The sequence below is a fragment of the Peribacillus sp. NPDC096448 genome, from assembly GCF_044762675.1.
Taxonomy (GTDB): domain Bacteria; phylum Bacillota; class Bacilli; order Bacillales; family DSM-1321; genus Peribacillus; species Peribacillus frigoritolerans_B.
The window spans coordinates 225924-283594 of the sequence record NZ_JBIWEU010000003.1 but is presented as its reverse complement, the minus strand read 5'-3'; the positions used below and the strand labels follow the sequence as shown (position 1 = coordinate 283594).

General features: G+C 36.2%; 56 protein-coding genes and 4 pseudogenes (1 of these 60 only partly in view). 48 read left to right on the top strand and 12 right to left on the bottom strand.

The features are described from left to right. From ACIQ0C_RS07560 to ACIQ0C_RS07510, 11 genes and pseudogenes are all read left to right on the top strand, one after another. On the top strand, positions 1-758 hold the end of the coding sequence (locus ACIQ0C_RS07560) for a ribonuclease YeeF family protein (protein ID WP_403058695.1). The gene continues 1117 nt to the left of window position 1, outside the view; the window shows 758 of its 1875 coding nt (coding positions 1118-1875); the start codon falls outside the window, past its left edge; its stop codon occupies positions 756-758. Between the two features lie 10 nt (positions 759-768). Continuing rightward, complete coding sequence (locus ACIQ0C_RS07555; RefSeq protein WP_403058693.1) at positions 769-1158, top strand: immunity 22 family protein; 390 nt, start codon at positions 769-771, stop codon at positions 1156-1158. 336 nt (positions 1159-1494) lie between these two features. After that, positions 1495-1851 carry a hypothetical protein gene (locus ACIQ0C_RS07550; protein ID WP_098370117.1) on the top strand — a complete coding sequence of 119 codons (357 nt, stop codon included), beginning with the start codon at positions 1495-1497 and terminating at the stop codon, positions 1849-1851. Between the two features lie 487 nt (positions 1852-2338). After that, on the top strand, positions 2339-2482 hold the full coding sequence (locus ACIQ0C_RS07545) for an HNH endonuclease (RefSeq protein ID WP_403059013.1): 144 nt from the start codon (positions 2339-2341) through the stop codon (positions 2480-2482). Between the two features lie 18 nt (positions 2483-2500). Then, positions 2501-2938 (top strand): SMI1/KNR4 family protein, encoded by a 438-nt coding sequence (locus ACIQ0C_RS07540; protein WP_403058690.1) that lies wholly within the window; start codon positions 2501-2503, stop codon positions 2936-2938. Between the two features lie 384 nt (positions 2939-3322). Then, the gene (locus ACIQ0C_RS07535) at positions 3323-3502 is read left to right on the top strand and encodes a hypothetical protein (protein ID WP_403058688.1); all 180 of its coding nucleotides are present in this window, start codon (positions 3323-3325) and stop codon (positions 3500-3502) included. Between the two features lie 4 nt (positions 3503-3506). Beyond that, positions 3507-4058, top strand: coding sequence for an SUKH-4 family immunity protein (locus ACIQ0C_RS07530; RefSeq protein ID WP_403058686.1), 552 nt, complete (start codon positions 3507-3509; stop codon positions 4056-4058). Between the two features lie 177 nt (positions 4059-4235). After that, positions 4236-4691, top strand: a complete 456-nt coding sequence (locus ACIQ0C_RS07525; RefSeq protein ID WP_403058684.1) for an SMI1/KNR4 family protein — start codon at positions 4236-4238, stop codon at positions 4689-4691. A 259-nt stretch (positions 4692-4950) separates the two neighbouring features. Then, positions 4951-5460 (top strand): ankyrin repeat domain-containing protein, encoded by a 510-nt coding sequence (locus ACIQ0C_RS07520; protein WP_403058682.1) that lies wholly within the window; start codon positions 4951-4953, stop codon positions 5458-5460. A 300-nt stretch (positions 5461-5760) separates the two neighbouring features. Next, positions 5761-6150, top strand: coding sequence for an immunity 22 family protein (locus ACIQ0C_RS07515; RefSeq protein WP_403058680.1), 390 nt, complete (start codon positions 5761-5763; stop codon positions 6148-6150). Between the two features lie 181 nt (positions 6151-6331). Beyond that, positions 6332-6829 (top strand): annotated as a pseudogene (locus ACIQ0C_RS07510) (SecY-interacting protein Syd). A 388-nt stretch (positions 6830-7217) separates the two neighbouring features. On the opposite strand, the gene ACIQ0C_RS07505 reads toward ACIQ0C_RS07510, so the two are convergent. Further along, positions 7218-8201, bottom strand: a complete 984-nt coding sequence (locus tag ACIQ0C_RS07505; RefSeq protein WP_403058678.1) for an HNH endonuclease — start codon at positions 8199-8201, stop codon at positions 7218-7220. Between the two features lie 686 nt (positions 8202-8887). Between ACIQ0C_RS07505 and ACIQ0C_RS07500 the strand changes: the two genes are divergently transcribed. Both ACIQ0C_RS07500 and ACIQ0C_RS07495 read left to right on the top strand, forming a co-directional pair. After that, complete coding sequence (locus ACIQ0C_RS07500) at positions 8888-11467, top strand: AAA family ATPase (RefSeq protein ID WP_403058676.1); 2580 nt, start codon at positions 8888-8890, stop codon at positions 11465-11467. Between the two features lie 8 nt (positions 11468-11475). Further along, a complete protein-coding gene (locus tag ACIQ0C_RS07495) occupies positions 11476-12747 on the top strand; it encodes an McrC family protein (RefSeq protein WP_403058674.1) in 1272 nt (423 codons plus the stop codon). A 133-nt stretch (positions 12748-12880) separates the two neighbouring features. Here ACIQ0C_RS07495 and ACIQ0C_RS07490 read toward each other — a convergent pair whose 3' ends face one another. Next, positions 12881-13282 carry a (deoxy)nucleoside triphosphate pyrophosphohydrolase gene (locus tag ACIQ0C_RS07490; protein WP_403058672.1) on the bottom strand — a complete coding sequence of 134 codons (402 nt, stop codon included), beginning with the start codon at positions 13280-13282 and terminating at the stop codon, positions 12881-12883. Positions 13283-13826: 544 nt separating this feature from the next. On the opposite strand from ACIQ0C_RS07490, the gene ACIQ0C_RS07485 reads away from it, so the two are divergent. The 7 genes from ACIQ0C_RS07485 to ACIQ0C_RS07455 all read left to right on the top strand — a co-directional run bounded on the left by ACIQ0C_RS07485 (position 13827) and on the right by ACIQ0C_RS07455 (position 25660). Further along, positions 13827-15839 carry a type I restriction-modification system subunit M gene (locus ACIQ0C_RS07485; protein ID WP_403058670.1) on the top strand — a complete coding sequence of 671 codons (2013 nt, stop codon included), beginning with the start codon at positions 13827-13829 and terminating at the stop codon, positions 15837-15839. Then, positions 15833-17200, top strand: coding sequence for a restriction endonuclease subunit S (locus ACIQ0C_RS07480; RefSeq protein WP_403058668.1), 1368 nt, complete (start codon positions 15833-15835; stop codon positions 17198-17200). Before ACIQ0C_RS07485 ends, ACIQ0C_RS07480 begins: the two co-directional genes overlap by 7 nt. After that, positions 17190-20180 (top strand): type I restriction endonuclease subunit R, encoded by a 2991-nt coding sequence (locus ACIQ0C_RS07475; protein WP_403058666.1) that lies wholly within the window; start codon positions 17190-17192, stop codon positions 20178-20180. The genes ACIQ0C_RS07480 and ACIQ0C_RS07475 overlap by 11 nt, the downstream gene beginning before the upstream one ends. A gap of 368 nt (positions 20181-20548) precedes the next feature. Beyond that, positions 20549-22507 (top strand): AAA family ATPase, encoded by a 1959-nt coding sequence (locus ACIQ0C_RS07470; protein WP_403058664.1) that lies wholly within the window; start codon positions 20549-20551, stop codon positions 22505-22507. Beyond that, complete coding sequence (locus tag ACIQ0C_RS07465) at positions 22500-23654, top strand: hypothetical protein (protein WP_403058662.1); 1155 nt, start codon at positions 22500-22502, stop codon at positions 23652-23654. The genes ACIQ0C_RS07470 and ACIQ0C_RS07465 overlap by 8 nt, the downstream gene beginning before the upstream one ends. 206 nt (positions 23655-23860) lie before the next feature. Next, positions 23861-24808, top strand: a complete 948-nt coding sequence (locus ACIQ0C_RS07460) for a ubiquitin family protein (RefSeq protein WP_403058660.1) — start codon at positions 23861-23863, stop codon at positions 24806-24808. 201 nt (positions 24809-25009) lie between these two features. Continuing rightward, a complete protein-coding gene (locus ACIQ0C_RS07455) occupies positions 25010-25660 on the top strand; it encodes a hypothetical protein (protein ID WP_403058658.1) in 651 nt (216 codons plus the stop codon). 121 nt (positions 25661-25781) lie between these two features. Here the strand turns inward: ACIQ0C_RS07455 and ACIQ0C_RS07450 are convergent, their stop codons facing one another. Continuing rightward, a complete protein-coding gene (locus ACIQ0C_RS07450; RefSeq protein WP_403058656.1) occupies positions 25782-27740 on the bottom strand; it encodes an oxidoreductase in 1959 nt (652 codons plus the stop codon). Positions 27741-28075: 335 nt separating this feature from the next. Here ACIQ0C_RS07450 and ACIQ0C_RS07445 point away from each other — a divergent pair, with 335 nt between their 5' ends. The 4 genes from ACIQ0C_RS07445 to ACIQ0C_RS07430 all read left to right on the top strand — a co-directional run bounded on the left by ACIQ0C_RS07445 (position 28076) and on the right by ACIQ0C_RS07430 (position 32110). Continuing rightward, a complete protein-coding gene (locus ACIQ0C_RS07445) occupies positions 28076-29833 on the top strand; it encodes a sigma-54 interaction domain-containing protein (RefSeq protein ID WP_403058654.1) in 1758 nt (585 codons plus the stop codon). A 101-nt stretch (positions 29834-29934) separates the two neighbouring features. Then, a complete protein-coding gene (locus ACIQ0C_RS07440; protein WP_214793556.1) occupies positions 29935-30075 on the top strand; it encodes a hypothetical protein in 141 nt (46 codons plus the stop codon). Further along, complete coding sequence (locus tag ACIQ0C_RS07435; protein WP_283929178.1) at positions 30076-31677, top strand: sodium:solute symporter family protein; 1602 nt, start codon at positions 30076-30078, stop codon at positions 31675-31677. Between the two features lie 229 nt (positions 31678-31906). Further along, positions 31907-32110 carry a hypothetical protein gene (locus tag ACIQ0C_RS07430; protein ID WP_403058651.1) on the top strand — a complete coding sequence of 68 codons (204 nt, stop codon included), beginning with the start codon at positions 31907-31909 and terminating at the stop codon, positions 32108-32110. 53 nt (positions 32111-32163) lie between these two features. On the opposite strand, the gene ACIQ0C_RS07425 is transcribed toward ACIQ0C_RS07430, so the two are convergent. Next, positions 32164-32712, bottom strand: a complete 549-nt coding sequence (locus tag ACIQ0C_RS07425; RefSeq protein ID WP_403058649.1) for an SMI1/KNR4 family protein — start codon at positions 32710-32712, stop codon at positions 32164-32166. 139 nt (positions 32713-32851) lie between these two features. Beyond that, entirely contained in the window at positions 32852-33028 is a 177-nt protein-coding gene (locus ACIQ0C_RS07420; protein WP_403058647.1) for a hypothetical protein, read from the bottom strand. A gap of 605 nt (positions 33029-33633) precedes the next feature. Here ACIQ0C_RS07420 and ACIQ0C_RS07415 point away from each other — a divergent pair. Continuing rightward, positions 33634-35088: an Msr family ABC-F type ribosomal protection protein gene (locus ACIQ0C_RS07415; RefSeq protein ID WP_403058645.1), complete on the top strand. Its 1455-nt coding sequence runs from the start codon at positions 33634-33636 to the stop codon at positions 35086-35088. Between the two features lie 74 nt (positions 35089-35162). Here the strand turns inward: ACIQ0C_RS07415 and ACIQ0C_RS07410 are convergent, their stop codons facing one another. Continuing rightward, positions 35163-35657, bottom strand: a complete 495-nt coding sequence (locus tag ACIQ0C_RS07410) for a L,D-transpeptidase family protein (RefSeq protein ID WP_403059011.1) — start codon at positions 35655-35657, stop codon at positions 35163-35165. Positions 35658-35862: 205 nt separating this feature from the next. Between ACIQ0C_RS07410 and ACIQ0C_RS07405 the strand changes: the two genes are divergently transcribed. The 3 genes from ACIQ0C_RS07405 (at position 35863) to ACIQ0C_RS07395 (ending at position 37622) form a co-directional block, all read left to right on the top strand. Further along, complete coding sequence (locus tag ACIQ0C_RS07405; protein WP_048687716.1) at positions 35863-36201, top strand: hypothetical protein; 339 nt, start codon at positions 35863-35865, stop codon at positions 36199-36201. A gap of 166 nt (positions 36202-36367) precedes the next feature. Beyond that, entirely contained in the window at positions 36368-37093 is a 726-nt protein-coding gene (locus tag ACIQ0C_RS07400) for a ZIP family metal transporter (protein WP_403059009.1), read from the top strand. Positions 37094-37259: 166 nt separating this feature from the next. Further along, entirely contained in the window at positions 37260-37622 is a 363-nt protein-coding gene (locus ACIQ0C_RS07395) for a hypothetical protein (RefSeq protein ID WP_403058643.1), read from the top strand. A gap of 111 nt (positions 37623-37733) precedes the next feature. On the opposite strand, the gene ACIQ0C_RS07390 is transcribed toward ACIQ0C_RS07395, so the two are convergent. Then, positions 37734-38657 (bottom strand): NAD(P)-dependent alcohol dehydrogenase, encoded by a 924-nt coding sequence (locus ACIQ0C_RS07390; RefSeq protein WP_403058641.1) that lies wholly within the window; start codon positions 38655-38657, stop codon positions 37734-37736. A 203-nt stretch (positions 38658-38860) separates the two neighbouring features. Here ACIQ0C_RS07390 and ACIQ0C_RS07385 point away from each other — a divergent pair, with 203 nt between their 5' ends. The 4 genes from ACIQ0C_RS07385 (at position 38861) to ACIQ0C_RS07370 (ending at position 40853) form a co-directional block, all read left to right on the top strand. Further along, the gene (locus tag ACIQ0C_RS07385) at positions 38861-39430 is read left to right on the top strand and encodes a dihydrofolate reductase family protein (RefSeq protein ID WP_402838167.1); all 570 of its coding nucleotides are present in this window, start codon (positions 38861-38863) and stop codon (positions 39428-39430) included. A gap of 338 nt (positions 39431-39768) precedes the next feature. Beyond that, entirely contained in the window at positions 39769-40260 is a 492-nt protein-coding gene (locus tag ACIQ0C_RS07380; protein WP_403058639.1) for a DUF6773 family protein, read from the top strand. A gap of 28 nt (positions 40261-40288) precedes the next feature. After that, the gene (locus ACIQ0C_RS07375; protein ID WP_063235187.1) at positions 40289-40486 is read left to right on the top strand and encodes a helix-turn-helix transcriptional regulator; all 198 of its coding nucleotides are present in this window, start codon (positions 40289-40291) and stop codon (positions 40484-40486) included. Positions 40487-40598: 112 nt separating this feature from the next. Continuing rightward, positions 40599-40853, top strand: coding sequence for a sigma-G-dependent sporulation-specific acid-soluble spore protein CsgA (locus ACIQ0C_RS07370; protein ID WP_402838163.1), 255 nt, complete (start codon positions 40599-40601; stop codon positions 40851-40853). Positions 40854-40900: 47 nt separating this feature from the next. On the opposite strand, the gene ACIQ0C_RS07365 is transcribed toward ACIQ0C_RS07370, so the two are convergent. Both ACIQ0C_RS07365 and ACIQ0C_RS07360 read right to left on the bottom strand, forming a co-directional pair. Then, complete coding sequence (locus ACIQ0C_RS07365) at positions 40901-41560, bottom strand: hypothetical protein (protein WP_403058637.1); 660 nt, start codon at positions 41558-41560, stop codon at positions 40901-40903. A 156-nt stretch (positions 41561-41716) separates the two neighbouring features. Beyond that, a complete protein-coding gene (locus tag ACIQ0C_RS07360; RefSeq protein ID WP_403058635.1) occupies positions 41717-42580 on the bottom strand; it encodes a LysR family transcriptional regulator in 864 nt (287 codons plus the stop codon). 126 nt (positions 42581-42706) lie between these two features. Between ACIQ0C_RS07360 and ACIQ0C_RS07355 the strand changes: the two genes are divergently transcribed. The 9 genes and pseudogenes from ACIQ0C_RS07355 (at position 42707) to ACIQ0C_RS07315 (ending at position 49156) form a co-directional block, all read left to right on the top strand. Then, the gene (locus ACIQ0C_RS07355; RefSeq protein WP_403058633.1) at positions 42707-42985 is read left to right on the top strand and encodes a DUF2798 domain-containing protein; all 279 of its coding nucleotides are present in this window, start codon (positions 42707-42709) and stop codon (positions 42983-42985) included. Between the two features lie 158 nt (positions 42986-43143). Next, complete coding sequence (locus tag ACIQ0C_RS07350; RefSeq protein WP_403058631.1) at positions 43144-43362, top strand: DUF1659 domain-containing protein; 219 nt, start codon at positions 43144-43146, stop codon at positions 43360-43362. Positions 43363-43404: 42 nt separating this feature from the next. Then, positions 43405-43623, top strand: coding sequence for a DUF2922 domain-containing protein (locus ACIQ0C_RS07345; protein ID WP_053536155.1), 219 nt, complete (start codon positions 43405-43407; stop codon positions 43621-43623). 43 nt (positions 43624-43666) lie between these two features. Continuing rightward, positions 43667-43822: a YvrJ family protein gene (locus ACIQ0C_RS07340; protein WP_403058627.1), complete on the top strand. Its 156-nt coding sequence runs from the start codon at positions 43667-43669 to the stop codon at positions 43820-43822. A gap of 156 nt (positions 43823-43978) precedes the next feature. Then, positions 43979-44176 (top strand): annotated as a pseudogene (locus ACIQ0C_RS07335) (KGG domain-containing protein); the annotation flags it as partial. A 183-nt stretch (positions 44177-44359) separates the two neighbouring features. Continuing rightward, positions 44360-44806 carry a glucose starvation-inducible protein GsiB gene (gsiB, locus tag ACIQ0C_RS07330; RefSeq protein ID WP_054399809.1) on the top strand — a complete coding sequence of 149 codons (447 nt, stop codon included), beginning with the start codon at positions 44360-44362 and terminating at the stop codon, positions 44804-44806. Between the two features lie 147 nt (positions 44807-44953). After that, on the top strand, positions 44954-46300 hold the full coding sequence (locus ACIQ0C_RS07325) for a DUF3238 domain-containing protein (protein WP_403058623.1): 1347 nt from the start codon (positions 44954-44956) through the stop codon (positions 46298-46300). A 467-nt stretch (positions 46301-46767) separates the two neighbouring features. Beyond that, entirely contained in the window at positions 46768-48627 is a 1860-nt protein-coding gene (locus ACIQ0C_RS07320; RefSeq protein WP_403058620.1) for a S8 family peptidase, read from the top strand. A gap of 70 nt (positions 48628-48697) precedes the next feature. Then, entirely contained in the window at positions 48698-49156 is a 459-nt protein-coding gene (locus ACIQ0C_RS07315) for a hypothetical protein (RefSeq protein ID WP_403058617.1), read from the top strand. Between the two features lie 446 nt (positions 49157-49602). Here ACIQ0C_RS07315 and ACIQ0C_RS07310 read toward each other — a convergent pair whose 3' ends face one another. Continuing rightward, a complete protein-coding gene (locus ACIQ0C_RS07310; RefSeq protein ID WP_403058614.1) occupies positions 49603-49995 on the bottom strand; it encodes a thiol-disulfide oxidoreductase DCC family protein in 393 nt (130 codons plus the stop codon). Between the two features lie 358 nt (positions 49996-50353). On the opposite strand from ACIQ0C_RS07310, the gene ACIQ0C_RS07305 reads away from it, so the two are divergent. The 3 genes from ACIQ0C_RS07305 to ACIQ0C_RS07295 all read left to right on the top strand — a co-directional run bounded on the left by ACIQ0C_RS07305 (position 50354) and on the right by ACIQ0C_RS07295 (position 53766). Beyond that, entirely contained in the window at positions 50354-51325 is a 972-nt protein-coding gene (locus ACIQ0C_RS07305; RefSeq protein ID WP_403058611.1) for an acyltransferase family protein, read from the top strand. A gap of 533 nt (positions 51326-51858) precedes the next feature. Next, positions 51859-52968, top strand: coding sequence for a D-alanyl-D-alanine carboxypeptidase family protein (locus tag ACIQ0C_RS07300; protein WP_403058608.1), 1110 nt, complete (start codon positions 51859-51861; stop codon positions 52966-52968). A 285-nt stretch (positions 52969-53253) separates the two neighbouring features. Then, on the top strand, positions 53254-53766 hold the full coding sequence (locus ACIQ0C_RS07295; protein ID WP_402838142.1) for a DUF3189 family protein: 513 nt from the start codon (positions 53254-53256) through the stop codon (positions 53764-53766). A gap of 206 nt (positions 53767-53972) precedes the next feature. On the opposite strand, the gene ACIQ0C_RS07290 is transcribed toward ACIQ0C_RS07295, so the two are convergent. Beyond that, positions 53973-54152 (bottom strand): small acid-soluble spore protein H, encoded by a 180-nt coding sequence (locus tag ACIQ0C_RS07290; protein WP_034309749.1) that lies wholly within the window; start codon positions 54150-54152, stop codon positions 53973-53975. Positions 54153-54392: 240 nt separating this feature from the next. On the opposite strand from ACIQ0C_RS07290, the gene ACIQ0C_RS07285 reads away from it, so the two are divergent. The 4 genes and pseudogenes from ACIQ0C_RS07285 (at position 54393) to ACIQ0C_RS07270 (ending at position 56891) form a co-directional block, all read left to right on the top strand. Further along, positions 54393-54845 (top strand): GNAT family N-acetyltransferase, encoded by a 453-nt coding sequence (locus ACIQ0C_RS07285; protein WP_403058605.1) that lies wholly within the window; start codon positions 54393-54395, stop codon positions 54843-54845. A 102-nt stretch (positions 54846-54947) separates the two neighbouring features. Beyond that, positions 54948-55820 carry an AraC family transcriptional regulator gene (locus ACIQ0C_RS07280; RefSeq protein ID WP_403058602.1) on the top strand — a complete coding sequence of 291 codons (873 nt, stop codon included), beginning with the start codon at positions 54948-54950 and terminating at the stop codon, positions 55818-55820. A gap of 149 nt (positions 55821-55969) precedes the next feature. Beyond that, positions 55970-56425 (top strand): annotated as a pseudogene (locus ACIQ0C_RS07275) (SRPBCC family protein). Positions 56426-56558: 133 nt separating this feature from the next. Next, positions 56559-56891 (top strand): annotated as a pseudogene (locus ACIQ0C_RS07270) (ribonuclease E inhibitor RraB). Positions 56892-57364: 473 nt separating this feature from the next. Here the strand turns inward: ACIQ0C_RS07270 and ACIQ0C_RS07265 are convergent. Continuing rightward, on the bottom strand, positions 57365-57671 hold a 307-nt coding region (locus tag ACIQ0C_RS07265), incomplete at its 5' end, for a hypothetical protein (protein ID WP_403058599.1).

Genomic DNA, 57671 nt, shown 5'->3' with positions numbered 1-57671 from the left:
GAACAAAAGGTGCAGGAGCCATAACGAAGACTGGTGTAGCGACAACAAAAGCCGCTGCAGTAAAAGGCGTTACGAAGGCAAAAGAACTGGCCACTATCCCTAACCTATTGCCATACAATCCAAAAAACCAACTGTCGTTGGCAGGGGGAGTACCTTATAATGTGGTTAATGGGGTTGGGTTAAAAGAACAATTAATTTCTATGGCGAAAGTGGAGTCTGAAGTTAGTGGTAGGGGTCCGGGTGAAACTACAGTAAAAAGACAAACTCCGAATCAAAGAAAATCAGAAGTTATCCAAAATAATTTTGTTAAAATCACTTCTCGCACTAATATTTTTAACCCTGAAGATATCCCAAGTGTCAGAGATGGTGGGTTTATTAAATGGTATGATAATATAACCTTAGATGAATTAGAAATAGCGTGGGCTAATCCGGAAGTTAGAAAAGTAATTTCTTCAAGATTGAGATCGCCTGGAAAATTACATGAATGGTTAATGATTGCAAGAGCACCTACTTTCAAAAGGTGGGGAATAAGTGCTGAACAAATCCAAGAATTGAGAACACCAACAAAAGATGTAGAGTTTATTAATCCACCAGGTAGACATCATCGTGCTCCTGGTTCTAAAAGAGCGCATAATGAAATATTAGAAATAATAGACACATCCCTTGATTATAATACATTTGTAAGACGGTTACAGATGTGGTCTCATTATAGATACAAGGGTGGAGTAGAGGGTTTACCAGGTAATCTAAAAAAATAGGAGTGAAATTATGGAATATAGTGGCGTGGTTTCAGTGTGGTTTGGCGTTTCTAAATCGTTTGAAAATCTTGAAGAGTATGTTGATATAGAGTATACGGAAGATGGGGATTCAATAGACTCAAAATTTGGTACAAACTTTGAATTTGGTTATTATGATGAAGATAACATTGAAATTTGTTTCTATGAAGAGCCAAAAAATAATATAGACGACATTTTAAATGATTTTTCATATAGCGAAGTAATTATTCCGAATATAAAAGAGTTAGTAAATGGTGATAATTTAGCATACTGGATTAATTCTGTTATTGTACTCTATGATTTTCAATATGATGAAGCGAAAAGTGGAGATGAAACGGAAAATATAGAAATTAAATTTATTGGTACTGTACCATACAAGTAAAACTAATTAGTAATTTAGTTTAAATAAGCTATTAATACTTAACAAGAAGGCTATGGTCGAAAGGTAGCTGATAATTTCCTAGACTATTTAATCGAAAGTCTTGAAGAGGCAAAAGAAAACTGGGATGAAGATGAAGAAGATTGGTAAAAGCTGAAGGTAATAGTTATTTATCTTATTTTCTTATAAAGTAAGAAATATTTTATATAAGAAGAAGTGGATAGAGCCTGAAATCAAAGGGGCTATCCATTTTTTGTTATTTAGAGTTATGTACTTCTATATCCTACCGAAAAAAGAATGAAGTTACCATTAGAATTTTAATGGAAAGGAGAATAATAGATGAGTAAAATGGCAATTAAGATAAATACTAATGGTCCATTTAGTAAATGTGTAGTACCTTTAAGAAAGTACACTGGTTTAGGAATTACAGACATAAAAAATAAAATTGAAAACAAAGATTTTTTTGCCGAAACGGATGCGAATGATATTGATGAAATGGAGAATTTAAAAGGGTTAGTTGATAATTTGTTGAAGTTAGGTGCAGAAGTAAAAATATTTGACAGTGATGAATATGGAGAAGGAATTTTCGATTATCAAGAAATTTCTTACGACGAATTTATTAATAATATTGACCGATTAAAAGAAATTATGGAAGAATTACAGGATTACAATGATGCATTGTCAGACGAAGTTTAATTCGAAAAGATAATGCTATGAATTGGTATTAATAACATTATTGTAAAAAGATATGTTATGAGTTTGTGTTAGCAGCATAAGCGAGTGAAACTTTAAAGCACTTGATTGCCTTTTAGGCAACAGGTGTTTTTTTATGAGATATTTATTCTTTGGACGATATGAGTGATTCTTTACTGAAATTCATAGCCCATGAAGTTTGTACCAATGTACTGAATAAAGATGTATCTATCACCAATGAAAATCTCCTATACCTGAAAAGTGGTATATAAAAAGGGTGGGAAGATCTCCATCGATGATAATGGCACTTGGAATTATCCTAACAAGTCTGGAATATCAGTAAGTTATCCAAATGGTTATCCTGATTTTACACCCTATGTACATCCAAATGTTGAGCTGGTTTAAATCGAGGTACATTCGCCTAAGAATAATCCAAAAGACTTTGAAAATGCAAATATAGCGGCTAAATTACAAAAGATACTGATCCTCAATAATAAATATTAGGAAACCGCCAGAAGGGTATACATGGCATCATCAAAAAGATGGAAAAACGAAGATGCTAGTAGATGAAGATATTCATAGAGAGTTTAGACACATTAGTGGTCAATCAAAAGTTAATGGGAAAAATAAGTAAGATTAGAGGAGTGCGAATATGACAAAAATGAGTAGCAAAAATCCAAAGATTTCCCTACAAGATATAAAACAATTTGAACAGGAGTACGATGTTACGTTACCTAAACAATATGTTGATTTTCTACTAGAATACAATGGAGGATATCCCCAAGAATGTAACTTCAGAATATCTGATGATGAAGGAGAAAGTTTAGTTAATAAGTTTTATGGAATTGGGGATATGAAGAGTAATTTAGCTAAAGTTTTTGAGATTTTAGAAGGAGAAATACCAGAAGATTTTGTTTCAATTGCTAATGACCCAGGTGGAAATGAGATTTTATTAGGGGTTAGTAGAGAGTATCAGGGAAAGGTATATTTTTGGATTCATGATATAGAACCAGAGGGAGAAATGGGGAATATGTTTATCCTCGCAGATAGCTTTGCTGAGTTCTTTAATAACCTATATGTATCTGAATAACGATACTATAGGAAGCTGCATTTATCCGTTTTAAGCAATCCTAGATTTTTTGTTTAAGTTACAAATACGAAAGATAGCTAGGTGAAATGACATTTTAAGCTTACGAAGTATTGTTACAAGGAACAAGCTATAAACTTACGAAATTAAACAATCACGTTGGTTTAAAGATAAGCTTTTGTAATGAATACTTTATAGCTAACGATAAAGCATTTGATTGTCTTTGAGGCAACAGGTGCTTTTGTTTTCTTTTATGGGATATTTATACTTTGGACGATTTGAATGATGCTTGACTGAAATTCAAAGCTAATGAAGGTTGTACCATGTACCATCGTTCCAAGTGCTGATGAACAATTTATAAAACATTTTCCTTAGTATAAGGAGTATTTGAAAAATCCAATGAGGCATCACCTTATAGGAGAAGGTGGTCAAGCTGTAGCTTTACCAAAAAGTTTGCATCCAGGATATGGTGGAATTCATAATGTAGAAAAGGATTGGGGAATTACTGGAATAGATAATGAAATTGCAACTAGATTAGAAACTTTTATAAAAAATTCAGGAAGGTGAGAAGATGATACTACCAGAAGAATTTAATTATAAATGGGATGTTAACAAAGATGGCCCGCTAATTAAATTTAATTACCAAGATTTAATAAGTACAGATTTTTCGGATGAAGTGAAGAGCTTTTTGTCAATAGGAGGCTTACCTGAAACTCCTCCACCATATTTAGAATTTACTTCGTCACAATCGTTATTAAGGCGTATTACGTATGTATTTAATATGCCAGAAGAGTTTCAAAAATATTGGTTTTTGGGATCGACTGGTTCCGGGGATCCGATATGTATAATCGAGAAACAAGAAAATGTAGTGTTTCTTCATAATAGTGATGATTATAAAGAGGTATTTATTAATTCTTCTTTAAATCAATTTGCAGAATGTTTATTAGTATATTCAAAAATGATTGATAAGGCAATAGAGGTGAATGGTGAGGATGCCTTTATTGATAATGATATACCAGAATCTGTGATTAATTGGCTAAAAGAAGAATTAGAAAGAATTGATGCTAAGTGTATGGAAAAGGAATGTTTTTGGTTTTCTGAAATTGAGAATCTATATGAATAACTGATAGCATTTTAAAATAGATAACTAGAAGCAATTTATAAAAGGAATTACGAAAAAAAGTTGTCCGAAGTAACGACACAGTTTACTAGGAATTGAAGCACTTAGGAATGTTGTTGGTATGTTGGTAATATTTAAATTGAAATGACTATTGATATTCAATATTAGAGGGTGATTTAGTTGAATTATTCTGAGTTACAAGTATTTATAAAGAAATATGGCGAAGATGATGATTTTACAGGTGGAATAGGTGAAGACAATGTAAAAGAAACTGAACAAAAACTACAGGTCTCATTACCGGAAAGTTACAAGTGGTTTCTAAGAAATTATGGTTATGGTGGACTTTTTGGAGTGAGAATAATTGGATATGGTTTTACAGGTCCAGCAGTAGTAGATACTACCAAAGATCATCAAAAGTATTATGATTTAATAGATGGACTTGTGGTTATAGAGGATATTGATGAATTTGCTTATTGTCTCGATACTAATAAAATGAAAGATGGAGAATGCCCAGTTATTACGTGGGATAATCAGGAGGGGTATGGTGTTAAACTAGCTGATAATTTTTTAGACTATTTTATTGAGCGCCTAGAAGAGGCAAAAGAAGATTGGGATGAAGATGAAGAAGATTGGTAATAAAGTAAGAAATATTTTACATAAAGAATAAGTGGATAGAGCCTTTCGAAGATCAAAGGGACTATCCATTTCTTTTTTCATTTAGATTTGGGCGCCAAATGCCGTAATAGGACAACATAGTTTTGATGCTTTAAAGGAAGTAGTGAATCGTTAAGGGCTGTTGAAGCAATGGACGGTTACTTTGATGATATTGTTGAAGCTCTTGAATATTTAGGAGACATAGCTAGTTCAAGATAGTAGAAATACAGGAGGTAATGCTATGGATGAAAAAAGTCTAAATAAAACTATAAGAAATGCTATTAAGATCGGTGATAATAATGAAGTAAAGCGTTTAATAGGAGATAATCCAGAATCTTTACATACAATGACACCATTTGGTACATGGTTACATGTTGCAGCAAAGAAAGGGCATTTTGAAATAGTAGAATATCTGATTCTTAAAGGAATTGATGTCAATACAAAAGGTGATATATTTGATGCTTCTCCTTTAAATGTGGCAGCAGGTGCGGGGCATTTGGAGATAGTTAAGTATTTAATAGAGAGAGGCGCAGAATTAGATTTGACCTTAGCAAAAAGAAACCCATTATTTGGAGCAATTTATGGTGGGCATAAAGAAGTTGTGGAGTTTCTAGTTGAAAATGGGATAGATATTTCAATTAGATATACGGGAGAGAGTATTAAGAATATGGATGCATATGAATATGCTAGAGAATTTGGGCAAACAGAAATTGCTGAATATTTAAAGCAGAAAATGGATGAAAAAGAATAGAAAAGAGACTTTTTAGTTAATAGTATTTGCTATATAGTAAGTACAATGTAACTTTTACTTGATTGGCAAAATGCCTTTCGGGGTGTCTTATTTTTGTGGGGTTTCTCAGTGCAGTATAAACCGTTTATTATTTAAAGAATATAAATAACTCTTGTAAGCCCTATATTATGTTTTACTAGATTTATTTTGCGAATCTTCACGTACACAGAATGATAATAATGTCGAGAGGCTACCCCACCTATTAACTCTTGAATGTCAATCTCTAACACTTAGGTGGGTTGAACCAAATAGGAGGTAGTTTTGCAAAAAGAAGGATTTGTATCATTTTGGGTAGGGAATATTAACTCATCAGAGGAATTAGACAATTTACTTGAAATTTCTTATACAGAGGATGGGGATTTTATTCCCTCAATGTTTGCTCGAAGCTTTGGCATCGATAGATATGACGACGCTGTTAGAGAAGCGGATTTTTATGATGAAGTAGCAGATAACTTGCTTAGTCGATTATTAGAAGGGTTCTCCTACGATGATGATATTATTCCTAAATTTTCTTCATTGTGTGGCGCACAGTTGCCAAGTGAGTATAATGTTGTTATTCTTCTATACAACTTTAAATATGAGGGAATTAAAAAGAAAACCACAATTAATAAAAGTGATTTAGAGTTTTTAGGTGCAGTAGAATACTTGTAATTCAGATAAAAAACCTTGATTGGCTTTAGCTTTTCAAGGTTTTTTATGTATTAGTATAGAGGTTGCTTCGATTCTTTAACTTAGAGGAGATTGACTTTTTAGGTTGTAATTCTAGCATATTAAATTACCGAAATGGGTGATATTTTTGTCGATTAAGAAATCAACGGGCCAATACTTCAGAATGAGACAAGAGCTTGCTGATCAAGGAATGGAATTTTTATTTAAGACTCCAGTGACTGAAGATGTTAATTCAATAATTTATGAAGGGGAAGTTGACGAAGAAGATTATATTACATGGAAACATGTGGAAAATACTACTTCACATGACTTAAACCAGTTAGAAGAGAACTTAGAAGTGGTATTCCATAAAACAATTATTGAATATTTTAATTCGTATTGGTTCGCTGAATTAGACGGATTTTTAAATGATATATATAAAATTTGAGGCGGTTTTGCCAAACTTTGAATTAAATTCATTCCGGAGGACCATAGAGGGATATAAGACCAATCATAACAATAGACTAGAAAATATTCCTTTAGGTATTGAAGGGAATGGTTTGTTAGTTGTAATTGATAATGAGAACGGTAAAGTAAAGTTAGAGGATTTCGAAAGGAATTCATTTGAGATTTTTCAGAAAGTATTGAAGCATTAATTTCTAAGCTAAGATTAAAAAGATAGTCGGAAATTGACACTTTCAATATTCAGGGAAGAAGTTGATAAAACCGAGGTAAGTTGGTTCTATCAACTTTTTATTTTTGAAGAAATATATTAAATCTTTATATACTCCTATAACCCCTTATATAGCCCGATAGCGATTGATCCCCCGAGTGGACTCCATTCAACCCAATGACCCCACGCTCATTCAACCAATGATTTATTAGTTGTTAATTTGGTTAAATAGTAAAGTTAATATAATAAAGGTAGAGGTGATTCTCATTGGGGAAATGGAAAAAAGAAATAGAGATTAACGCTCCAATTGAACAGGTTTGGAATAGAAAATATGCAGAATCATGCTTCAAGTAGTTGATCAGAATCTGTTAAAAATAGAGGGGTGTTGCTTCAGAGTCTATTTATATAGTTGATAAAGTTGTAGTCTATCAAGTAACACTCTTACATCTGTTTCCAGTTCTAAAACATGTAATTTCCGGTGACATGAGGGATCAACAGCTACAGTATTGTAAATCGTATCTTCTCCCCCTTTACTAAGCCAGATAACGTGGTGACTTTCTAAATACGGTTTCCCTTTTTTGTCTTTAAAAGGGGCAGGGTTTCCACAAAGATCGCAAATACCTTGTGCACGAAGTTTGACATATTCAGAAACGTACGGATCACGTTCAAATGTCTTAGAAGTGGTGTATCGTTGGCCTAACCTGTCAGCGTTCTTTGCCCGATCATATAATTCTTTATCGCTTAATTTTTGGACATCTTTCTGTTTCTCCGCCTCTTTCTCTTTTAATAATTTCTCAGAGATTGTATATTTATTACCAACTACCCGTAATGGGAACATCCATACAGTTCGGTCAGATTGAACTTCTGTATATGGATATTCGACTAGTTCAACTTGACCTTTAAATACATGTTCACCTGATTTAAACGCTTCAAATAAATACACTCTAACGCCGTTTTTTCTAGATTCGTTTAGTGTTTTATTTTGACCAAAATTGATGTCCTGATCTCCATCTTGTCCCATACCAGTATAAAGGAGAATTTCATCTCCATTGCTATTTATTATCCACTTGTCTTCGTAGATTCCTTTAGTATGATCCGAAAAGATGACAAGGGTATTGGTTAAATGTGAACGTCTCATTCCGCCTTGTGTAGAACATTTAAAAGCCTCTGCAACCTCTTTATTGTGATAGATTCGACCGACTATTAATTCTTTTATTCCGCGTTGGTTGTTATCTATCCAACTTCTGACTTCCTTTATGTTGTAAAGCTTAGACTTTCCTACTTTAGTAAATGGTAAACCATCTTTCTCCATTTTCCGTAGGGTAATAGGTGAAATGCCTAGCTGTTGTTGTAGGTTTTTGAAGTCTATAACCTTATCCATTTTTTCTTCTTCTCCTCAATTTCTCTTATAATTTTATATGTCTCTCACATTTTCATTTTTTAAAGGACTTAAAGCAAAAATTTTTATAAATTATGTCTTTAGCATTATTTCTATCATAAAAACTATTATAATTGTTTTAATACTATATTTCGACATTAGTAAGGAGTTTAATATGTGTAATGAAGGTTTTTCCTGCTGTTTTCTATTAAGAATTAATTGAGAATTTTTTATTAATTGATAAAACGAAAAATGGATTCAGAGTATACAAGTTCAAAATCTATTGAATTGGAGTCCTTTGGTAAAAATCTACGCTAATGCTCATACAAATGTAGCACCCGACTATTTTAGTCAGGTGCTACATTTTTGGTCGCGTTTTGGTCATAAAAACATATATAACGGTATATTTTTCATTTACCTTTCTTGTTCGAAAAAAGCGACTATACCTTTATATGATATTGATTGTTTTTTGATTGTGTTTGATGTAAAGATAAGAAATTTAAAACGGATGTTTCAGAAATTATCAAGTTATTAGGCGCTTTTTATCCCTTCGAACGTACCTTCAACTATCCATCTTCTTACAGTCTCTTCATGTTTACCACTTAGTTTAGCAACTTCTGTTAAGTTTTTAGAAAAAAAAAAATATATCTGATAGACTAAAGTTATGAACTAAACTTTGAGGTGGATACATGCATTATTCAACAATAGAATCTGTGTGGCTAGCGACGGCGATCATGGCTTACGAAGTATACAACAGTAACAAATCAGTTACCTTAAAAGAAATGTATTTTAAGCAGGCGGATATTAAACGTCGTGCTCAGCAGTTAACAACAAATAATGTTGATGCTGCTCGAACTTCACAATGGGCGAATGCAGATCATGAAAATAATAGTCACAACTATTTGCGTGTAGGTTTGGGAACGACAAGACGCCTAACGTTTGTAGGGGAATTTGGTGGTGTTAAAGAAGCACCATTTTTAAATCGAGAAGAACTTGTAAATACATCTCTTGGTGAACGAACAGTGGGAGATATTTATGATTTTGTAGCGAAAGAATATACAGGGTTATTCAAGATTGATCTTATTTCTGTTTTAAATTATTTAAAATTATATGGGGATAAACCATATAAAAATCCGGAAGATAAAGTAGGTGAAGAGAAAGAAAAACTTTTACAAATAAAAGCCACAGGAAGCGCGGCTGCTGAAGAATTGAATAATTTAGCGAAATTATGTGAAAGCAAATTCAATATAAAAAATAAAGGAAAATCAAAATGGCTAAATGGTGGAAATGATAAAGTTCGAACTTATTTATGGAACCAACTGAAATTTGAAAGTAAATGGGATTATCCATCGAGTATTTCATTGTTTGCAGAGCTAAATGGAGAGAAGGCTCGTTTAAGAGTTGCGGTAGAACTGGATGAAAAGGCTGCTAGTGTAGAAGATTATAAACGCCATCATAGATTTTTAGAAGAAGATATATTAAATAATGACAGTGGCTTTTTCTATTTTGCTAAGAGTAGTAAATCAGATACTTATTTTGAGTTACATGACACTAGCGCCGAAGTTGTAAAAAAAGGTTTATTGGAAGACATATATGAAAAAGTTCAACTTACATATGTCTTAACACATGAGCAAATTATAGAAACTTCTCTAACGAATGATCAAATTTTAGCAGATCTTTTAACTGCGATTAACAACTTGTTACCATTCTATAAATTAGCGACGGATTATGATGAGCTAAAACCAGTTGAAGATATTATAAGTTATGGAGATAATAATATGGTGAATAATTACAAAAATATGATCTTATACGGCCCTCCTGGTACTGGAAAAACTTACAATACCGTAAATTATGCAGTAAGCATCATCGAAAATAAATCAATTGATGAAGTTCGCCTTGAAGGTTATAAGGACGTTTTTGAACGTTACAATACATATAAAAAGCAAGGGCAAGTAGGATTTATTACTTTCCATCAGTCCTATGGGTATGAGGAATTCATTGAAGGCATTAAACCTGTACTAAATGAAGATCAGGGTGAAAATATCACATATAAAGTCGAATCTGGTATGTTCAAAGAATTTTGTGAAAATGCTCAGCAAATAAAGATAACGTCTGGTAATGAAGAGTTGAGCGTAGATGCTCGTGTTTGGAAAGTTTCACTCGGCGGTAGTGGAATGAATTATGTAAAAGCGGATTGTTTTACCAATAACCGTATTCGTATTGGATGGGATGACTTTGGTGAAGATTTAACTGATAGTGAAAATTATCCATCTGGTAAAGTCAAAGATATTTTGTATAGTTTTTATGATGATATGAGTATTGGAGATATCGTTTTTTCGTTAGGTGATCAAAAGCATATTGATGCAATTGGTATTATTACAGGTGAAACAGATTGGCTACAGGATGAAGAAGAATATAAAAGAAGCAGACCTGTTAAATGGATTGCAAAGAATATTGAGGAAAATATATTTGATTTAAATGGTAAGAAAAACTTAACGTTAAGAACGATTTATGAATTAAAGCGTTTATCTCTGGAAGACGTTCATGAACTTATCTTGAAATATTCGCAAAGTCTAGAAGCGAATGTCGATATCGAAGAGAATAGAAATAATTATGTATTTATTATTGACGAAATTAATCGCGGGAACATTTCGAAAATTTTTGGTGAACTTATTACACTTATTGAACCAACTAAACGGATTGGTGCAGATGAAGAAACGAAAGTGAAGTTACCATATTCTAAAAAAGAATTCGGCGTACCTCAAAATGTCTATATACTTGGAACAATGAATACAGCAGACCGTTCAATTGCCCTATTGGATACTGCCCTAAGAAGACGGTTTAACTTTATCGAAATGATGCCGAATTCTGACGTTCTAGATGGAGTTATGGCTGATTCAATAAATATTCAACAAATGGTTGAAACTATGAATAAACGAATTGAAGTGCTATATGACCGTGATCATACAATTGGACATGCATATTTCATGAGTTTAAAAGAGGATAATTCTATTTGGAATTTAGCAAAGATTTTCCAAAATGCGATTATCCCACTATTGCAAGAATACTTCTATGAAGACTATAGCAAGATTCAACTAGTTTTAGGGGATAATGCGAAAGCTAAAGAATTTCAATTCATCATAGATGAGCAAATAAAAGTGAATGATCTCTTCAAAGGGAATCCGGATATCGATCTGCCAGAGCAAAAATATCGTATTCAATCTTCAGCATTTATGAAACCGCAAAGTTATATTGGGATTTATGAGTAGGGCTAATTATGAAAAAATTAGTTGAAGTAAAAGAGTTTGACGTCATTACTTATAATAAGGCTTACAAAGATTCTGACCAGTACGTGTATTTAGATGAGCAATCATTTAGCTATCTAGAAAATCTGATTTTTACGTTTAATGAAAGTGAAGAAGCGGATGGCGTAGATTTTTTCACAGTAACAACAAAGCGTCATATTGGTAAAGTTATTCGAGCAAAAAATTATGTTGGTATTATTCAATTGAAAAACGGTGTGCTAATTCAAATCTTGCCAAAAATTCATGGAAGTACATCGATTGATACAAAGAAGACGTTTTTGAAAATGCTAAAATCGTTAAAGAATTTTCCAACAAAAATCTTTAATGAAGCGAACTTGAATACAGAGCGAATGAATTTGTTTGAAATCTTTATTCGATTTTATATTCAAGAAATTCAAATGCTCTTAAAAAAAGGAATGAAATCAGCTTATTATGAGGTAGAAAATAATCTAGGTGTGTATAAAGGGAAGATGCTCTTCTCTCAACAAATTAAACATAATACCGTACATAAAGAGCGCTTTTATGTTCGTTATGATGAATTTGGTTTAAACCGCGCAGAAAATAGACTGATTAAATCAACATTAATGAAATTATTAAAACAATCTATAAGCGCGGACAATGTAAAAGAAATTCGGAAATTACTAGTGAACTTCGAACTAGTAGAGCCTTCGAAAAACTATGATAAGGATTTTGCAAGCGTGAAAATTGATCGCAATACGAAGGACTATGAAAGTATCATTACTTGGTCGAAAGTATTTCTTTATAACCGCAGTTTTACAACATTTGAAGGGAATTCATTTGGAAAGGCTTTATTATTCCAAATGGATAAAGTTTTTGAAGCATATGTTAGTCATAACTTAAAGAAGTATATTGCATCTGAGTGGGAAGTGTCACTGCAAGATAAGGGCTATTATTTATTTGAAAAACGTTTTGCCCTTCGCCCGGATATAGTATTACGTCATCAAAATGAAAGTAGGATAATCATTATTGATACCAAATGGAAGGTGTTAACCAACACTCCTAACAACAACTACGGTACTTCGCAAGGGGATATGTATCAGATGTATGCTTATGCGAAGAAATATGAAACAAATGAGATTTGGTTGATCTATCCGATGAATGATGAGATGGAAAATGGACAAGATATTCAATTTAATAGTGATGATGGAGTCCAGGTGAAAGTTTTTTTATTGGATTGTCATCAAATAGAATCTAGTTTGTTACACTTGATAAGTCAGTTTTAAATGTAGTTTATGGTAGCAACATTAGGGAGTATGTTAATGAAAGATGGCTATCAATTATTTTTTATAAATTTAAACCGCAGCTAGTTTATATACTGAGTTCACTAAAAGAGTATAGTCTTCTCATTTGAGAAGACTATTTTTTTTCATTTATTAATTGTTCCACAGCTGGAATGTCTGCAGGGGCCCATTTTAGAGAACTTAGATTCTCTCGCTTTAACCATATCAGTTTAGAATGCTCATTGGCAGTTGGGGTACCTCCAATGATTCTACATTTTATAGACAGTAGGTTAATGATGAAGGTTTCATATTCATGCGTATTATCATTAAAGATTGAAGCCTCTGTTTCAACCTGGCAATGTAATTCCTCGTCAATCTCTCTTTTTAAAGCAGTAAAAATATCTTCTCCCATTTCTACTTTCCCACCTGGGAATTCCCACATGTTCGGGATACTCATATCTGGAGATCGTAATGCACATAGTATTTCATCTTTTTCATTTTCAATGATGGCTGCAACTACTTTAACTTGTTTTTTCATGTTATCCTCCTATAGGTTTGCTATGGTTAAATAATATCATGATTAAGGGGTGTAATAAATTAAGGAGTCTGGTTAAACACTTCCTCATCTATTTATACTAAGAACGACATGGTACTAGGATATAAAAAGGAATAGAAGGAAAGAGGTGTGGAATGGTCATTCCATAAAATATCCAATTATATTTTCTTGATTAAATGCCCTAGGCTTTGCGTCTTAAAATATGAAACAAAAGGTTCGGATAGCTAAAATTTTAAAGGATGCTATAATTTACAAAGGAACAGAAATTAAAACTTAAAATTAGTCAGAGAATTTAACTATTATAATCCATCAGACTTTGGAAGCAAAGAACACGTTCGGGACATGATGAAAATAGACTTAAGGGAACTGAAAATCTCATTAGCATAACATAAGTAAACTAGGGCGTTTATAAACGCTCTTTTTTAATTGACTTATTTAAGGGAAATTCTGCTTTGGCTTTCTAATAATCGTAAATTTCGTTATTCTTATAGTAGATAAAAGCATTTTCATTAAAGGGGATACTAACATGATTAACTTTCAAGATAAAGTAAGTTTCATCTGGTCAATCGCAGAGGTTTTGCGTGGACCGTATAAACCAGAGGACTATGGAAAGGTGGTTTTACCTTTAGCGGTTTTACGCCGTTTTGACTGCGTATTAGAAGATACGAAGGATGATGTTTTAGCAAAGTTTGCTGACTTGAAATCTATTAATGAGGATGCACGTGAGACGATATTAAATCGTATTGCCAAACAAAATTTCCATAATTCAAGTAATTACAACTTTAAAAATTTATTAAGTGATGCTGATAATATTGCTGATAACTTACGTGACTATATCAATGGGTTCTCAAAAACAGCACGTGATATTATGGAGTATTTTGAGTTTGATAAACAAATCGACAAGATGAATGATAATGATCTATTGTACTTAACGATTAAACGTTTCAGTGAATTGGACCTTCATCCTGAAATGGTTTCCAATGTAGAGATGGGTTATATCTTTGAGGAATTAATCCGTCGTTTCTCAGAACATGCTGAGGCTGGGGATCACTATACACCTCGTGAAGTGGTACGTTTAATGGTTAGTCTATTATTCATGCGTGATGATGATATTTTAACGAAGTATGGTCTAACCCAAACTTTATATGACTGTGCTGCTGGTACGGGTGGTATGGGTTCTGTTGCACAGGATTACTTACACGAGTTAAATCCAAATGCAGACCTGGAATTCTTCGCACAAGAAATTAACGGCGAATCATATGCAATCTGTAAGGCCGACATCTTAATTAAAGGTGAAGATGCTCGTAATATACGTAGAGGAAATACATTATCGAATGACCAGTTTAAAGGCGAAAAGTTCGACTACTTAATTTCGAATCCGCCATATGGTGTGGACTGGAAATCATATGAGAAGCCAATTAAAGCGGAGCATGAGGAACAAGGGTTTAACGGACGTTTTGGCCCAGGTACACCTCGTACAAGTGATGGTCAGCTTTTATTCTTACTGCACTTAATTTCAAAAATGAAACCAGTAACAGCTGAAAATCCACAAGGCTCTCGTCTAGCGATTATTATGAATGGTTCGCCATTATTTACAGGTGATGCAGGCTCTGGCGAAAGTGAAATTCGCCGTTATGCATTGGAAAATGATTTAGTGGAAGGGATCGTCGCAATGCCAAACGATCTATTTTACAATACAGGCATATCCACATATATTTGGATCTTAACGAATAATAAGGCAGTAATCCGTAAAGGAAAGGTACAGTTAGTGAATGCAGTAGACTTCTCGAAAAAGATGAAGAAAAGCATGGGCAATAAACGAAATGAAATCACACAAGAGCAAATTGATGAGATTGTTCGTTTATATGGGGACTTTAAAGAAGGAGAGTTTGTGAAGATTTTCGACAACGAAGATTTCGGCTTTCAAAAAATTACAGTAGAACGCCCACTTCGCTTAAACTTCCTTATTTCAGAAGAACGTATTGGGCAAGTGGTTGAACAAAAAGCCTTCCAAAACCTTGCAACATCTAAGAAAAAAGGCGATAACGGACTTGCAGAAATTGAAGCTGGTAAAGAGTTACAAGTAAAAATTATCGAAGTGTTACGTAGCCTAGAAAGTGACACTCTATATAAAAATCGTGAAGACTTCGAAAAGAAATTAAAAGCAGCTTTTAAGGAAGCAGGACTAACAATCAGTGCACCTGTACTAAAAGTAATCTTAGCTGGCCTTTCTGAAAAAGATGAAACAGCGGATGCATGTATGAAGAAAAAAGATGAAATCGAAGCAGATGCTGACTTACGTGATACAGAAAGCGTACCGCTGAAAGAAACTATCTCTGAATACTTTGAACGTGAAGTATTACCTCATGTACCAGATGCAAGGATTGATCATAGTAAAACAAAAGTAGGTTATGAAATTCCATTCACACGTCAATTCTACAAATATACATCGCTACGCAGTTCAGAAGAAATTATGGCTGAAATTAAGGAGCTAGAAGCGAGTATTGCTGACCAGTTGAAGAAGGTGCTAGGATGTTGAAAGCTTTAGGAAGCTATTATAGTTATAAAAATAGTGGTATCGAATGGATTGGAGATATTCCAAGTAATTGGGAAATAAAAAAATTAAAGTTTCTGGGAGAAGCAATTACTGGATTAACCTATTCACCAAATGATGTGGTGAATGAATCAGCAGGAATTTTAGTTTTAAGAGCTTCAAATATACAAAATGGAGTTATTACTTATCAGGATAATGTATATGTTGATATGAAAATTCCAAGAAAATTAATAACAAGGAAAAACGACATATTAATTTGTTCTAGAAATGGAAGTCGAAGATTAATTGGTAAGTGTGCAAAAATAGATGAAACTAGTCAAGGGTTATCTTTTGGAGCTTTCACGACGGTTTTCAGATCGAAATATTCATCATTCTTATTCTATGCATTTCAATCACCTCTTTTTAAGTTTCAGATTGGCACCTTTTTAACCGCTACGATTAATCAATTAACAATTGGTAATCTGAATAGTTTACAAGTACCATTGCCCAGTACTGCTGAACAAGAAAAAATCGTTAGTTACTTAGATAGTAAAGTCAAGGATATTGATTATTTGCTTGCTGAAAAAGAAAGATTAATTAATTTGTTAGAAAAAAAACGCCAAGCAATGATTACAGAAGCGGTAACAAAAGGTTTAAATCCAAATGTGAAAATGAAAGATTCAAGTGTGGAGTGGATTGGTGAAATACCGGAGCATTGGGAGAAAACTAGGTTGGATTTTATCGCAAGAGTTAAGGCAAGATTAGGCTGGAAGGGGCTTAAAGCTGAAGAATATGTAGAAGAAGGATATATTTTCTTATCCACACCAAACTTAAAAGGGCGGTATATTGATTTTGAAAATGTTAATTACATTACAGAAGAACGTTATTTAGAATCTCCTGAAATAATGTTAGAAGTAGGAGATGTGTTATTAGCGAAAGATGGTAGCACTTTAGGGATTACTAATGTTGTAAGAAGTTTGCCTAATAAGGCTACCGTAAATAGTTCGGTAGCGGTTCTTAGGCCGAAAGAAATTATTGATAGTGTCTATTTTTACTATTACTTAACTTCGACATATATACAAGATACTATCAATCAAATTAAAGATGGAATGGGTGTACCACATTTATTCCAAGCAGATATTAAGAAGTTCCCAATAATTCTTCCTCCTTTGGAAGAACAAAAAGAAATAAGTCAGCATTTAGATAACCAAACAGAAATTTTAGAGTCAACGATAACTATGATTAAACAACAAATCCAAAAACTAAAAGAATACCGCCAATCTCTAATATACGAAGCAGTAACAGGCAAGATTGATGTGCGTGATTTTGAGATAGAACAAGTAAGGGGGGGAGTTTATGGCAATTGATTCATCAGAAAAAGGGTTTGAGACGAATATTGAAGCTTCACTTGAAATGAATGGCTACGAGAAGCGGGTGTTAGAAGGGGAAGCGAGTCTTCTTTTTAAAAAGTATGCCCTTGATGTAGAGAAGTTGTTTGAGTTTTTAGAAGCGACGCAGGACAAGCAGCTAAAAGTGCTGGAGAAATCATATGGTGCGGACTATAAACAAAAAGTACTCAGCCGTATCTGTGATAGCTTGAAAAAGCATGGAGTTGTTTATTGTTTGCGTCATGGCATTAAAGACCGTGGTGTGACGTTAAAACTTGTTTACAATAAGCCACCAACAACGATGAATCAGCTGATGAACGAGCTGTATCAAAAGAATTTATTTACAGTCAGTCGTCAAGTCTATTATAGCGATAAGAATAATAACAGTTTGGATATGGTTGTTTTTATTAACGGCTTACCGCTTGTTGTGATGGAGCTGAAAAACCAATTCACCGGACAAACAGTCGAACATGCCATGAATCAATTCAAAAAAGACCGAGACCCAAAAGAACAGCTCTTTAACTTTAATGAGCGTGTCATTGTTTACTTTGCGGTTGATCCAGATGAAATATTTATGGCGACAGAGCTAAAAAAATCCAAAACATACTTCCTACCTTTCAATAAAGGTAATAATGGTGGTAAAGGAAATCCAATTGTCTATGATAATTATCGTACACATTATTTATGGGAAGAAGTATTACTACCAGACAGTTTGTTAGATATTTTATTCCGCTTTGTGTTTGTAAAGAAAGACGATATTTTAGATTCCAATAATGAAGTTATTGGCGAGCGAAAGATGTTAATCTTCCCACGTTACCATCAGCTTGATGCCGTACGTAAGCTTGAAGCAGATGTGATAGAAAAGAATGTTGGTCAAAACTATTTAATCCAACATAGTGCAGGTAGTGGGAAAACAAATTCGATTTCTTGGCTCTCACACCGTTTAGCGAAGTTACATGATGAAGATAATGAAGCAATATTTAGCAGTGTCATCGTTATTACGGACCGCCGTGTATTAGATAAGCAATTGCAAGATGCTGTATATCAGCTAGAGCATAAAGCTGGTATGGTTGAACGTATTAATAAAGACTCTAGCCAACTAGCAAATGCGATAACAGGTGAAACGCGTATTATTATTACAACGCTACAAAAGTTCCCTTTCATTATGGAAAAAGTGTCGGGTCTTGACCGTAAGAAATATGCGGTTATTATTGATGAAGCCCATTCTTCACAAGGCGGGAAAGCTTCAACAGCATTAACAAATATTTTATCAGATAAGACATTAGAGGATGCTTACGAAGAAGATCGTATTGCAGAAGAAAACATGGATAATCTCGATGAGCAAATCGTGGAAACGATTATGAAGAGTGGTAAACAAGATAATGTATCGTTCTTTGCTTTTACTGCAACACCCAAGCCAAAGACACTTGAGAAGTTCGGTACGATTGGTACAGATGGAAAGCCACATGCATTTCACGAATATACGATGCGTCAAGCGATTGAAGAAGATTTTATTCTAGATGTATTAAGTAATTACACAACGTATAAGACATTTTATAAAATTGCGAAGCATGTAGGTGATGATCCGCTAGTATCACAAAAGCAAGCAACGAAAAAGCTCGCACAATATGTGTCACTGCATCCTCATAATATTTCACAGAAGACGGAAATTATCATTGAGCATTATCGGAATTTTACTCGACAAAAAATTGGTGGACGTGCGAAAGCAATGGTCGTTACTGCAAGTCGTTTGCATGCAGTCCGGTATAAGATTGCATTTGACCAATATATCGACAAGATGGGCTACGAGGATTTAAAAACGATTGTTGCGTTCTCTGGTGTTGTAAAAGACGGTGAACTCCCCTATACGGAGCCTGATATGAATGGTTTTAGTGAAAAGGAACTCCCTGATAAATTCAACTCAGATGAATATAAGGTGTTGCTTGTTGCAGAAAAATACCAAACAGGTTTTGATGAGCCATTGCTTCATACCATGTACGTAGATAAGCCGTTAAGCGGAATTAAAGCTGTTCAAACATTATCTCGCTTAAACCGTACATGTCCTGGAAAAGATGATACATTCGTACTGGATTTTGTGAATGATCCAGAGGATATTAAAGCTTCATTCCAACCGTATTATGAAACAACAGGGCTTGAAGAAGTGACGGACCCCAATATTCTGTATGACTTGCAAGCAGAGCTAGATCCGTACCAAGTATATACAGAGGAAGAAGTACATGCTGTTAATGAACTTGAAATCAAAGGTGGTTTCAACAAATCTGCAAAAGAGCAAACAGAACTCAATGCTTGGATTGATAAAGGCGTAGAGCGTTTTAAACGTGACTTATCTATCGAGGAACAAGAAGCATTTAAAGAATCTGCAACAAAATTCACACGTACGTATGCTTTTGTATTGCAGATTGCTTCGTTTATTGATGTGGAGCTGCATAAGCAATATATTTTCTTAAATTATCTAGTCCGCAAGCTTCCTCGAAACAATAAGGATAAGGACATTTATATGGCTGATGATGTAGCACTACAATATTATCGCAATCAGAAAGTATTTGAAGGCAGTATTGCTCTTGAAGTAACTGGTGGTGCAGAATTAAAACCGACGGCACATGGAACAAGCGGTGTGCAAGAGGATGAAAAAGTTCGATTATCTTCTATACTTGATAAATTGAATGACCGATTCGGCACAGATTTTACAGAAACTGACTTCTTATCACGGGATCAAGTAAAAGAGGATATGCTGAACAGCGAAGACATTCAACAAAAAGCTAAAAACAACACAAAAGGCAACTTCAAATTTGCATTCGAAAAATCATTTATGGACTTCGTTATTGATCGTATGGGCAGTAACGAGAAATTCTTTATGAAGATATTGGAGAACGAAGAGTTCAAGAATTTAATCATGGAAGATATGATGAATGAGGTATATGCCGAAGTTAATTCTTGAATATAATAGGTTGCAAGCAGAACAGTGAACTTAAAGGTTATCTAAAAACTCTAATAGATTTTTTTAGATATCCTTTTTACTTTCAGGCATGAGTGGAGGTACATATACTCGATCCTATTGAATAAGTCTTAATTCCTTATGCACTTACGCAAGTCTATTTACCTAGCTGGATTCAATTCTAGTATTTTAATATTTTATTAATCATTTTGAATTTTTGAAATGGCAGTATCTATAATAATTACATGTATTTACATTAATAGTTTGTCTACTATCTTAACTTTATGATTTAAGTTAAAAAGCAGACATGCTTCCATGCTGCTCTATTCATTTGTATTAATAACTATCTTACTATAGGGAGAAGTCTATAGATGTTTCCACAACTCTTATATGTATATATAAAAAATTTAAGAACTTGTTTTAATCAACAGGAATTCTGTTTTACAAATGACTTTGAGATTACCTTTAATAAAAATAATTTGATTATCTCAAAAAAGAAAAATCCGTATATTGGATTATGGGGAGAGAAAATAAGTAATATAAATCTGATCGTTGGCAAAAATGGTTCAGGAAAAACAACACTTCTAGACCTGTTAGGGTCTACAAAGAGTAGAAGGTTGAATTTGCTTAAAAAATCCAAAAAAGAAAATCCAGAAGAGAAGAATTTTGAAGAGTGGTTTGCTGTATATCATATAGAAGAAGATACTTATGTTATTGAGGGATTTAATCCACATCTCATAGAAAACTTGGTAAATATTCCATTAGGTATAAGCGACGAGTATAGCATCTGTATTAAATATAATTTCAAACAAGAGATAGCGACTTATTTTGACTATATACAGATGAATGGGTATTCAGAAAATACAGAAAATAATACTTTGAATAGAAAGATGGTTTCTCTTTACCTTACCAATAATAGAGATAGGGATTGGTTCTTTGGTAATTTGATTAGAGAAGAGCAGGATAATTATATTGGATTTCAACGAATGTACCTAAACAATCCTCAATTTTCAAATATTTATACTTTTATGAGTAAAGAATACAAAATAATAGAACAAAGTTTTACTGCAAAGAATGCTCTATGTGAACTAAAAAGACAGACAGTCATTGATTACTTTGAGAAAGAAGAAATAATTGAATCATTTGATTTAAAGCTATACAAAGATAAAAATAAAATTCTTTTATTTCAGAATAATTTTAAATTTGATTTTCCTAAAAAAAGAAAAAAGAAAAAAATTGAAGAATGGACTACTAAAGAGAGCTTTACTATTAAATTTCTTGAGTCTATGATTATCGATATATGGGTTAACTTAGGAAGAGAAGAATTAGATAATAAAGAATGTCTAGAATGTATCAGTAACATAGATAGTATCTTGTTTGAAAATGATAGTTTAGAAAACAGAACTAATTATTTGCTTCAAGTTTTACAAATGATATTGGATGCCTTGAATCCTAAACTCTTACCAGAACGACCAATTTATAATTTATTTTTTATAAGAGAATTTATTAATATTTTAGATGAAATAGACGATAGCTATTTTATCTCTGATAGTTCTTTGTCTATAAGGTTGAGTGAAGGCTATGAAGGAAGGATACATGATTTACTTACTTTATGTGATAGATATGTTCTGAATAAGTATGAAATGAATTACAACATTGATATTAAATTTAAAAATATGAGTGCTGGTGAACTAGAATTAGTTAATGGGTTCTCAAATTTATATACAGCTATTCAAATTTCTATGTATAACAAGGAAGTTAATTCTGTATTATTGCTATTAGATGAACCTGACGCTTCTTTTCATCCAGAATGGGCAAGGAGATATATTTATAATATCTCCAAAATTTTAAATGAAGTTGACTATGGGAGGAAATTGAAATATCAAATATTAATTACAACTCATTCACCTTTTATCGTTTCCGATGTTCCTAAGAATCATATAACTTGTATTAATATTATAGAAGACAACTCAGGAAATTTACAAAGAATTGTTAAAAAGGCGGACTTTGGTTTAATGAGTAACTTTTATGATATTATCCAAAATGATTTTTTTATTACTTCTCCAATAGGAGAATATGCTAGGGATATCTTTGACAAAATTGTTCAAAAGATTAATAAATGGACTGAATATGATGAGCAGGAAATAGAACAGGTAAATAGTATCATTTCTTCTATAGGAGAGGAAATGATTCGAGTAAAGTTACAACAGTTATTAAATGAAAGAAAATTAGAATTGTTACCAGAAAAGTTGCGAAATAAAAGGATCAACGAACTAGAAATTGAACTAAACAAGCTTAAATATATGCAAGGTGAGGATATTAATGATTAGTTTAGACCCGAATTCTTTAGTGAGAATTAGTACTGATTATAGTGAAAATATGATAAAAGAGATAGAAAATCGTTATATACAAGTGGTGAGTTCGAATGCAATTGAAAGTAATCACTTTACTGATAAACCTTATACTTCATTATTTGAAAATGGGCGAGTTAAAGTTATGGATTTCAAGTTAGTTGAAGAGTTATTAACTAAATCAATTGATTATATTTGTAAAAATTACTCAGAAATAAATAATTACATTCTAACATGTAAATTTGTTTATTTCAGTTATTTTCCAATAGATAATAGTCTTAAAAGAAATAAAATTAAGATTTCTAAAGTAAACCGATATCAGTTTCGTCAAGATTATGTTGCTAAATATAACAATCCTTGGATTAATAATATATTAAGTAAACACCCGCTCTATTTTACAAACAATGATAAATTTAACGCTTTAATTAATGATGTGGAGACAAAACTCACAAAATTAAATGAAGACATTAAGAATATAATAGATTATGGTTTTTTGGATTCAGAATTAAGACATGAAATATTAACCAGAACGGGTATTGAAGTATGTCCTTATTGTAATAGACAGTACATTACTAAATATCAGAAAGGGAGAAAGTTAAAGTCAACAGCGGATCTTGATCATTTTTTTCCTAAATCTATATTTCAACTGTTGTCATTGTCGTTGTTTAATTTTGTTCCGTCGTGTCAAATATGTAACTCAAGGTTTAAGATGGCAAAAAGTTTTGAAATACTTTACCCGTATGATAAGGGATTTGATAATGAGGCGCTTTTTGAGGTGAAACTAAATTCAAAAAGTACTGTCTATTCAATAACAGGTAGAAATTCAATGTTTGATTTAAATTTAATTGTAAATTCTACAGGCAGTAATCAAATCGAAATTGAAAATAGTATTGAATTATTCAATCTTAGAGAAGTGTATCAAAGTCATAAAGACTATGTGAAGGAGCTATTGTATAAAAAGCATGCCTATTCAACTACTTATAAAAGCCAGCTTAACAAGCTATTTTCAGATATGAAACTAGGCACGAGTGAAATAAATTTATTCTTATATGGTAATGATTTAGATCCTACACACCTTGGAAAAAGACCTTTATCAAAGCTTGCATATGATATCATTAATAATTAATTTAAAAGACTCTATTCTATTATTTCTATTTGAGATGGATTATACTTTTTGGTGAAAACTGGATAACCAGGTGTTATTTTCCTGTAAAATATCTGCTGACAACAGAGACTAAGCAACGTGCATGGAATGATTAGTTATTTACTTAAGGAGGAATAAAAGAAAGGACTTTGAGGAGTGCAAATTATTTGTGAAAGTAGGAAAAAACATTGAAATATAAACTTTATCCACCTTTTCTAATTGTACCGGAGGAGGAAGATTTCTCGGATGCATGGGAATCTTTTTGTTACAAATTATTATGTCTTGAGCAAAGTCAAAATAATATACATAGAAGAAATCCACCCGAACAAGGGGTAGATTTATTTGATGATACAGACAAGATTGCTTACCAATGTAAAAGTATAGAGTCTGGAAAAAGTGGGGATTTTAATGTGACTCAAGCTATAAATTCATTAAAATCAGCATTAGAGATTAAGGATGAATTAGGTTGGGAGAAATATGTTCTCTGTACAAATGTTAATGTTACAGGTTCTTCAGAAAAAAAACTAAAAGATGTTTATTCGGACGTAATAATAAAATCAAAAAACAACTGGGAAATACTATGTGAAACATATCATGATAGAGTTGAAAGAAATTTTAATATTTTAGTAGAGATTCCTTCTGAAAAAGTCTTAAGATCTATAAAAGAAAATTTTCTTGAATACTATTCAGATAAGTTAAACCTTCAATTAGAAAATGAAAGATTTGAAATTTTTCTGTTTTCTAATCAGTTCGACCGTATTTATAAAATGGAAGTATCTCCTGATTTTACTATCGAAGACTTATTAAATATAATTAGGAAATTTTATAAGTTACCAGAATCAAGAGAGTTTATTTCAGATGGAATAAGAGTTTCATTAAGTCATTCAATTGTTTTTAACAAAAGAAAACAGCTTTTTTCAAAAACATTGAGGGAAATAGGAATTTCACAAGGAGATGTTATTACATATTGGACAACAATTATTTGGAAGGACAAGTTTGAATTGAGAAGTGATGTCATGCACCATATGACACCTGATATGTTAATTGGTACTGAGAGAAAAAGCAGGGCCATTAAGCGCTTTAAAAAAGAAATAATAGAAAAATTTATAGAGTTTGAAAGTAATTTAATTGAATGAATTTTTTCATTAATCATACAAAGTTATTACTTTTCTAAGTAAATGGACCTTTAATAAATCTAATTTGGTAACAAACATTATTTGGTCTTTAACAGTATTCGGGAATATTACCAATATTTAGAGGGCTACTTGTAGAATTTATTTGTGTTTTTGTAGACACTATTTCCAATCTATGCAACAAAACCTAATTTGATCGTAGAAATGAAACAAGTAGAAAAATATGATAATGGCGACTATGGATGGTATAGAACGCCTGCAAATCCTGAATCCGTTGTAAAGGGATTTTCTCACCTGAGCATCCAAAGTGGCTATAAACTAAGGGCGTATCAATTTAGTGATGGCGGCGGTAATGGTAATGGAATTGTATGGGCAATTCCTGAAGAAAAGGAGTTACAGGATTTAGAAGATTGTAAGCGATTAGATGGTTTCTTATCTGCTCCAAAACCAGCTCATGCACTGTCAGATTTTATGCAAGTCATTGAAGGAGATAAAACGCCTTTATCTTATTTACAGGCAGCAATCGTATATCATGAATTAAATGAGTTTGGTGCCAATTGGCATGGGACATCTTGGGGAAGGGATGTTATCTTGCCACTGCAAGAGGAATCAGGAGATGAATCATATGATTATAATATTAATGATGAATGGGAAATGATTGAGAAAGAGCCTGATATAATAGTGCCTCATTTTTATTACAGTAGGGAAGGCTATCCCGTCATTGTATTTCATACCATAAATGATATCGGAACAGTCACATGGAATCGATATGTACATGTATTCAGTAAAGATGACTATACATTAAAAGTTGAACAAACATGTATTGCTACAGGTGGTGCTGGAATTATCTTTTAGTGGATCGATTGATCGGTACATGGTTCAGGCCCACTCTTTAAAATAAGTAGTCCCCATTTTTTCAGGGTTGCTTGAAAAGAACAAAAAAGAGACATCCCCCCAAGGAATGTCTCTTCTCTTTTTATAAACCTAACACACTCATCATCCCCTCATGCGTAGCTTCCTCTATCGTCCGCGGTCCCAGACAATCTCCTATCTGTTTCACAACCGGAGCATGGCCTTTCATTTCTTCGAATAGTTCTGTGTTGGGAATGCGGCCTAGGGAGAGGACGATGGAGTCCCAGTTTGTTAGTTCTTGTTTTTGTTGGGTGAATAGGTTCCGGATGATGACGTGATCTTCTTTGATTGCCCCGATATCGTAGTGGGGGAGGAGTGTGACGTTTAGGTTGTATAGTTTTTTTAGGTATTCATTCCTGAGATATTGGTGGACGGTTTCACCGATGTGCAGTCGTGATGATATGAGTGTGACGTGGTGGCCTTTTTCGGCTAGGTAGATGGCTGCTTCCATGCCGGGCCAGTCACCGCCAAAGTCGAATACGAGTACCTTTTCCCCGACTTTTTTTGTTGAGCTGAAGAGGTCATCACTCATGATGATCCTTGGGTCATTGATTCCTTCGATGGCTGGTGTATAGGGACGTGATCCGGTTGCACAGATGATGGCGTCCGGTTTCGATTCGGATATTTCCTGGGCGGTTGCCGTTTTGCCTAATTGCACATTTATATTGCTTCTCATTAGCTTACGGGAATAGTTATCGAGCATCGATTCTGCCAGTTCATGCCTCATTGGCGCTTTGCGCATGGTCCGAAGCAGGCCGCCGATTGATTTGCTTTGATCGATCAGTGTAACGGAATGACCGAGGTAGTCCGCTGTTATGGCTGCCTGTAATCCGCCGGGTCCGGCGCCGATGACGAGGACATTTTGTTTGTTTCTTGTTTTCTTTAATTCTGGTAAGATCCATGCTTCTTTACCGGTTGTCGGATTTTGGACACAGCCAATCGGCAGTCCTTTATGATAGTGGCCGATACAGGCTTGTAAACAGCCTATGCATGCATCGATTGCTTGCAGGTCGCCGTTTTTTGCTTTGTTGGGCATGTCAGGGTCGACGATTAGGGCCCTGGTCATTCCGACGACATCAGCTTTTCCGGTCGATACGATCTGCTCCGCTTCAACGGGGTCGACGATTCGATTGCCGACAAAGACCGGTACGGCTCCTGCCATCCTAATTTTGAATCCATGTGGAGATAGGTATGCGTGCTTTATCGGTGATGGCGGCACAATATGGGTTGATCCCTCAAAGGTACTTGAATCTCCGGCTGTGACATTGATGAAATCCAATCGGACTTTCTCCGCGAGGTATTCGACGATTTGCACGGAATTCTTCATCGTGGTCCCGTCCATCGTCAGTTCATCCGAACTCATGCGAATGCCGACGGTAAAGTCTTCTCCGACTCTGTCCCATACTTTCTCCAATATTTCCACGATGAATCGCATCCGATTTTCGAATGATCCACCATAGAGATCCGTACGCTTATTTGTATGCACCGACCAAAACTGGGCAGGAAGATATCCGTGTGAACAGCATATTTCGACTCCATCAAGTCCGCCTTCCTTTGCCAGCTGTGCTGAATGGGCGAACCCTTCAATCACTCCTTCAATATCTTCCAAGCTCATTGGTTTTGGCATGACACCGAAGCGCAGGCTGGGAACGGCGGATGGCGCCCATGCTGCATTTCGGTAGTCGCTCGATACGACTTCCCGTCCGCCATGGAATAGCTGCGAGAAAACCTTCGTTCCATACGTATGGAGCGTTTCGGAAATCTCTTTGTAGGCATCGACGATTCTTTGGTCATATCCGGCAATCGTTTTGGACGTAAGCATGCCGGATGGGTGTACGGATGCCGCTTCAAGGATGATCAATCCGACGCCACCTTTAGCACGGGCTTCATGATAGGCCACCATATCCGAAGTGGGGATTCCGTCCGTGACATGATTTGTTTGATGTGCTGTACTTAAGATCCGGTTTTTTAATTCAGTAGAACCGATCGTTAATTGGGTAAACAGATTTTTGAATTGAGCCATGATCATGACCACTCCCTAAATTTAGATAGAATGAGAGTATAGAGGGCAACCGCCTCTACCTATCCCTATATAGGGTCAATATGCAATAACCATGCCGTTTGGGGGAATGTGGATTCATAATTGTTTTTTTACTTTCATAAAGAGGGTATGGCTCATGGATATAGTACTTTATATATAGATAACTGAACCTTTTTTGAAAAGTGGTGATTCATAAAAGGTTCAGTTTAAAATTGGTTGGTATAGAGACATTCGTTGTTTATGAAAAGGATACTTATTTCTTTTCGTATAAAAAAGTGTAACAAAATCGGTTCGCAATCAAAATATGGGGTGATGTGATGGAAGTAAAAAAGGAATCACTAATTGTATTTTCCGATATTTCTATTTTGGATGTAAGATCCTTGCTGAAAATACATTCCTCGCCTTTTATTGTCATGAAAAATCACTTGGAAATCCTCGGCATATTGGATGAAGGTTTCTTTTTGAAGAGATTGGATAATGAGGGGCAAAATCAGGAAATCATGGCTTATCTTAATACAGCTTTTGTCGTCGTTGATGATTTAGATAAGCTAAGTGAAGAGGATATGAGCATCTATGATTTTGTGATTCAACATGGCGATAACCAATATAGCTGCTATCCGATCTCTGAAGTCAGGGAAATGCTGCTTAACAAGAAGATGAATAGCTTACTAAGTCTGAATGAATCACTAAAGAAAGAGTTGGAGGTGACAAGAAAGAAGGTAAAGGAGCTCACGCAAATCCTGGATTCCAGCTATGATGAAATTTTCGTGACGGATGCGAACGGGGACACGTTATTCGTGAGTGAAGCGTGCAAGAAGCTTACAGGGCTGCCGCCGGAGGCCTTTATTAATAAGAACATTAAAGAGTTGGTTGAAAAGGGTTTGATCGTCAATTCGGTTACATTAAAAACGATGAAAACGAAAGCGATCCATTCGGCGGAACAAACCTACCCGCATGGATTGACTGTATTCAGCACAGCGAAGCCGATTTTTGATGAAGAGGGGAACTTATATAGAATTGTTTCGAATTCCAGGGATATCACGGAATTGGTTGAGATGAAGAGCCAATTGAACAGAGTGAATCTTCGAAATCAGCGAGCCCAGCATGAAAATGCGAGAACCGTTTCGTTCAATAACTTCATTACAAATTCGGATAAGATGATAAAGGTTTTGGAATTAGCTGAAAAAGTCGCCCCGATGGATTCATCGATCTTCATTCATGGTGAAACCGGAGTCGGAAAAGGCGTATTAGCAAGGGTCATTCATGATCTCAGCAGCAGAAAGGATAAGAAATTCATACAAGTGAATTGCGGCGCGATTCCATCGGCTTTAATTGAGTCCGAGCTGTTTGGTTACGAAAGCGGTGCCTTCACGGGAGCTAATAAGCACGGGAAACAAGGGCTTGTTGAGAGTGCTGATGGCGGCACGTTGTTTCTTGATGAAATCGGCGAAATGCCGCTCGACATTCAAGTGAAAATCCTCCATCTGGTCCAGGACAGAACATTCATGAAGGTGGGAGGAACGAAGGAGAAAAAGGTGAATATCCGCATTATCTCCGCCACGAATAAAGACTTGAAGCAAATGATCAAAAATAATCAGTTCCGCGAAGATCTATATTATCGGCTGCATGTCGTTCCAATGGAAATACCGCAGCTACGTGAGCGGAAGGAGGATATTCTATTATTAACCGATTATTTTCTGAAGAAATTCAATGAAAAATATGGTCAATCAATCACGATCGATGAACATTCCAAGTTAATTCTGCAGTTGCAGGATTACCCGGGCAATGTTCGGGAATTGGAAAATGTAATAGAACAAATCGTCGTGACGGCTAGAAAACCTATCGTGACGATAGAGGATTTGCCATCCGATTTAACCTACAAAGATACGGCGCTAGTCAATTTAACAGGAATCATTCCCTTGAAAAAAGCGTTAGAGGAAACGGAAAAGCAATTATTGTCACAGGCCCTTTCCACCTATAAATCAACCAGAAAAATGGCCAAAGCCCTGGAGGTCAGCCAAACGACGATCATGCGCAAACTGGGCAAATACCAATTTAGCTATCAGGACGATTAATAATAAATTAACCTCCATTAAAATCTGAATATTCAAAAACTTGGTATGGATATTGCATATTTAATGATTGATTATTTCTATTTTGATAAGGGGGTCAAGAAATGGGCGAGTTGATTTTCTCTTTAAGCTATGGGGGTTCCTTAATTGTCATGGGGTGGATCACGAAGGTTTTCCTAGTAAAAATGAAAAAAAATCAAGAAGAAATAAAAGCAAAAGATCCGATTGAAAAGGTGGGGATGTAAGTGGCCTTTCTCCTTGGTATTATCATATCCTTTTGTGTGTATGTCTCGATCGGCATCTTTTTATTCAGGAAAGTGAAGAGCTCAGAGGAGTATTATGTTTCTGGACGAAGCGGAAACACATTGATGATAACGGGTACGCTTGTTGCTTCTTTCCTAAGTACGGTATCATTCATGGGAGAAGCGGGATTTTCCTATGAAGGGTATCCGATCCTGCTGCTTATCCTCGTGATTTTTAATGCAAGCGGCTATATATTCGGAGTGTTCCTGTTTGGCAGGTATTTAAGAAGAAGCAAATCATTGACGGTTCCTGAATTTTTTGGTAATCGCTTTCATTCTAAGAAGGTAAGGCTGGCGGCTGCGATCACGACGATTCTCGGAATCGCTGCATATTTAGTTGCCGTTACTCAAGGGGCAGCCGTGTTATTGGCCGAGGTTTCGGGTGTTTCCTATCCAATGGCTCTGGTGATCATGTGGGTCGTGTATTCATCCTTCACCATTCTTTCAGGAGCGAAGGGGGTCATGGTCAATGATACGGTAATGTTCTTTTTATTCTCAATCGCAACGTATCTGAGCTTTCCTTATATCATCAAATCCGCAGGCGGGTTCCCTGATGCCGTTACGAAAGCGGCAAACCTGGCCGAACGGCCTGATTTATTAAGCTGGCATGGCATTACCGGACCTGCCGCAACGATGGGCACGCCTTGGGAAGCGTTGGCCTGGGCCGTCATCATGGGCTTGGTCTGGGGCATTGTCATTGCAGTGAGTCCATGGCAAAGCAGCCGATATTTAATGGCAAGAAACGAACACGTAGCCATCCGGGCCGGCGTTTGGGCAACGATATCCATTTTGACCGTCTATTTGTTTCTTCATATCAGCATATCGACAATCACCACCATTAAAGCGGATATCGCCCCGACGGAAAAGGTATTCATTTGGGCAGCGATGAATATTGTCCCGACATGGCTTGGAGTCATCATCGTCAGCGGCATCATGGCTGCGGCCTTATCTTCCTGTTCGAGCTTCCTTCAGATAATAGGAAGCAGCATAACACGGGATATCATGGAACAATCACGGAAAAAGGAATACACCGATCATCATCTATTACGGGCCAGCCGCATTTCCATGGTTGTAATCAGCTTGATCATCTTATTGATTGGATTGTTCCAGCCGCCTGCCGTCATGTGGATTGGCTACTTTGCGGCTACACTATTTGCGGCATCATGGGGACCGATTGCCATATCAAGCGTATTTTCAAAGAAGGTAACGAAAGAAGGCGCCTTTTGGAGCATCGTATTCGGCTTCGTTGGCGTGATACTCGGAGAAAGCCTCGGCATGTTCGGAATAAGCCTTCCCGTTTACCTCAATCCTGTCATCATTGGTTTAATCTTAAGTATAGGTGCACTTATCATTGGCTCCAAGTATGGAACGATCACCATCGAAGAAAGGGAGTTTCAGGCAAATATACTTCAAACCCCAATTGAAATAGACGAACAAAAAGAAATGAACATCACCCGCAGATACCCAGCTTATTTAATGATCAGCGGCGTCATGATCATCATGGTCACACTGGTGTTTTATTATTGGCCGATCAATATGAATTGAATGAGATGGCAGGGGGAATCCCTGTCATTTTTTCTGTAACTATCACTATGACTATTTTCCCTCGCCTCATGAGCAAAACCAAATGATTTGTTTATATCAGTCTTTCAACTAAATTAGTATTATGTTACAAGAGTTGATTTTAATATTTGACCCCTATTTTCCGAAATGATACATAAAAGTTATATATTTCCATGCTATACTTTGAGTAAACAAATAAGGAGCTGCATACATGATTAGAATATATGCTGTCATTTTACTTGCTGGATTAATACTAATTGGTTGTTCGTCTCAATCGAATGTAAAGGTATCTAAAGAAAAGACATCTAAAGAAGAATCTGAACTAAACGATCCCACAGACGTTATTTACGAAACAGACAAAACTAAAAATCCTAAACATAAACAAACAGTGATACTTGAAATCGAATCGAAATAATATTCAAAAAGAGCGACTGCATTTAATTAGCAATCGCTCTTTTATTTATTTTTTTACCTAGTTCTATAGTAGTTTTCAGCTGTGTAAATAGGCCAGCACCAAAACGCTTCACCTTGTGAAATAATGTAACGGTCTAAGAAGATTTCAAAATTAAGGTTTAGAGATGAAAGTTCTGTAAACTCCAAAATATTAAGGTAATTTGGATCACCACTCTTTAGTTTTTCTGTATCTAATATTAGATAACAATCATTCAACAGATGTGCAATCGGAATCCCGTGTTCACTTAAATATTCAATTTCTTGATGTTCTTTTATTTCGTCTAAGCTAAATATCTCAAGACCATCGCCAAGTGTTCCACCGTCTTCATCAATTGACTCATATATTCTTGCTCCATTATGGAGTGTTAAGAACGCCTTGTAGTCTTCAGGAAGTTTGATGCTATTTTCAACTTCAAACTTTTCAATTTCAGCTGTAATGGCTTCAGAATTAAAAGAACAAGTAACCTCTCTAACTTCCCCTTCGTATGATATTATTTTCATTTGGTCAGTGTTATTCAACAATTCTTTAAGTCCAGATAGGGTGTTTTGTACAAAATGGCTCAATTTACTTATCCCTCCAAATCAAATTAATATGAAGCCCACCAACCCAGTTACTGTTTGTTGATGGAGTTCTCTTGGCAAAGGAAATAAATTAGACATCGAGTTTTTTCCGCCATATTTTATTGGCAATTCATGATGTATATCATTTCGATGTGGAACATGCTTTATTGAAACAGAAATCAAAAGTAAAATCATTCAATGGTTTCAGTAGTTGTTTTTCCTTAGTTGGAGCGTATTTATAGAATGTCATGCCTGCTGACCCAAGAAGAATGATGGCTACTAGAACACCAGTAACCCACATGATGATTTTCTTTTTCATATTTTTCACTCATTAGATGTTATCTTTTCATTGCTCTTGCCTACTTAATTATTAATAATATCATGCAAAACTTAATTTGTAAGATAATTACTTTTTACACGAAAAGGACCTACCAACCTTTGATAAAAAAGTTCAGAGTTATTAATCATCCAAAACAATAATCATTGACTATTGGAAATATCCTGGTTAGAATAGGGGCAAAATTTGAAAGGAGCGATAAACGTGGCATTTTTACAACTATACTGATATACACACATATTATGGAAAAAACCGCTTTGTATAAGGGGTTATTTGCTGTGTGTATAGGATGGATATGTTGTAGAGGTTTTGTCGTTCTGCCGGATATCTATGCCGATTTTTTTCGTACAGAGAGCCCTTCTGTGTACTTTTTTGTTTTGGAGGGATTTAGCTTGATGATGTTACTTTTCTATTGATACGGGTTTGGAAGATAAGCTTATTTCGATTACAGGGTCATTCTGCGGAGACTATGAAATAGGGGGAATGTACATTGCAGTTTCTATTATTCTTTTGATGCGGGCTTGAAGTAGAAGCTCGTATCGATCCAAGCTATCGATACGAAATCATAAATTTCGGAGGTAGCGAATATGGAACAAATATGTTTTGAATTAGAAAATGTCGAAGTGACGTATTTAGATAAAGAGATATTGAAGATTGAACGATTGGCTGTACATCAATTTGACCGCATCGGCATCGTCGGGAAAAATGGTACAGGGAAAAGTACATTATTGAAGTTACTTGCTGGAGAAATTCAACCGACAAGCGGAAAAGTAAAGGGTTACGTTGATCGTGGCTATTTTGAGCAAGTGGAAGCGCCTGTTGTTGCAGAAGCTAATCCAGCGTTACTAGGAAGATTGACAGTTCCGCGAAATTCAGGGTCGTTAAGCGGCGGTGAGCAAACGAGGCTGAAGCTTGCCCAATTGTTTACCCACTATAATGAAGCGTTGCTTATCGATGAGCCGACAACCCACTTGGACCAAGACGGCATTTCGTTTTTACTTGATGAGTTACGCTATTACTATGGTGCGCTTGTCTTGATTAGTCATGACAGGGCTGTACTGGATGAACTCGTCACGACGATCTGGGAAGTGCATGAAGGCGAGGTGCATGTATATTCAGGGAATTACAGCGAGTACATGGCACAGAAGCAGTTAAAACGTGAACAACAGAGGCAAGCTCATGAACAATTCATTAAAGAAAAGAGCCGGCTTGAAAAAGCGGCGCAGGAAAAAATGAAAAAAGCTGAAAAAATCGCTCAAGCTGGAAGATTGTCAAAAAAAGAGGCGAATGCAAAACCGAATAAGTCGTTTATGACGAAATCGAAAGGCACAAGCCAAAAATCCGCACAACGTGCAGCGAAGGCAATGGAGCATCGAGTGGAAAAACTTCAGGAAGTGGAAGCTGTACAAGAGGAAAGGCAAATCGTATTTCGCCAGTCAAAGCAATTGGAATTGCATAATAAGTTCCCGATAATGGCGGACCGGCTGACTCTTCAAGTGAAGGAGAAAGTATTATTGGATGAAGTGAGTTTCCAGCTGCCGCTCGGTAAAAAAATAGCCATCACAGGCAGCAACGGCAGCGGTAAAAGTACTTTGCTTCACCATATTGCGAATAATGGTACCGGTTTAACGCTTTCTCCAAAAGCGAAAATCGGTTACTTCCGTCAAATGAGCTATAGATTTGAAAGTAATGAAACGGTACTGCAATTCTTGGGGGACCGCTCAGAATATGATGAAGGATTTTTAAGAAGCGTCCTTCATTCGATGCAGTTTGTCGGGACGGATATCCTGAAAAGCGTTCGGTCATTAAGTGGCGGCGAAGCGATTCGCCTCCAGCTTTGTTCGTTGTTTCTAGGAGAATACAACATTCTTCTATTAGATGAACCGACCAATTTTTTAGATATTACTGCCATTGAAGCGTTGGAACGATTCATGGATGGATATGAGGGGACGGTCATATTTGTAACCCATGATCAAGCGTTCATAAAGCATGTTGCCGATATTCAGTATAAAATACAAGCGAAAAAATTGGTTCAAGTGTGATTTTAAGTTTATGGAAAAATAAGCCGATGAGACAATCTCGTCGGCTTATTTATATAGGAGAGTAACTAGACACATTAAGGATGGATCGAAACCAATGTCCCGATTGGAACAATCCTTGATAATTCCTCCACGTCCCGATTATGCATGCGAATACAGCCTTTTGAGACGGCTTTACCAATCGAGCTGGGATCATTCGTTCCATGAATGCCATAGTGTTCTTTTGATAAACTCATCCACATCGTCCCGAATGGGCCTCCGGGGTTGGGGGCTTTATTGATAATGATGAATTGTCCTACTGGTGTACCGGACAGCATTCTTCCAACGGCAATCGGATATTGTTTTTGCAGTGCGCCATTTTTTAGCAGCCTAAGCCTGCGATTGTTAACGGATACATCAATCTGAAATGGAATGGTATCAGGAGGAGGAAAACCAGGGATAACAATGGGCTGGCCAGGATAAATGACATTCGGGTTTATGGTCGGGTTAGCAGTGATGATTTCAGATAGCGGTTTCCGGTAGTCCCTGGATATCTGTGTCAGTGTTTCACCTGGTTTAACTGTATGAATCAGTCTGAACACCTCCATAGGTTATAGTTGTCATGTTCCATTCTATGTGATTTTTCAAAAGTGTTTCATAACTCGTTGTAAGCTGTTATCTGTTTTTAATGAAATTTATATGTTAAGTAATTAAGCCGAAAAGAAACCGAAATGAACTTTTGATAAAATAAGTTTTTATCGAGATGGATTTTTTGTTAGTTAAAGAGGGGGAATAAGGGTGGAGGAACATGTGAAAAAGGCTTTAGTAGAATGGAATGAAGAAATCAGTGATGTGTTAAATGGGATAGAAAAAGAGTATGAAGAAGTTAAGCGTGAACTTCAGGTTTATTCCTATAAATTCAATATTACCAAACAGGTTGTACAATCCACTATAAATGATGAAATTATTCGAAACATCCGCGAGCTCTATCATAAACCTTTTGAACAAAAATTGAATGAATTGAAAGAATCGATAAAAGAGCTGGAAGAAAAGAGAAAGGTTTTTCAAATGTTTGTCGATAAAATTGAAAAGGTCAGTGAAAGGGAAGAAGGAAAACCGCAAATATCAGTCATATAAGGCAGCGAAGAGTAGTGTGCTAAGAACAACTCTACCATTCTATACACAAAAACCATGGCAGCGAATATAACTGCTTTTTTTTGCTGGAATAGCAATAGGCGGCCCATTGTTTACCCCAACATCAACCCGGGTACACTGTCCTATAAAAAGGGAATGGGGGAATTCTATGTGGAATGCGGTCTTTTGGGGAGGGGTTTCGGGTTCTGCCGTCCTGTTTGGCGCACTTGCCGCCATCTTCATACCGATAAAGAAAAACATCATTGGCTATATTATGGCTTTTGGTACGGGCGTATTGATTGGTGCCGCGGCATATGAGCTGCTTGCTGATTCGGTGAGTGATGGAGGAATCTGGGCGACGGCGATCGGGTTCATTTCAGGGGCCGCCGTGTTTACCGCCTTGGATTTTCTTATTTCCAAGAAAGGTGCGGATAAAAGGAAACGATCCAATAATAGCTCCTCGAAGGAAGCGGGCCTAGCCATTTTCATCGGGACGGTGATGGATGCCATTCCGGAGTCGATCATGATTGGCGCAAGCTTAATAAGCGGCGGCTCGGTAAGCTGGCTATTGGTCATCGCCATCTTCATCAGTAATATTCCGGAGGGGCTCTCAAGTACAACGGGTCTGCTCAAAAGTGACTATTCCAAGAAGAAAATCATGCTGTTGTGGTTTTCCGTCCTGATCATTTCGGCACTCTCCTCGATGTCGGGCTATCTATTCCTCGATCATGCCCCGGACTATGTCCTGGCAGCGATGGCAGCCTTTGCAGGCGGCGGGATCATCGCCATGATCGCCTCAACGATGATGCCTGAAGCATTTGAAGACGGAGGGCCGATCACGGGCATATTCACCGCTGCCGGCCTGCTGATCTCTTTGGTTCTGGATTCGATGTGAGATTGTCCCCTTGGAAGGAAGGGGGCAATTTTTTTTTGTTATAAATTCTATCATAGAAGGAAATGCACAAGGAAATCTATCTCGAAAAAAGAATTGTAGGTGTTAAAATACCATTTCAAATCATACACTCATCATATAGATTTTAGACATTGAGGAGCTGTTGGAATTGAACTTCGAGATGCAAATAGCGAATATGTTGGCTGATAATATAAATGGTTTCATTACATTCGTCCGGGAAAATCATGAAAATGAAAACAATTGCTTTTGTTTAAATAGAGATAAATTATATCAATTGAAGCTTCTTGTTGAGGAGTTTAAGTTTCAAGTATTGGCCGATGAACTTAAACGAATCAACCGGTTTACCTGGGATGAAAACTACACGCATTTATTAGTTGATAGATTCAGAAAAGGGATGGTGATCATTGAAGAGTACGTTGAAAATAACTACAGTGATTTATTCATTTTCACCGCTAGAATTTACACGTTGAATAACCTCAGCTTGACCTTTTGCAAGGAGGAATGTCTATGATGAAAGTGGACCCCAATTATATAAGAATTATGACGTCATACCCCTTCAGATCCAATTGTCTAAGGGGTATTTCCTTGTCCAGAGGCTAGTTAGAACATGTGCAAGGTTTTGTCAGGTTTTATCATGATGAACAGTTATGACGACATTTCCCTTTTTATGTCCTAGCTCTACGTATCTATGAGCCTCGGGAATCTGTTCCAGCGGGTAGCGTTTATCAATGACCGATTTTAATTTTCCAGTTTCGATTAGCTCCTTGAGAAATACTAAATCTTCCGTACGTTCCTTTGCTATTCCCTGTCCTTCAACTGACACGTATCGCCCGTTCGGGGTTAGTGCTTTTTTGCATATGGCTTTTGAGCTTTTCCCGACTGCATCAAAGATGATGTCATATCGCTCTTGTCTTTCCGTGAAGTCTTCTTCCGTATAATCAATTACTTTATCGGCTCCCAATGATTTCACCAATTCAAAATTAGCGGCACTGCATACTCCGGTAACTTCTGTTCCAAAGTATTTGGCCAGCTGCACCGCGGAAGTCCCAACAGAACCGGATGCACCATAGATAAGGACTTTTTGCCCGTCCTGGATATTGGCTTTTCTGAAAAAATGCAGAGCTGTCGTTCCCCCAAAAGAAACGGCGGCGGCTTCCCCATAGGTCATATTGGCAGGCTTCATTGCGATTGGCCCGCCTTCAGGTATGCATGTGTATTCGGCATGTGCCCCAAAATTCATTCCAGTCATGGCAAAAATCTGGTCGCCTTTTTTGAATTTTGTCACATTCCTCCCGGTATCTTCTATCTCCCCGGACAACTCCACTCCGAGTATCGGTTTTCGCGGTTTTCTAAGACCCAGGAAGATTCGCATCGGCAGCCATAATAAGAAAGGGCTTTTGAAACTCCGGACTCTTATGTCCCCAGAAGCCACTGTTGCCGCGTGAACCTTTACCAGTATTTCATTGTCCTTAGGGGTTGGTTTTGCTACCTCTTTGAGTTCCAGTACATCGGGCGGACCGTATTTCGTGCATACCATTGTTTTCATCGCAAGTCTCCTTAGTTTTTGATTCAATCTTTTAATACTATGTTGGAAGCTGTAAGATAAAACTAACGTAACTGAAGCTTCTGATGAAATGTTGAAAAGCAGTGAGATTCATGGGGATTTCCCTGAGGTACTCCAAGAGTGTTCAATTCGGATAATGCGCGAAGTTTTGGCTTTGCTGATACACGACAAAAGGAGATTAAAGAATGGCCAGTAACGAAAGACCAAGAAGAATAATTTTAGATTTAGCAGTTACATTAGATGGATTTATTGAAGGGCCGAAAGGGGAAGTGGACTGGTGCATTATGGACTCTGAAATGGGGTTCATTGATTTCTTGAATCAAATTGATACTATATTTTATGGAAGAAAAAGCTATGATTTATGGGGACAATATACGCCAGAAAATGAGGTATCCGATACTGAAAAAGAAATGTGGAAAATCGTTCATGGCAAAGAAAAGTTCATGTTTTCCAAAACGAAAAAAAGCACTGATGATAAAGTCACGATCATAAATGATGATATTGTTGAAGAAGTAAATAAAATAAAGAATAAGCCTGGTAAAGACATCTGGCTTTATGGAGGGGCAAGTCTTATTACATCTTTTATAAGACTGGGGCTGGTTGATGAATTCAGGTTATCTGTTCACCCTGTTATTTTAGGGGAAGGAAAACCTTTGTTTGTTGACATAAAGGAGAGATTGAATCTAACACTTGTTGATACAAAAAGCTTTTCCTCTGGCGTTGTTCAACTTTGCTATCATCTTAATGAAGAGTGATCGATAAGCACAATGATATCCTTTATCCAAGGTGAAATTAAATTTCTTCTTCTAATGGGAGAGTTTTTTTAAAATCTGAATTCACGAGTAAAAGCTTAGAATTCACGAGTAAAACTCCAAAACTCACGAGTAAAAGCCTAGAATTCACGAGTAAATCCCCAAAACTTACGAGTAAAACCCTAAATAAGGCTAGTAAGGTATCCATACTTGATGTATGGGTACCTTTTTTTATCCATTTTGCAATTTATAAATTATAAAATGTAATATATATGTTGCAAAAAGTTAAATAAATCATATAATAAGGGTAAGCGATGGAATTTAATGGAGGTCGATCGAAGATGAATTTATTTAGACGAACGAAAAAGATCACGGATGAGCGGATTGAGAATGTAAGAAATAAAATTTATAAAGAAATGTATTACGTCATTTTGGTCATTTGCCTGGTGAGTGCACTTTTCAAACTATATAAATATGGTGCAGGCAGCGGGGAGTTATATCTGGAATTCGCGATCCTTGTTGCAGGGGGGCTGTATTACTTAGCTCGTTCCATTTTCTTAGGTGTATTCTGGGATGAAGTGGAGATGCATGACCGCACCAGCAAAACACCGATGAGCAGGAAGACAATTTTTGGGACGGTTGCTTTAGCACTCATCATCTCTTTATTCATGGGGGTGAATAGTGCTGTATCCTATGCTGATGGCAGTTCCCAGGGCGTATGGTATTTTGTATTGGTATCGTTTGTATCCGTTATGATCTATTTGCCGATTTTACTTCTGTTTTTTGGTGGTATATACTTGCTGGCGAAGAAAATCGGAATGAAAAATAGCTAAGATTATAAGAAATAGTAGGTGCTTTCCCTTGAAAAATATAAAACTGAAGCTTGCACGAGTAGAAAAGGACTTGTCACAAGATGAACTGGCCAAGATTGTCGGCGTATCCAGGCAAACGATAGGATTGATTGAATCCGGAAAGTATAATCCCTCATTAAGTTTATGTGTCGGTATTTGTAAAGCATTATCCCGTACATTGGATGATTTGTTTTGGGAGGAAGACTGAATAAGGGGTATCCATTGACTTGGATATCTTTTTTTTTCAGGAATTTATCATCAAAAAATGGGGGAAGGTATAGCATGTAAGCAAAAATCTAACATTCGAGAGGGATGGTTTGATGGATCGTACGATTGGTTACTTGCGTGAGATATTGTCTAACTATACGGACCAATATCCTGAAGCGCAGGAAATTTATAATAAAATCAAAAGCGGACACTTTCATTCTGAAGAAGAACTCGTCAATAAGCTATCCGGTAAAGAAGCCAGTCTCCTTAACCATATTCTTCCTAAGGAAATCAAGCATGCAAAGGAAGCGAGTGATACGGAACGGGTCACGCAATTATCAGAGGTATATGAACTGATTATTATTTAATAAAACCTTGTCCATGATGATCATGGACAAGGTTTTTAATGCTTTTTTTATTCCATTTCACTAAGTGAATCCATATGACTGGCTATCATGGCGATGATCGTGCTTGCTTCTTCCTTGCTGAAAATGAAATTCGTTTCATCCTTTATCAGGTCATCATCCGCTGTCCGAATCCGATTGATCCGTTTCAGCACACCATCACCCGTCTCCTGAACGATCCCGAATTGATAGGTGACCTCCACTTCATTATCCTGGATATAGGCGGTCACTTCAGGCGTTTCCCAGTCTACATCGATTTCGTATATATCGGAATCTTCGCCGTCAGGATCATACAAATCATCATTTTCATCATCCATATCCAATTCATATGCATAATCATCCTCATCCTCATCCTCTTCCTCTTCCAAATAGTTATGGAAGCTCTCATGGACAGCATCGACGATATCTTCAATATCCGAAAGGATGACCTTGCTGATCTGCCCTAAATCCGGATCGAACGATTCCATATAAAATTCTTCATTATACGGATCAAAAAACAGCGAGGAAAAATAATCCCGCTCATCGTCTTCCAGCTCTGTATAAAACTCGATGCGTGGATGCTTAGACCCGCGCTCCACGATCATACTGCCATTGCGGTCGTATTTCTCACAAATTGATTTAAGATGATCCTGCAATTCCCCGCTTACTCTGTCAAACCATTCTAATGACATCAACATCCACTTCCTTTCGTGATTATTATTTCCCAGAAAGAGCGAACATGACGTGCCATTTATCGCCAAATGCAATTTAACTTCGCATCAAGAATGTCAGTCATAAAAAAATAATTTAAAGGGAAAATAAAAGGAAAATGATAATGAAAATAGAGATTAGAGTTCCCTATACCTTTCAATGATAAAGTCAATAAAATACCTGCTTGCTATTGGCAATACCTTTTTATCCTTATACGCCAAAGTAATTGTTCGGATAATGGAAGGAGAGATGGTTTTCGTCACAATATGATAGGGACACTTATTTAAGAGCAGTTTCGGTAAAATCGAAATGCCAAGCCCATGTTCAATCATGGACATAATCGCATAAGGATCATATACACGGTATTGTATATCAGGTTCAAGATGGCACTTTTTAAAAATTAATAATGGTTCATGTATAACTCCCTCATCCAAAAGGATATAAGGATCTTTTAGCAATTCCTCCAAGGAGACTTCTGTGGATGATGCTAAAGGGTGATCTAGTGGCATTACAGCCACCATTTCATCTTCTTGCAAGGGAATCGCAGTTAAATCCGTAACATTTGAATTCACAAAGCCAAAGTCTACGCTGCCTTCTTTAATCCAGTTTGTGATTTCCGTATAATTTCCTTGATGTAATTCGAAATGAACGGTTGGGTAAAGTTCCTTGAATTCTTTGATCAATCCTGGTAGCCAATGACATGTAACACTGGAAAAGGTGCCAATTCGAATAAGGCCGCTTTGCAGTCCCTCCATCTCTTTATGCTTTTCAGTCAGTTCCCTGTGTGAATTACAAATCTTCCTGATATATGGCAAAAATTCCTCGCCATCTGGTGTCAGGGTAATACCCTTTCGAGAACGTATAATAAGAGTTGTGGAAAGCTCTTCCTCTAATGAATGCACCATTTGGCTAATGGCGGACTGCGTATAGCCAAGTTCTTCAGCAGCTTTTGTAAAACTGCTTGTTTCTATGGTTTTGATAAAAGCATAATACGAATTCAACCTTACTAACCCCTTTGCATTAGTGTTTCTAATAGATTTATTATAAAAATTGGTTTTACTAATGTAAATGGAAGAAATAAAATATAGTTGGGAACAGAACAACAAAGGAGTTGAAGCAGAAAAATAATGAATATTAACGTTAAATACAGCAATATTATTTATGCATTTTTAATGGCTTTTTGTATGTCCTTTTTTATTTCATTTATATTAGTCTCAATAAATAGGGGTTATGATCATGGATTCTTATCTACATGGTTAAAAACTTGGTCACAGGCTTTTATCTGTGCTTTCTTTGGAGCTTACTTTTTTCCGAGAGTAATACAACAAATAATGAGAAGAATTAGTTTTGTAGAAAAACCACTCATGATTGAGATAGATTCATTAGTGAGAGAAGAAGACAATTGATGATGCAGTAGAAAAATAAAATTTGTTTAAAAGGATCTCCTGATTTTAGAGCTGCCCAAATGATGGGGAGCTTTTTATGTGTTTCCCTGGAAAATTTCAAGACCATGCTACTTTCTTCCTGTAAAAGTTTATATAGAGTGTGAAAGGGGGTGAGTGGCATGGCAAACCAGATTCCAGTTTCAAGTACGTTGCGGATCGATTTTGAGACGGGGTTAAATGAAAAAGGGGCTCTCGTTTTCAAGCGGAGGACATTTTCGAACATCAAGGTCGAGGCGACGGCGGATCAGTTGTTTTCGACGGCTGTTGCAATCTCAAGTGTGCAGAATTATCCAATGGGTGAAGTGAACCGGCTGGATACGTATTCATTGATTGGCTAATCGGTATTTGGAAAGATGCCGAAGCGGGGGAGGTGAGTTGAAATGGCTAAAGTACTGGAATTGATTTTCGTTACGGAGGAAGGAAAGTCAGCGACGATTTCCGTTGATAATCCGAAGGAGCCGGTCGAAGTGAATACGGTTAAACTGGCAATGGAAAAAATCATTGCGGGGAACGTGTTTGTTACATCTTCAGGGGATTTCGTCGATTTGAAAGCGGCACGCCTTGTCGAGCGGAATGTCGAGGAAGTGGAACTCATCTAACGAACGGGTCTTGTTGGTCACCCTGGAAGAGAGGTGAAAAAAAGTGGATCAATTCCTGCCATTTGTCAGTGATATTGGGTTCCCGATCATTGTTACCCTTTATTTGCTTCATAGGATTGAAACGAAATTGGATACTTTGAATGAAACCCTTGTGGAGCTGCCAGATCGCCTGCGAGAAGGGATTCCCAAGTCAGGTTAAGGATAAGCGGTGAGCCTCATGGGTGATATCATCCATGAGGCTTTTCCTTTTGAAATGGAAAAGATTTAATAGATTCTAGTTTTATATCAAAACTATCGGGTATACATAAGACTGTAGCTAGTTCATCAAAAACCCAAACAATAAGGAGGAGTTTTAATGACTAACAACAATGAAAAAATGAGCAGGGAAGAAGCTGGCCGCAAAGGCGGGGAAGCGACAGCAAAAAATCATGATAAGGAATTTTTCCAAGAGATTGGTCAAAAAGGCGGAGAGGCCACTTCCGAAAATCATGATAAGGAATTCTATCAGGAAATTGGCAAAAAAGGCGGAGAAGCTAGAGCCGATCAACGTGATGGTTCCGATGATTGAAAAATGAGCATGGCAGAGGCAGGACGCTAGGGCGGGGAAAAAAGCTGCCGCTAAATAAAAGAAGCGACCTGAAGTATTTAGCTGAATCTAGTTTTATGGCTGTTCAAACGGGTACATGACATATGTAGCTAGTACATGAAAAATCCAAATAATAAGGAGGAATTTTTAATGGCTAACAACAATGAAAAAATGAGTCGTGAAGAAGCAGGACGTAAGGGTGGAGAAACAACAGCGAAAAATCATGATAAGGAATTTTATCAAGAGATTGGCCAAAAAGGCGGAGAAGCAACATCCGAAAATCATGATAAGGAATTCTATCAAGAGATTGGCCAAAAGGGCGGAGAGGCAACATCCGAAAATCATGATAAGGAATTCTATCAAGAGATTGGCCAAAAAGGCGGAGAAGCAACATCCGAAAATCATGATAAGGAATTCTATCAAGAGATTGGTAAAAAAGGCGGAGAAGCGACATCCGACAGTCATGGCAAGGAATTCTATCAGGAAATCGGCGAAAAAGGCGGAGAGGCACGGGGAAATCAACGTGATGATTCCGATGATGGAAAAATGAGCCGTGAAGAAGCAGGACGCAAAGGCGGGGAAAAAAGCCGCCGTTAAAATATAATCCACTGAAACTTATAGATGACCGGGGGAATACCATTCCCTCGGTTTTTTTATGCCAGCAAGTTGTCTTTTACAGCACATTGCAAAGTGTGCTTAGAGATTAAAGTGGGTAAAGAATAACATCTAGAAAAGGAAGAGGTGATGAAGAAATTGATTGCCCGTTATTCATTTCCCCGTTTAAAAGCAGGCGGAGTTACATTCACTGCACGGCATTCATTGCTTGCTCTTGGTCTTGCGGGAATCGCTTATCTGGTTTCCAATAAGAGGAAGCATCAGGCGGAATTCAAAACGGCTTCATTGATGTGCAAGATCGAACGGAAAGAAGATTCCATAAAGCTTATTTGGCCTGATGAAGGCGGTTACTATCGGGTATTCAGGGGGCGAGAGCTGATTTACAGCGGCACGGAGCCAAAGATTGCAGATCGTGGTCTGAGTCCAGGAACCATCTATACGTACACGATAGATAGCTTGAATGAAAAAGAACAGGCAGTGAACAGGATGAAAATACAGACATCAACGACCGCCGAGAATAAAAAAGAGGATAATATCCTTTTGGATTTGGTATTCACTACAATTGTCGCAAAAGGCCAAGCCAGCCTGGAATGGGAGCCCATCAAGGGAATAAAAGAGTATACGATTTACCGAAACGGCGTGGATATTGGGAAAGTGCGTGGATGTTCTTTTAGTGATCGGAGTATTAGTGAAGATCAGGAATACACCTATACCATTAAAGCAAAGCGGCCCCTTCCGCGTTCAGAGCAGGAGTCCTATGCCGTGAAATCCCTTGTAGCGAGTATGGTCGGAGCCGTAAAAAAAGGTTCCTCCCAAGCACAGGCAGCGATTGAGGAAATAACGAATACAAAAAAGATAGGACCTGTAAAACAGCTTTTGCAGTCAGTTGAAAACGATGTTGATGGTAAAAGGAAAAGAAATTGGCAGCTGCGCTATTCCACTTTTTTACCGGAAGAGTGGCTGAAAAACCCCAATCTTGCCTCAAAGGTTCCCTATTTTAAAGGAGACAACCGCGGGTTTGATCCTGAATCATCCCGTTTCCGGACCAGGGTCGATGTGTACATTCACGAAAAGGAACGTGAAGCCGAGATTGAATTTTCCAAAGCGGTCGGGAAAAGTGAGGCCTACAACCATGATGGGGATTTCCTTGAGGAGGGAGTGGCCTCGGATGAAGACATTTTAGTGAAGCGCGTATTATCCAATCAGGAGAAAACGACAATTCAGCTGACACACTCTGTAGGCAACCCAATCATCATTTCACCTGCCGTGGATTATAAAGTGATCGGGACCTTTTACCGAAATGGCGAAATCAATATCGCCGGCTATCATGATCAGGCACCGCATCACGAAGTCTACCTAAAGGAGGAAGATGGCCAAAACTGGGAACCGCTGCACCTAGCGGAAAACAAAGGACTCGAAATGATGGCGCACCCTACGGCCAATCATTTATGGAGATACTCCACATTCACACAATGAAAAGGACGAAAAGCCAAGATCGCTTATCGTCCTTTTTTTTGTTTATTAGCCTTTTTTATAGGAAAGTATTGATTTTCTTTATAGACCCGATATAATACCTGTTCCAAATCTGTGAGAAGATGTGAAACAAGATTAAGTCATTATAAATGCGGCAATCCTTGTATGACTATCCGCACAATTTTTTGCTTGAAACCTGCTAGACCAATGAGTAGAGCTATTAAGTTATTTGCTATTATCAGTTTAATTTCAGTATTGCTCGCTTTTGTTATTATCTAATGTTTTCTACTGGTTTTTGGTTAATTAGTTTCTTTAGGAAAATTTTACCTAATTATTGACCATCATTTCAAAAGATAATAAAAATACAATGGGTAAAATATACTAATTTATATAAAACGTGGTAAAATATATCTAGTGTTTCTTTTGAGATATAATATTTAAATAAAAAATTTGAACTGGAGATGTGTTAGTTGAAAAAAATCATTTCATTTATTGCGGTTTTTATCTTAATATTTTCATTTTTTTCACAGCCTCGTGTAAGTAAAGCAAAGAATCAAGGCGAAAAGAACTATTTAGTAGAGTTTAATAAAGAATTGGATACTAAATTAATTGAAAAAGAGGGAGGTGAAATCAAAGGGAAATACAAGCATTTTAAGACTGCAAAAGCATCATTAACAGCTGATGAATTATATAAAATAAAGAAAAATCCAACTGTAAAACTGATTGAAGAAGATGTAACAGTACAATCTACTCCTTTAAATGGAGAAACATATCTTGAAAATGGATATAGTTGGGGAACAAAACGAATTAATGCTGATAAAGCTCATGAAAATGGTATAACTGGAAAAGGCATTAAACTTGCAATTTTAGACACCGGGATTTCTAATCAATCTGGGATAGTAATAGAAAAGCAAGCTTCATTTATAGATAGTGAAGAAGATGTTATTGATTTAAACGGTCATGGAACAGCAGTATCTAGTATAATTGCAACTTCATATGAAAATTCTGGATTCCACGGAGTAGCTCCAGATGTTAAATTGTATGTTGGAAAAGTACTTGATCAAAATGGTACAGGACAATATAGTGATATAATTGAAGGAATTGAGTGGGCAATTAAAGAAGATATTAATATTATAAACATGAGCTTCGGTGGTATTAAAGAATCTGAAATATTGAAAAATGTGATTGATAAAGCTTATGATCAAGGAGTCTTAATGATTTCTTCAGTAGGAAATGAGGGGACTGAAAAAGTTACTTATCCGGCTGCCTATGATAATGTAATTGGTGTTGGAGCCTCAGACTTCTATAATCAAATGAGTTCATTGTCTAATTATAGCGATCAATTAGAATTGGTTGCCCCGGGAGTAAATATCCAAACTTTAGATTTAAATGGCGATCATATAACAGCAAGTGGTACTTCTATAGCTGCCTCATATGTTTCAGGAGTTGCAGCCCTTCTTTGGTCACAAAATGTAAACCTTGATAATAAAGAAATGCGCACAAAATTAAAAGACTACGCTACAACACTAGATAATCAAAAAAAATATAAATTGGTAAATGTTGATCCTTCTATCTCTCAATATGTTGAACCGTATAATCCAGATAACGTCCAAACAGATTCGAAACAAGATGAATTAACCGAAGAAGAATTGGCATTTTTAACTGAAGCTGGTTGGTCAGAAGAAGCTATTGATGGAACAACTAATGAAGAAATGAAAGAGTTTATATCTGAAGGAGCAATGAATCCTGACTATTCTGAAACTACCTATACATTTGTCCCGGAAGATGAAAGTAGTGGGGATGTACAAGCTCAAAATTTAAAGAATGGTGGAAGTATTACTCTAAAAGTAAGTGCGTCTTATCTTGGAATTAAGAATAGTAATGAAAAACAGTTTAAAATAAATGGTAGTTATAATTGGAATAGCATGCCAAAAAATCGGTACGTGGATCTTTTTGCTCTAGCCTGGACTGATAACGCTTGGTATAAATCTACAAGTAAATTATCTCATACTTATTATGGTGCAATTCCTATTACTGAATCTGTTACTGTTTTTAAACCTTCTTTAAAAGCGGGTATGTCTTGGAAAGTAGATCTACGTGCTGGATCACATGATGATATAGGGAAATTCACTCAATATATTTATCTACCTAAATCTGCTTCAAGTAAAAACAATGGACCTTTACAAGCAATAGTAGAATATTCTCATGCTTTCACAACGATAACTCCATCTATTGGTGGTGGCTCAGGAGGTTTTTCATACGGAATTTCTACAGGAACGGGTAAAGACTACGCGGACAATCCTCCTACAAGCAGTGTGAAAAGTTACTAAATAAATAATTAGAGTAACAAAAAAGAGGGAATAAAACATGTAATGTTCAACATTTGGAAGGGTGTATCTTGTGCGAAAGTTAATTATTGGTATTTTGATTTCTTCATTAATAATATTTGCCTATTACTACTACATTGCTCAAATTGATAAAAAGAACAATAAACTCGATCTTAACGTCGAACAATCCCTTGAACATCAATTGACAACAAAAGACTATGAGAGTTTTACTTATAAAATTACCAATGATACAAATAAGAACTTTAATTTGCAGTTTGCTACAGGTAATGAAATAGACGTAGAATTCAAAACAATAACGAATAGTCCAATTAAAGAGGGTAATATCATTACTGTTGAATCTCAACCGACTAAAAAACATAAAAAAGATTTTAATAAAGGAGACACATGGGAGTATACTATAAGAATTAATTCGAAGTTGCTTTCAAAAGGAGACTATCAATTAACTGCTCAATTTATTCCAAGTAATGCTAGTACTCTTAATAAAGTTGAGCAAATAATAACTCACCCTTAACAATTATATAAACAAACTTCATAAATATTGTTCTTTAATGTGTACCAACCACATTCGTTATAGAGCCTTACCGGAAACTCTATAACGTAAAAAAGGTAATTCAGCTGAATTACCTTTTTTACGTTATAGAATCCCAATAAAGGGATAATCTAAACCATAACGAAAGTAGAAAATTAAATACCTTTTCCATCTGTGTTTTCATTCCGAGCTTAATATGGCAGTTAGGGGCTTCGATTTTAATTGTTTACTTCCCGATAAAGAGCGAATAAAGTGTATCTAGATTAATTTCCGGGTTTTCATTGGCAACTGCTATTAATTTTATCTGCTCCTTTACCCAAACTTCTGAAGATGTTTTTTGATTAGCCTTTTCTTGATTTTCTTCCCCTAAGTGCGAACTATTTCCCCACGGTCTTTAATTAAATTAACATTAATGTTTACAAGTCTATTTATAAAAACCGCTTTCGAACACTTGGCGACGGCAGCATACAGCTTTCTTCTTTCTTTCCGAACCAATTGTACCGGTTCCTGGCAATGAAATCATAAACGAAGTTACGGATGAAGCTTGGAACGATGATGAAACCGTAGAGCAATTTCCATGCACCTTGTAAGCGGCGGCAAATCCTCAAGGCTGCAGACGATTTATAGTAGGCCTTATCCTTTTCGATCAGCACCATGCTATCTATATCTGCAGGAACATCATACTTCTTCAGCAACTCTTGTCCTGCCTCACTTTGAAGCGAAGCGTAATGAAAAAGCCCTTGCGGATCCCGCTTTATAATGAACTGGACACTCGAATCGCAAAAGTTGCATTCACCATCAAACAAAATGACCGGATTCATGAACATTCCTCCTATAGAGAGACGTTATCATACTCATGCTTCTATAATACACTACCCGTTTTGGAAAGGCGAAAACGTCTGGAACTGCCTGGAGTTTTGAATATGGAAGTGATTGTTCGTTCCGGCAAGTCACTAACGGGTGAGTGTGTTGATATAGGCAGTTTTTTGACTGTTATCAAACTGTTATTTTCCATTAACTAAACTGTAAACAAGCTATGATATGGTAGATACTCCAATGAAGTTCCTTAAGTAAAAAGCCGGCAATCCTATATTTAGAGGAACGCCGGCTTTTTCATTCAAACCATAAATGAGGATCAGAAGATATAACTAGTAGTTTCTTTATAGGGGGTAAGATTTCATGAAACGTGATCCGTATTTTGATAATGCGAAAGCTGTTTTAATCGTACTAGTTGTTTTGGGACACACATTAGCTAGAATGGTGGAAGAAAACGAATGGATTTTAACTAGTTATTTGTTTATTTTTTCATTCCATATGCCAGCTTTCATTTTAGTATCCGGTTATTTTTCAAGAAAGATAAAAAGCAAAAAGGACCTCTGGGGGCTGATTAAGAAAATATTAATTCCATATTTAATATTCCAGGTGATTTATACCTTCTATTATCAGAAGATATTTGATGAACCAATTGAATTCACAATTTTAACTCCAAGATGGGCTTTATGGTTCTTAATAAGCTTATTCTGCTGGAATATATTATTGTTTATGTTTTCCTCCAGGAAATATGGAATCGTTTTTTCAATAATTGTCTCTCTAATAATCGGTTACTTTGGTGAAGTGAATGAATGGTTAAGTTTGTCGAGAACGTTCTTTTTCTTTCCTTTCTTTTTAATTGGATATTTTTTAGAAAAACATCATTTTGAATGGGTTAAAAAGAAAAGTAATGCCCTAATAGGCTGGGCTGTACTAGGGTTAATCTTTACCGGTATCTATTTCTATGGGGAAACCACTTGGAGGGAATGGTTTTATGGCCGTTTAGGTTATAAGGAATTAATGGAAGGCTCCATTGCCCTCGGTTTTATATATAAGTTACTCGTTTACTTAATTATGGGAGCAGCAACTTATTGTTTTTTATGTATTGTTCCTAGAAAGCATACTTTTTTTACTGAAATAGGATCAATTACATTAGCTATTTATCTTTTTCATATGTTTTTTCTGGAATATGTTTATAACTCATTTATTTATGATTGGATCAAGGAAAGTGACCAATACTATGTTTTATTAGTCATACCTGTAACCATTATATTTATATTATCAAGAAAACCGATTGTAAAAGTGGAATGTGTGTTAACGGGAATGAAAATGAAAACCTAACAGAATCTTAACACCTATAAAGTAACTAACCCTTCAGTTTGAAGGGGTGAGACAGCAGATAAACTCGATGAAAATCAAGTTTGTCTGCTGTTTTTATGAGGGTTTGTAAAACCACCTCAAACGTCGATTTCCACTCCAGGCACTCGCTTTGCGCCTGCGGTGTCTCCCCTTGATGCGCTTTTCCCGCAGGAGTCTCGCACCTTGCGTTCCAATCAAGTTTGTTTTGAAATATAGGTAAAACCTTTTTTGCTACAAACTCAGCCCTTCAGTTTGAAGGGTTTTTTCATGAAAAGATATTTAGTAATTTACAAGAAAATCTATTTAAAGGGGGATTAAATGGAGGCTCCACTAAAAGGGTGACAACCCTTATAAAGTTATTTCAGGAAAGAAAATGAAGGTGATTACCCGAAATGTTTCCAAAATTATTAACAGGTAATTACTTTTGTATTTCACTTTCAATAAATCAACTCTAAACATTCAGATTTATTTTATTATGACTATATAAGATTTTACTATCATCAAAGGAGCGGGATATGAAAAAGTTTTTCTTCATCTTCATTTTGGCTTTAATCCCTTTCGCCTCTACGACGGTAAGTGCAGAATCTGACTTACCCATCAATAGTGAAGCCGGGATCATTATTGACGCGAAAAGTGGAAAAGTATTATACGAAAAAAACATGGATAAAAGTATGTATCCAGCCAGTCTAACGAAAGTTGCCACGGCTATATATGCTATAGAACACGGGGATATGGATGAACTAGTTACTGTTAGCAAGAAAGCAGCGAAAGCAGACGGGTCTTCGGTATTTATAGAACCCGGGGAGGAAATAGAGCTTTCCAAATTAATTGCAGGAATGCTGATCAACTCCGGAAATGATGCAGCCATCGCAATTGCCGAGCATATGTCTGGCAGTGAAAAACGGTTCATGGAAGATTTGAATGAGTTTTTAAGCAAAGAAGTAAACGTCACCGATACTCATTTTAGGAACCCCCATGGATTGTTTGACAAAGACCATGTAACTACAGCCAGTGACCTTGCGAAAATTACCCAATATGCAATGAAAAATGAAACTTTCCGTGAGTATTTTGGGAAGAAGGATTTACTATGGGAAGTGGAAACATGGGACACAACTCTCATTACCCATCATAAAATATTAAAAGGCGAACTCCCCTATAAGGGAATAACCGGCGGGAAAACCGGTTTCGTCAGTCAATCCGGCTACACCCTGATTTCTACTGCCACTAGAGGAGATCAGGACTTGATTGCTGTCACTCTAAAAGCTCCTTCAGACAAAGTTGCCTACTCTGATACCAAGCTTTTATTCAACTATGGCTTTGAAAACTTTAAATCAGGCAAAATTGATAAAAAAAGCAAGCTTTATTCAGCGGACTACTCTAATTCCTACACGCTGAACGAAGACTTATACTATACTCATTTAATCAGTGATCAACCTAGTCTAAAAACGAGTAATGAGGGAATTCTTTCAATCATGAACCAAAAAGGTGAAGCAATAAAATCTTTTGACCTTAACACGGTCGCTGATGTCAGGAACACAGTATTGCCTGCCCCGATTAAAAAAGAAAGAATCAATGATAAGCTAATAAAATTTTCTGTCCCTTCTCTAGGATTGGGAGGATTTTAGAACCCGTTACTATACATACCCAGTTATAAATAATAAAAACAATAACAGAGTGCCCTTATCATCCGCGACTGATAAGAGTACTCTTTTTTTATTAGGACTTGATGATCTGAGGACAGGAATATACTAATCGGACAGCACAAAGGTCGTGTTTATGGATAGGCCAACTTGATTATGTGAAATGAGATCATATTCCTGAATTCAGTATATTTCCCGACAATAATCAACTGAATTGGAAATGGAGTATATGACCATAATAGTATTAAAAAAACTATTAGGGATGATTTCATGATATATATCTATAATGATTATGGGGGTACGCATACCACGTCTTTGGCTGCCGCCTATCATTTAAAACAATTACCTCAATCGGAAAGAAAACTAACTTCGGAAGAAATATTAAATGTAAAATATTTTAATAAATTAACGAAAAAAGAGTTTGGAAAGCTGATTTTTCGCGGGACCGATGAAGATGGCAACTCCGTTTATACAATGGGACATAAAAGAGAGAAACTTGTTGTTCCGGCATTAAAAGAATTGACTTTACTACTAGAAGGGAAATTTCATTTTAACGAAAAAATAGTATTCTCCAATACATCACCAACAGTGCCTATTGCCATGTCTATAGGGGGATATTTATCAAGAGTATTAAAAATTGATTTTATAGGTGTACCATTATTAATTATAGGCACCAAACAATGCTGTGATAATATTTTTCGTTTGGTTGAAAATACGAAACAAATAGGGAAAGCAGCGAATGGGGAAAAAGTGATTATATTAGAGAATGAAATATATAAGTAATACTATTAAAAGATTGCTTAGCCCATCGAAATTCGTTTAGTGCAGGTTGTAAACTTAATTAGGAATTCAAGTCAACAAATGATGTTGGCTTTTTTTGTTATGTTTCTGGATGGATACATGTTATACAAGAGGTGGTGATGTTCAATGAACTTAATCGAACAATAAACCACCACCGGGAAGTGGAGGTTTATTGTTGATTGAGGAAATTACTGTTCTTGTAAGCTGGTTACAGAAACACTTTGTTTTTTATTTGGATCATCAAGGGGATGGATTGTAGCTGTTCCATTTTGTTCATCCACGTGTTCAATGTAGATACTTTCCTCATTATAAGTTACATTAACCATATTTGGTGAAGAAGCAATTTCCTCTGCTCGTTGTGCGTTCATTTTAGCCACCTCCTTTGAATTTGCAACATGTTTAATATTTGTTCCGAATTACTTAGATATACTAGTTGTAATTAAATTTCTTCCAAGAATCCCTTATCCCCTTACTTAACGAACTGGTCCGTTAGCTGAAGATCGAGTTATATTTAAGGCAGCTTATAATTATGAGATCAACGCGGCAGGCCAGTTCAAAAAATTAAAGGTATAATTACAGAAAATTAAAAAAGTTCAGGGGGATGTAAAATGAATATTAAAGGATTTTCGATTTCTACTAATAAAAAGTATTTAGATGTAGATGTAATACATAATTTTTTGAATCAAGAAGCTTACTGGTCAAAGGGGATACCAAAGGAAACAGTAATAAAGTCAATTGAAAATACGACCTTATGTTTTGGGGTTTATAAGGGTGAAATAGGTAATGAAGGTAGTGAACAAGTTGGATTTGCAAGGGTAATAACCGATTTAGCAACCCATGCGTATCTTTGCGATGTGTTTATTTTACCTGACTATCGTAAATTAGGATTATCAAAATGGTTAATGGATGTTATCACCAACCATTCCGAACTAAAAGAGGTTCGCCGGTTTATGTTAGCAACGAATGATGCACATTCATTATATAAAAAATACGGTTTTAATCAGATTGATAAACCAGAGCTATTTATGCAAAAAGTCCGTAAATCCCCATTTCAACAATAAGTACTTTTAACACAAGGGATTAGACCCTGCATAATCGTGCACAGAATGTCGGATGATTAGTTTCAACTCCTGCTATTCTGTTGATATAAGGGAGGTCATTGAATGGATTCGCTCAAAAATATGAATGGTGCCATTAAATTCATTGAAGAAAATCTTACGAACGAAATTGATTTTAAAGAAGTTGCAAGGCTAGCTTATTGCTCGGAATATCATTTTAAAAGGATGTTTTCCTTCCTTGCAGGTATTTCACTATCCGAGTATATCCGCCGAAGACGACTTACACTTGCAGCGTTTGAGCTTAAAAATTACAACATAAAGGTCATTGATATTGCGATAAAGTACGGGTACAGTTCACCAGACTCGTTTGCGAGAGCGTTTCAACATTTGCATGGTATCACACCATCAGAAGCGAGAAGTAATGGCCATTCACTTAAAGCCTATCCACCGATGTCCTTCCAATTATCCATTAAAGGAGGCAGTGAAATGAACTATCGAATTGAAGAAAAAGAGGCATTTCACATAATTGGAATTAAAAAAAGGGTTCCAATCATTTTTAACGGGGTCAATCCAGAGATAGCATCTATGTGGAAAAGTTTAGACGAGAAAACGATAAATGAACTTAAAAACCTATCGAATGTCGAGCCATTAGGGCTGCTTAGTGCATCTGCGAACTTTTCCGAGGGCCGTTTCGAGGAAAAAGGGGATCTTGATCATTATATCGGCGCAGCAACAACGAGGGAATGTCCAGATAACTTAACACAGCTGAAAGTTGATGCGTCTACATGGGCGGTATTCGAAGCAGTCGGCCCCTTTCCAGAAACACTGCAAAATGTTTGGGGACGCATTTATTCCGAATGGTTTCCATCCTCTAACTATGAACAAAGTGAAGGGCCGGAAATCCTTTGGAATGAAAATAAAGACATAACCTCACCAACATTTAGAAGTGAAATATGGATCCCCGTTATGAAAAAGTAAGCATAGCAGGCGAAGGGTTTACCGGAAGAGCTGTCTTATGGCAGCTTTTTCTTATGGAACAAACAGGTAAGGATAAGGGAATAAGAGGTAATATTTGCTTTAACGAGCTATAATGATGGGTAGAAAGTGCTTATATGAGGAGATTAAAAATGCCTGTTATTGAGTATCAACAATTTATTAAAGCACCAGTTGAATTATGTTTTGACCTAGCTAGGAGTGTGGATATCCATACTAAAACGACAGCGAAAACAAAGGAAATTGCTGTTGATGGTGTGACAAAAGGGCTATTAGAGGAGGGAGATACAGTTACTTGGGAAGCCATACATTTTGGTATAAAACAAAGGCTGAAAGCCAAAGTGACACTAATGGAAAAACCAAATAAGTTTGTAGATATTATGGTGAAGGGAGCATTCCATTCCTTCGTACACACACATGAGTTTATAGAGGAATCAGGCGGAACTATAATGATGGATACATTTTAATATAAGTCACCGTTCGGACCAATTGGAGTTTTAGCTGATAAGATGTTTTTAGAGAAATATATGAGAGCATTTATCGTTTCTCGTGCAAAGGCACTGAAAAAGATTGCCGAGAATATGCAATAACCTTGGTTTTAATGCTTTACATTAAATATCAGGGTTGCTGCGGCAGCCTTTTTTTGGTCCACTAAACGGGGCGTTTAGGTAAAATATCAAGAATAACTAATTCACTGCTCAAGAATGAAGGAGATCATGAATAATGAAATTATTCCCTAAAAAATTCCCTAACGATGAAGATGGGCAAGTGTTAAAAATGCTATATAAACAAGGTGTTGATTTTAATGAGCCACAAGATGTAGAATTTTTTATTGCGGTTCCAGATAGAGTGGTGAAGCTGTATTAAAATCATTCAGGGATGACGGGCTTATTTGTGAATTGGAACAAGATGATGAAACAGAAGAGTGGACTTGTTATTGTTTAAAAAAAAATGCTTTTAAATTACGAAGAAATTATTGATATACAAAAACGACTTGATGGACTAAGTATACCTTATGGTGGGCAAACAGATGGATGGGGAGTAATGATTGATTAATAACTGTAATTGTTATAAAACTATCAGTTCTTGATGAACGAACGGGTGCTTTTGTTGAAGTTCGGAGCTGTCTTATCACCGGCACCCTGAACGTTAGCAAATGGCTCGGCTCAGCGGTACAACCGTATTAGGCCCGCGGATACAACCGACCTTTAATTATAATTACGGATCAAATCGTTTTCAGCGATCAGATCTTTTCTTTTGTTTTTATAAGAATAACACAAGTAGAACAAATGTTCCAGTGTAAATGTGTAAATTTATTACTTTTTTTCAAAAATCACTCTTGTAAAGGGTATGGTTGAAGAAGCAAGCGAATCATAAACCTAAGGTTGAGCAGAATGAGACAGGCGATGGGTATGTATTTGTTTCATGAAAATGTGATAAACGAAGAGTTAAAACAAGAATAGTTGAATTAGAGAGGTCAATCCAAGGGGATCAGAATGAGTACGCGATACATGTAAGGTTGACATGACTCATCTTTTTGGAACTAAAAAAAGTACTTTGATAAGCACGGTATCAAAGTACTTTCTATTTAACAAACTACCAATTCCATGACAAATGACACCCAAAGTCAACATGGCATTTTTTCTTCTTACAACAATCGTGATGCTCATTATCGCAGCGTTTTTTCTTCTTACAACAATCGTGATGCTCATTATCGCAGCGTTTTTTCTTCTTACAACAATCGTGGCGCTCATTATCGCAGCGTTTTTTCTTCTTACAACAATCGTGATGCTCATTATCGCAGCGTTTTTTCTTCTTACAACAATCGTGATGTTC

What these genes read in the sequence shown, in the direction of transcription:
- ACIQ0C_RS07370 (WP_402838163.1), top strand. Translation starts at nt 40,599, where the DNA reads ATGGATCGTACGATTGGTTACTTGCGTGAGATATTGTCTAACTATACG.
- ACIQ0C_RS07310 (WP_403058614.1), bottom strand. Translation starts at nt 49,995, where the DNA reads ATGAATCCGGTCATTTTGTTTGATGGTGAATGCAACTTTTGCGATTCG.
- ACIQ0C_RS07530 (WP_403058686.1), top strand. Translation starts at nt 3,507, where the DNA reads ATGATACTACCAGAAGAATTTAATTATAAATGGGATGTTAACAAAGAT.
- ACIQ0C_RS07355 (WP_403058633.1), top strand. Translation starts at nt 42,707, where the DNA reads ATGAATATTAACGTTAAATACAGCAATATTATTTATGCATTTTTAATG.
- ACIQ0C_RS07500 (WP_403058676.1), top strand. Translation starts at nt 8,888, where the DNA reads ATGCATTATTCAACAATAGAATCTGTGTGGCTAGCGACGGCGATCATG.
- ACIQ0C_RS07305 (WP_403058611.1), top strand. Translation starts at nt 50,354, where the DNA reads ATGAAACGTGATCCGTATTTTGATAATGCGAAAGCTGTTTTAATCGTA.
- ACIQ0C_RS07390 (WP_403058641.1), bottom strand. Translation starts at nt 38,657, where the DNA reads ATGAAAACAATGGTATGCACGAAATACGGTCCGCCCGATGTACTGGAA.
- ACIQ0C_RS07480 (WP_403058668.1), top strand. Translation starts at nt 15,833, where the DNA reads ATGTTGAAAGCTTTAGGAAGCTATTATAGTTATAAAAATAGTGGTATC.
- ACIQ0C_RS07540 (WP_403058690.1), top strand. Translation starts at nt 2,501, where the DNA reads ATGACAAAAATGAGTAGCAAAAATCCAAAGATTTCCCTACAAGATATA.
- ACIQ0C_RS07290 (WP_034309749.1), bottom strand. Translation starts at nt 54,152, where the DNA reads ATGAACGCACAACGAGCAGAGGAAATTGCTTCTTCACCAAATATGGTT.
- ACIQ0C_RS07400 (WP_403059009.1), top strand. Translation starts at nt 36,368, where the DNA reads ATGTGGAATGCGGTCTTTTGGGGAGGGGTTTCGGGTTCTGCCGTCCTG.
- ACIQ0C_RS07495 (WP_403058674.1), top strand. Translation starts at nt 11,476, where the DNA reads ATGAAAAAATTAGTTGAAGTAAAAGAGTTTGACGTCATTACTTATAAT.
- ACIQ0C_RS07420 (WP_403058647.1), bottom strand. Translation starts at nt 33,028, where the DNA reads ATGAAAAAGAAAATCATCATGTGGGTTACTGGTGTTCTAGTAGCCATC.
- ACIQ0C_RS07505 (WP_403058678.1), bottom strand. Translation starts at nt 8,201, where the DNA reads ATGGATAAGGTTATAGACTTCAAAAACCTACAACAACAGCTAGGCATT.
- ACIQ0C_RS07450 (WP_403058656.1), bottom strand. Translation starts at nt 27,740, where the DNA reads ATGGCTCAATTCAAAAATCTGTTTACCCAATTAACGATCGGTTCTACT.
- ACIQ0C_RS07520 (WP_403058682.1), top strand. Translation starts at nt 4,951, where the DNA reads ATGGATGAAAAAAGTCTAAATAAAACTATAAGAAATGCTATTAAGATC.
- ACIQ0C_RS07385 (WP_402838167.1), top strand. Translation starts at nt 38,861, where the DNA reads ATGGCCAGTAACGAAAGACCAAGAAGAATAATTTTAGATTTAGCAGTT.
- ACIQ0C_RS07345 (WP_053536155.1), top strand. Translation starts at nt 43,405, where the DNA reads ATGGCTAAAGTACTGGAATTGATTTTCGTTACGGAGGAAGGAAAGTCA.
- ACIQ0C_RS07365 (WP_403058637.1), bottom strand. Translation starts at nt 41,560, where the DNA reads ATGTCATTAGAATGGTTTGACAGAGTAAGCGGGGAATTGCAGGATCAT.
- ACIQ0C_RS07490 (WP_403058672.1), bottom strand. Translation starts at nt 13,282, where the DNA reads ATGAAAAAACAAGTTAAAGTAGTTGCAGCCATCATTGAAAATGAAAAA.
- ACIQ0C_RS07430 (WP_403058651.1), top strand. Translation starts at nt 31,907, where the DNA reads ATGATTAGAATATATGCTGTCATTTTACTTGCTGGATTAATACTAATT.
- ACIQ0C_RS07555 (WP_403058693.1), top strand. Translation starts at nt 769, where the DNA reads ATGGAATATAGTGGCGTGGTTTCAGTGTGGTTTGGCGTTTCTAAATCG.
- ACIQ0C_RS07300 (WP_403058608.1), top strand. Translation starts at nt 51,859, where the DNA reads ATGAAAAAGTTTTTCTTCATCTTCATTTTGGCTTTAATCCCTTTCGCC.
- ACIQ0C_RS07465 (WP_403058662.1), top strand. Translation starts at nt 22,500, where the DNA reads ATGATTAGTTTAGACCCGAATTCTTTAGTGAGAATTAGTACTGATTAT.
- gsiB (WP_054399809.1), top strand. Translation starts at nt 44,360, where the DNA reads ATGGCTAACAACAATGAAAAAATGAGTCGTGAAGAAGCAGGACGTAAG.
- ACIQ0C_RS07455 (WP_403058658.1), top strand. Translation starts at nt 25,010, where the DNA reads ATGAAACAAGTAGAAAAATATGATAATGGCGACTATGGATGGTATAGA.
- ACIQ0C_RS07485 (WP_403058670.1), top strand. Translation starts at nt 13,827, where the DNA reads ATGATTAACTTTCAAGATAAAGTAAGTTTCATCTGGTCAATCGCAGAG.
- ACIQ0C_RS07350 (WP_403058631.1), top strand. Translation starts at nt 43,144, where the DNA reads ATGGCAAACCAGATTCCAGTTTCAAGTACGTTGCGGATCGATTTTGAG.
- ACIQ0C_RS07475 (WP_403058666.1), top strand. Translation starts at nt 17,190, where the DNA reads ATGGCAATTGATTCATCAGAAAAAGGGTTTGAGACGAATATTGAAGCT.
- ACIQ0C_RS07295 (WP_402838142.1), top strand. Translation starts at nt 53,254, where the DNA reads ATGATATATATCTATAATGATTATGGGGGTACGCATACCACGTCTTTG.
- ACIQ0C_RS07380 (WP_403058639.1), top strand. Translation starts at nt 39,769, where the DNA reads ATGAATTTATTTAGACGAACGAAAAAGATCACGGATGAGCGGATTGAG.
- ACIQ0C_RS07445 (WP_403058654.1), top strand. Translation starts at nt 28,076, where the DNA reads ATGGAAGTAAAAAAGGAATCACTAATTGTATTTTCCGATATTTCTATT.
- ACIQ0C_RS07440 (WP_214793556.1), top strand. Translation starts at nt 29,935, where the DNA reads ATGGGCGAGTTGATTTTCTCTTTAAGCTATGGGGGTTCCTTAATTGTC.
- ACIQ0C_RS07415 (WP_403058645.1), top strand. Translation starts at nt 33,634, where the DNA reads ATGGAACAAATATGTTTTGAATTAGAAAATGTCGAAGTGACGTATTTA.
- ACIQ0C_RS07470 (WP_403058664.1), top strand. Translation starts at nt 20,549, where the DNA reads ATGTTTCCACAACTCTTATATGTATATATAAAAAATTTAAGAACTTGT.
- ACIQ0C_RS07550 (WP_098370117.1), top strand. Translation starts at nt 1,495, where the DNA reads ATGAGTAAAATGGCAATTAAGATAAATACTAATGGTCCATTTAGTAAA.
- ACIQ0C_RS07325 (WP_403058623.1), top strand. Translation starts at nt 44,954, where the DNA reads ATGAAGAAATTGATTGCCCGTTATTCATTTCCCCGTTTAAAAGCAGGC.
- ACIQ0C_RS07280 (WP_403058602.1), top strand. Translation starts at nt 54,948, where the DNA reads ATGGATTCGCTCAAAAATATGAATGGTGCCATTAAATTCATTGAAGAA.
- ACIQ0C_RS07285 (WP_403058605.1), top strand. Translation starts at nt 54,393, where the DNA reads ATGAATATTAAAGGATTTTCGATTTCTACTAATAAAAAGTATTTAGAT.